At 62.7% G+C, this 57,671-nt stretch carries 46 protein-coding genes and 2 tRNA genes (1 of these 48 running past the window's edge); 29 read left to right on the top strand and 19 right to left on the bottom strand.

All coding sequences use genetic code 11. From position 1 onward, the window contains the following. A partial coding sequence (guaA, locus tag ACK4TE_RS00005) for a glutamine-hydrolyzing GMP synthase (RefSeq protein ID WP_409909403.1) occupies positions 1–1,056 on the top strand: 1,056 nt, incomplete at its 5' end. A 34-nt stretch (positions 1,057–1,090) separates the two neighbouring features. Here the strand turns inward: guaA and ACK4TE_RS00010 are convergent. The 10 genes from ACK4TE_RS00010 to ACK4TE_RS00055 form a co-directional block, all read right to left on the bottom strand. Beyond that, positions 1,091–2,494, bottom strand: a complete 1,404-nt coding sequence (locus ACK4TE_RS00010; RefSeq protein ID WP_409909404.1) for an efflux transporter outer membrane subunit — start codon at positions 2,492–2,494, stop codon at positions 1,091–1,093. Then, positions 2,487–3,716 carry an ABC transporter permease gene (locus ACK4TE_RS00015; protein ID WP_409909405.1) on the bottom strand — a complete coding sequence of 410 codons (1,230 nt, stop codon included), beginning with the start codon at positions 3,714–3,716 and terminating at the stop codon, positions 2,487–2,489. The genes ACK4TE_RS00010 and ACK4TE_RS00015 overlap by 8 nt, the downstream gene beginning before the upstream one ends. Further along, positions 3,713–4,447, bottom strand: a complete 735-nt coding sequence (locus ACK4TE_RS00020; RefSeq protein ID WP_409909406.1) for an ABC transporter ATP-binding protein — start codon at positions 4,445–4,447, stop codon at positions 3,713–3,715. The genes ACK4TE_RS00015 and ACK4TE_RS00020 overlap by 4 nt, the downstream gene beginning before the upstream one ends. Further along, the gene (locus ACK4TE_RS00025; protein WP_409909407.1) at positions 4,434–5,915 is read right to left on the bottom strand and encodes an efflux RND transporter periplasmic adaptor subunit; all 1,482 of its coding nucleotides are present in this window, start codon (positions 5,913–5,915) and stop codon (positions 4,434–4,436) included. The genes ACK4TE_RS00020 and ACK4TE_RS00025 overlap by 14 nt, the downstream gene beginning before the upstream one ends. 418 nt (positions 5,916–6,333) lie before the next feature. Next, a complete protein-coding gene (locus ACK4TE_RS00030; protein ID WP_409909408.1) occupies positions 6,334–7,137 on the bottom strand; it encodes an MBL fold metallo-hydrolase in 804 nt (267 codons plus the stop codon). Then, entirely contained in the window at positions 7,134–7,910 is a 777-nt protein-coding gene (locus ACK4TE_RS00035) for a TatD family hydrolase (protein WP_409909409.1), read from the bottom strand. Before ACK4TE_RS00035 ends, ACK4TE_RS00030 begins: the two co-directional genes overlap by 4 nt. 11 nt (positions 7,911–7,921) lie before the next feature. Beyond that, positions 7,922–8,857: a DNA polymerase III subunit delta' gene (locus ACK4TE_RS00040; protein ID WP_409909410.1), complete on the bottom strand. Its 936-nt coding sequence runs from the start codon at positions 8,855–8,857 to the stop codon at positions 7,922–7,924. Beyond that, positions 8,854–9,510 (bottom strand): dTMP kinase, encoded by a 657-nt coding sequence (tmk, locus tag ACK4TE_RS00045; RefSeq protein WP_409909411.1) that lies wholly within the window; start codon positions 9,508–9,510, stop codon positions 8,854–8,856. Before tmk ends, ACK4TE_RS00040 begins: the two co-directional genes overlap by 4 nt. Next, positions 9,503–10,660, bottom strand: a complete 1,158-nt coding sequence (locus ACK4TE_RS00050) for a D-alanyl-D-alanine carboxypeptidase family protein (protein ID WP_409909412.1) — start codon at positions 10,658–10,660, stop codon at positions 9,503–9,505. The genes tmk and ACK4TE_RS00050 overlap by 8 nt, the downstream gene beginning before the upstream one ends. Positions 10,661–10,777: 117 nt before the next feature. Beyond that, positions 10,778–11,968, bottom strand: a complete 1,191-nt coding sequence (locus tag ACK4TE_RS00055) for an RlpA-like double-psi beta-barrel domain-containing protein (RefSeq protein WP_409909413.1) — start codon at positions 11,966–11,968, stop codon at positions 10,778–10,780. A gap of 221 nt (positions 11,969–12,189) precedes the next feature. On the opposite strand from ACK4TE_RS00055, the gene ACK4TE_RS00060 reads away from it, so the two are divergent. Next, a tRNA-Ser gene (locus ACK4TE_RS00060) sits at positions 12,190–12,279 on the top strand. A 9-nt stretch (positions 12,280–12,288) separates the two neighbouring features. Here ACK4TE_RS00060 and ACK4TE_RS00065 read toward each other — a convergent pair. After that, entirely contained in the window at positions 12,289–12,864 is a 576-nt protein-coding gene (locus ACK4TE_RS00065) for a TMEM165/GDT1 family protein (protein WP_409909414.1), read from the bottom strand. Between the two features lie 463 nt (positions 12,865–13,327). Between ACK4TE_RS00065 and ACK4TE_RS00070 the strand changes: the two genes are divergently transcribed. The 4 genes from ACK4TE_RS00070 to ACK4TE_RS00085 all read left to right on the top strand — a co-directional run bounded on the left by ACK4TE_RS00070 (position 13,328) and on the right by ACK4TE_RS00085 (position 26,252). Then, a complete protein-coding gene (locus tag ACK4TE_RS00070) occupies positions 13,328–14,854 on the top strand; it encodes a PfaD family polyunsaturated fatty acid/polyketide biosynthesis protein (RefSeq protein WP_409909415.1) in 1,527 nt (508 codons plus the stop codon). 3 nt (positions 14,855–14,857) lie between these two features. After that, positions 14,858–18,745 (top strand): beta-ketoacyl synthase N-terminal-like domain-containing protein, encoded by a 3,888-nt coding sequence (locus ACK4TE_RS00075; RefSeq protein WP_409909416.1) that lies wholly within the window; start codon positions 14,858–14,860, stop codon positions 18,743–18,745. A 170-nt stretch (positions 18,746–18,915) separates the two neighbouring features. Then, positions 18,916–20,166: an SDR family NAD(P)-dependent oxidoreductase gene (locus ACK4TE_RS00080; RefSeq protein ID WP_409909417.1), complete on the top strand. Its 1,251-nt coding sequence runs from the start codon at positions 18,916–18,918 to the stop codon at positions 20,164–20,166. Beyond that, the gene (locus tag ACK4TE_RS00085; protein ID WP_409909418.1) at positions 20,163–26,252 is read left to right on the top strand and encodes a beta-ketoacyl synthase N-terminal-like domain-containing protein; all 6,090 of its coding nucleotides are present in this window, start codon (positions 20,163–20,165) and stop codon (positions 26,250–26,252) included. Before ACK4TE_RS00080 ends, ACK4TE_RS00085 begins: the two co-directional genes overlap by 4 nt. 99 nt (positions 26,253–26,351) lie before the next feature. Here the strand turns inward: ACK4TE_RS00085 and ACK4TE_RS00090 are convergent, their stop codons facing one another. Next, positions 26,352–27,017 (bottom strand): 4'-phosphopantetheinyl transferase family protein, encoded by a 666-nt coding sequence (locus ACK4TE_RS00090; RefSeq protein WP_409909419.1) that lies wholly within the window; start codon positions 27,015–27,017, stop codon positions 26,352–26,354. 392 nt (positions 27,018–27,409) lie between these two features. Here ACK4TE_RS00090 and ACK4TE_RS00095 point away from each other — a divergent pair, with 392 nt between their 5' ends. The 3 genes from ACK4TE_RS00095 (at position 27,410) to ACK4TE_RS00105 (ending at position 31,509) form a co-directional block, all read left to right on the top strand. Further along, on the top strand, positions 27,410–28,579 hold the full coding sequence (locus tag ACK4TE_RS00095; protein WP_409909420.1) for an OmpA family protein: 1,170 nt from the start codon (positions 27,410–27,412) through the stop codon (positions 28,577–28,579). A gap of 49 nt (positions 28,580–28,628) precedes the next feature. Next, a complete protein-coding gene (locus ACK4TE_RS00100; protein WP_409909421.1) occupies positions 28,629–30,233 on the top strand; it encodes a hypothetical protein in 1,605 nt (534 codons plus the stop codon). Between the two features lie 76 nt (positions 30,234–30,309). Continuing rightward, positions 30,310–31,509: a CaiB/BaiF CoA transferase family protein gene (locus tag ACK4TE_RS00105; RefSeq protein ID WP_409909422.1), complete on the top strand. Its 1,200-nt coding sequence runs from the start codon at positions 30,310–30,312 to the stop codon at positions 31,507–31,509. A gap of 325 nt (positions 31,510–31,834) precedes the next feature. Here the strand turns inward: ACK4TE_RS00105 and ACK4TE_RS00110 are convergent, their stop codons facing one another. Both ACK4TE_RS00110 and ACK4TE_RS00115 read right to left on the bottom strand, forming a co-directional pair. Next, the gene (locus tag ACK4TE_RS00110; protein WP_409909423.1) at positions 31,835–32,632 is read right to left on the bottom strand and encodes a crotonase/enoyl-CoA hydratase family protein; all 798 of its coding nucleotides are present in this window, start codon (positions 32,630–32,632) and stop codon (positions 31,835–31,837) included. Between the two features lie 73 nt (positions 32,633–32,705). Continuing rightward, positions 32,706–33,509: a TIGR03084 family metal-binding protein gene (locus ACK4TE_RS00115; protein WP_409909424.1), complete on the bottom strand. Its 804-nt coding sequence runs from the start codon at positions 33,507–33,509 to the stop codon at positions 32,706–32,708. A 120-nt stretch (positions 33,510–33,629) separates the two neighbouring features. Between ACK4TE_RS00115 and ACK4TE_RS00120 the strand changes: the two genes are divergently transcribed. Continuing rightward, positions 33,630–34,439 carry an enoyl-CoA hydratase/isomerase family protein gene (locus ACK4TE_RS00120; protein ID WP_409909425.1) on the top strand — a complete coding sequence of 270 codons (810 nt, stop codon included), beginning with the start codon at positions 33,630–33,632 and terminating at the stop codon, positions 34,437–34,439. A 62-nt stretch (positions 34,440–34,501) separates the two neighbouring features. Here ACK4TE_RS00120 and ACK4TE_RS00125 read toward each other — a convergent pair whose 3' ends face one another. Then, positions 34,502–35,122, bottom strand: a complete 621-nt coding sequence (locus tag ACK4TE_RS00125; protein WP_409909426.1) for a CAP domain-containing protein — start codon at positions 35,120–35,122, stop codon at positions 34,502–34,504. A 272-nt stretch (positions 35,123–35,394) separates the two neighbouring features. Between ACK4TE_RS00125 and ACK4TE_RS00130 the strand changes: the two genes are divergently transcribed. The 16 genes from ACK4TE_RS00130 (at position 35,395) to ACK4TE_RS00205 (ending at position 52,084) form a co-directional block, all read left to right on the top strand. Continuing rightward, entirely contained in the window at positions 35,395–36,240 is an 846-nt protein-coding gene (locus ACK4TE_RS00130) for a prolyl hydroxylase family protein (protein ID WP_409909427.1), read from the top strand. 184 nt (positions 36,241–36,424) lie between these two features. Continuing rightward, a complete protein-coding gene (locus ACK4TE_RS00135) occupies positions 36,425–37,996 on the top strand; it encodes a hypothetical protein (protein ID WP_409909428.1) in 1,572 nt (523 codons plus the stop codon). Between the two features lie 78 nt (positions 37,997–38,074). Beyond that, complete coding sequence (locus tag ACK4TE_RS00140; protein WP_409909429.1) at positions 38,075–40,747, top strand: TonB-dependent receptor domain-containing protein; 2,673 nt, start codon at positions 38,075–38,077, stop codon at positions 40,745–40,747. Between the two features lie 150 nt (positions 40,748–40,897). Further along, positions 40,898–41,749, top strand: a complete 852-nt coding sequence (locus ACK4TE_RS00145; RefSeq protein WP_409909430.1) for a type II secretion system protein N — start codon at positions 40,898–40,900, stop codon at positions 41,747–41,749. Further along, complete coding sequence (gspD, locus tag ACK4TE_RS00150) at positions 41,746–43,719, top strand: type II secretion system secretin GspD (protein ID WP_409909431.1); 1,974 nt, start codon at positions 41,746–41,748, stop codon at positions 43,717–43,719. The genes ACK4TE_RS00145 and gspD overlap by 4 nt, the downstream gene beginning before the upstream one ends. Before the next feature lie 5 nt (positions 43,720–43,724). Then, the gene (locus tag ACK4TE_RS00155) at positions 43,725–45,209 is read left to right on the top strand and encodes a GspE/PulE family protein (RefSeq protein WP_409909432.1); all 1,485 of its coding nucleotides are present in this window, start codon (positions 43,725–43,727) and stop codon (positions 45,207–45,209) included. After that, positions 45,196–46,407 carry a type II secretion system inner membrane protein GspF gene (gene gspF, locus ACK4TE_RS00160; RefSeq protein WP_409909433.1) on the top strand — a complete coding sequence of 404 codons (1,212 nt, stop codon included), beginning with the start codon at positions 45,196–45,198 and terminating at the stop codon, positions 46,405–46,407. The genes ACK4TE_RS00155 and gspF overlap by 14 nt, the downstream gene beginning before the upstream one ends. A gap of 11 nt (positions 46,408–46,418) precedes the next feature. Continuing rightward, positions 46,419–46,871, top strand: a complete 453-nt coding sequence (gene gspG / locus ACK4TE_RS00165) for a type II secretion system major pseudopilin GspG (protein ID WP_409909434.1) — start codon at positions 46,419–46,421, stop codon at positions 46,869–46,871. A 6-nt stretch (positions 46,872–46,877) separates the two neighbouring features. Continuing rightward, positions 46,878–47,342 (top strand): prepilin-type N-terminal cleavage/methylation domain-containing protein, encoded by a 465-nt coding sequence (locus ACK4TE_RS00170; RefSeq protein WP_409909435.1) that lies wholly within the window; start codon positions 46,878–46,880, stop codon positions 47,340–47,342. Further along, on the top strand, positions 47,339–47,707 hold the full coding sequence (gene gspI, locus ACK4TE_RS00175; protein WP_409909436.1) for a type II secretion system minor pseudopilin GspI: 369 nt from the start codon (positions 47,339–47,341) through the stop codon (positions 47,705–47,707). Before ACK4TE_RS00170 ends, gspI begins: the two co-directional genes overlap by 4 nt. Then, positions 47,704–48,324, top strand: coding sequence for a type II secretion system minor pseudopilin GspJ (gene gspJ / locus ACK4TE_RS00180; protein WP_409909437.1), 621 nt, complete (start codon positions 47,704–47,706; stop codon positions 48,322–48,324). The genes gspI and gspJ overlap by 4 nt, the downstream gene beginning before the upstream one ends. Continuing rightward, positions 48,321–49,295, top strand: coding sequence for a type II secretion system minor pseudopilin GspK (gene gspK / locus ACK4TE_RS00185; protein ID WP_409909438.1), 975 nt, complete (start codon positions 48,321–48,323; stop codon positions 49,293–49,295). Before gspJ ends, gspK begins: the two co-directional genes overlap by 4 nt. Continuing rightward, positions 49,292–50,395 (top strand): type II secretion system protein GspL, encoded by a 1,104-nt coding sequence (gene gspL, locus ACK4TE_RS00190; protein WP_409909439.1) that lies wholly within the window; start codon positions 49,292–49,294, stop codon positions 50,393–50,395. The genes gspK and gspL overlap by 4 nt, the downstream gene beginning before the upstream one ends. Further along, entirely contained in the window at positions 50,392–50,847 is a 456-nt protein-coding gene (gspM, locus tag ACK4TE_RS00195) for a type II secretion system protein GspM (protein WP_409909440.1), read from the top strand. The genes gspL and gspM overlap by 4 nt, the downstream gene beginning before the upstream one ends. Next, entirely contained in the window at positions 50,844–51,602 is a 759-nt protein-coding gene (gspN, locus tag ACK4TE_RS00200) for a type II secretion system protein N (RefSeq protein WP_409909441.1), read from the top strand. Before gspM ends, gspN begins: the two co-directional genes overlap by 4 nt. Next, entirely contained in the window at positions 51,599–52,084 is a 486-nt protein-coding gene (locus tag ACK4TE_RS00205) for a hypothetical protein (protein WP_409909442.1), read from the top strand. The genes gspN and ACK4TE_RS00205 overlap by 4 nt, the downstream gene beginning before the upstream one ends. Before the next feature lie 4 nt (positions 52,085–52,088). Here the strand turns inward: ACK4TE_RS00205 and ACK4TE_RS00210 are convergent, their stop codons facing one another. Together ACK4TE_RS00210 and ACK4TE_RS00215 are read right to left on the bottom strand one after the other, a co-directional pair. Then, a complete protein-coding gene (locus ACK4TE_RS00210; protein ID WP_409909443.1) occupies positions 52,089–52,439 on the bottom strand; it encodes a helix-turn-helix domain-containing protein in 351 nt (116 codons plus the stop codon). 99 nt (positions 52,440–52,538) lie between these two features. Next, a tRNA-Thr gene (locus tag ACK4TE_RS00215) sits at positions 52,539–52,614 on the bottom strand. Between the two features lie 117 nt (positions 52,615–52,731). Between ACK4TE_RS00215 and ACK4TE_RS00220 the strand changes: the two genes are divergently transcribed. From ACK4TE_RS00220 to ACK4TE_RS00230, 3 genes are all read left to right on the top strand, one after another. After that, on the top strand, positions 52,732–53,913 hold the full coding sequence (locus ACK4TE_RS00220; protein WP_409909444.1) for a DUF418 domain-containing protein: 1,182 nt from the start codon (positions 52,732–52,734) through the stop codon (positions 53,911–53,913). A 68-nt stretch (positions 53,914–53,981) separates the two neighbouring features. Then, positions 53,982–55,721 (top strand): methionine--tRNA ligase, encoded by a 1,740-nt coding sequence (gene metG, locus ACK4TE_RS00225; RefSeq protein WP_409909445.1) that lies wholly within the window; start codon positions 53,982–53,984, stop codon positions 55,719–55,721. Between the two features lie 4 nt (positions 55,722–55,725). Further along, positions 55,726–56,208, top strand: a complete 483-nt coding sequence (locus ACK4TE_RS00230) for a GFA family protein (protein ID WP_409909446.1) — start codon at positions 55,726–55,728, stop codon at positions 56,206–56,208. Between the two features lie 6 nt (positions 56,209–56,214). On the opposite strand, the gene ACK4TE_RS00235 is transcribed toward ACK4TE_RS00230, so the two are convergent. Both ACK4TE_RS00235 and ACK4TE_RS00240 read right to left on the bottom strand, forming a co-directional pair. Next, the gene (locus ACK4TE_RS00235) at positions 56,215–57,222 is read right to left on the bottom strand and encodes an aldo/keto reductase (RefSeq protein ID WP_409909447.1); all 1,008 of its coding nucleotides are present in this window, start codon (positions 57,220–57,222) and stop codon (positions 56,215–56,217) included. A 4-nt stretch (positions 57,223–57,226) separates the two neighbouring features. Further along, positions 57,227–57,671, bottom strand: partial view of an AMP-binding protein gene (locus tag ACK4TE_RS00240; protein WP_409909448.1) — the 3' end only. The gene runs 1,304 nt beyond the window's last position; the window shows 445 of its 1,749 coding nt (coding positions 1,305–1,749); its start codon lies off the right edge, out of view; it ends in the stop codon at positions 57,227–57,229.

Genomic DNA, 57,671 nt, shown 5'->3' on the forward strand with positions numbered 1-57,671 from the left:
TTCTACGGCACGCAGTTCCACCCCGAAGTCGTGCACACGACGCATGGCGCGCGCCTGTTGCGCAACTTCATTCACGGGGTTGCCGGCTTCACCGGTGACTGGACGATGGCGGCCTACAAGGCGGAAGCCATTGCGAAGATCCGCGCGCAGGTCGGCAAGGGCCGCGTGATCTGCGGCCTCTCCGGCGGCGTCGATTCTTCTGTGGCGGCTGTGCTGATCCACGAAGCAATCGGCGACCAGCTGACCTGCGTCTATGTTGACCATGGCCTGATGCGCGCAGGCGAGAGCGAACAGGTCGTCGGCCTGTTCCGGGAGCACTACAACATCCCGCTCGTGCATGTGGATGCGTCCGAGCTGTTCCTCGGCAAACTCGCAGGCGTTTCCGACCCCGAGAAGAAGCGCAAGATCATCGGCGGGCTGTTCATCGATGTGTTCGATGAGGAGGCGAAGAAACTCGGCGGTGCGGACTTCCTAGCGCAGGGTACGCTTTATCCGGACGTGATCGAAAGCGTATCGGTCAGCGGCGGTCCGAGCATGACCATCAAGAGCCACCACAATGTGGGCGGTCTTCCAGCGCGCATGAAAATGAAGCTGGTCGAGCCGCTGCGCGAACTGTTCAAGGACGAGGTGCGCGCATTGGGCCGCGAGCTGGGCTTGCTGGACGCTTTCGTTGGCCGCCATCCGTTCCCTGGGCCTGGCCTTGCCATCCGTATCCCTGGCGAGATCACGCGCGAGAAAGCCGACACACTGCGCAAGGCTGATGCCATCTATATCGACGAGATCAGGAAGGCCGGGCTCTATGACGAGATCTGGCAGGCGTTCAGCGTCCTGCTGCCGGTGAACACCGTCGGCGTGATGGGCGATGTACGCACCTACGAAGCTGTGCTGGCGCTGCGCGCTGTGACGAGCGTCGACGGCATGACCGCTGATTATTATCCCTACGACCACGCCTTCCTCGGCCGCGTTGCGACGCGCATCATCAACGAGGTGAAGGGCGTGAACCGGGTCGTCTACGACATCACATCGAAGCCGCCGGGCACGATCGAGTGGGAGTAAGCAGGGCAGGGGAGCCCCTACCCCGCTTTTCGCGTCACTCTGCGACCGGCGTGCCGCCGAGCGCCATATAGAGCGCAATCCGCGCTTCGATCTGCTGGCGCTCGAGGCTGATCAGGCTGCGGTCTGCACTGAAGCTGCGCTGGCGGAATGTCAGCACGTCCAGCAGATCAATCGCGCCTTCCTTGTACTGCACCTCAGCGAGCCGCAGTGTTTCGCGCGCGGCCTCTGCGCTCGTCTCGATGTACGGCGTACGGGCCTTCAGCGTGTCGATGGCCTGCAGGGATGATTCCACATCGAAGTATGCGTTCAGCACGGTCTGCCCGTAATTCGCAACGGCCTGGCGCTGGCTCGCAGTGGCGGCATCCAGACGCGCCCGGCTGAGACCACCATCGAACAGCGAGGTGGCGAGACGTGCACCGAGCGAGTAAGCCATGTTCGCCGGATCGATGATGTCGCCGATATCCAGCGTACCGCTGTTGAGCCCCGCGCTGAGCGACAAAGATGGCCAGCGGGCCGTTTCGGCAGAGCGTTTCGCGGCAAAGGCGGCGAGTGCGCCATACTCTGATGACAGAACATCCGGGCGCTGCTGAAGCAGGCTCTCGTGTGTGCCGGCATGGAGAACGTCTACATGGTCCGGCAGGTCTGCCGCAATCTCCATACGGCCATCGGGATAGCGGCCGAGCAGCATCTGCAAGGCCATGATCGTTGCCGTTTCATTGGCGCGGGCGACTTCCAGATTGTCGCGTGCGGAGGCGACATCGGATTCCGAGAGCACCAGCTCGCGGCGCGAGGCCGCGCCAAGGTCGTAGCGCGCGCGCACGATGCGCAGCGTCTCTTCCTGCGCGTTCAGCGTGGCTTCTGTGAGCCCTGTGATACGCCGCGCTTCAATCGCGCCTATATAGGACCGCGCTACGCTCGCAGCGAGCGCGTCGCGCGCACTACGGTACACGCTGTGCGCGCTGAGAAGGTCGAACTGAGTAGCCAGCAGGTCTGCTCGGATGTCGCCCCAGAGGTCGGCCTCCCAGCTTGCGGAGAGACCCGCCAAATAGGATTCTGAGAAGCTACCGTCTTCCAGAGGTGCGCCGCCGTTCGCCCCGAAGCTTGCGCCGAGCGAAGGAAGGCGGCTGGCCTGCGCCTGACGCAGGAAAGCCTGCGCGCGGTTCACGCTCTCCGCGCTGGCGCGCAGCGAGGGCGAATTGCGCATCGCCTCTTCGATCAGCGCGTTTAGAGCCGTGTCCGGTATCAGCTCGCTCCAGGCGGACACGACTGCAGCGTCTTCCTTCGGGCCGAACGTCCAGGCTTCGGGCGCGCTGATGCGTGCCGCTTCGGAGGTGATGGCGGGGCGCGCATCGGCGATGACGGATTGTTGCGTCACGCAGGCAGCGGACGATCCGGCGAGCGCGATCAGCGGCAGGGCGCGCAGGAAGTTTCTAGTCATGGCGAAGCGCCTCGATGGGGTTCAGCTGGGCAGCCCTGCGGGCCGGAAAATATCCGAAGAAGATACCGACAAGCACAGAGGCGCCGATGGAGATGGCGGCAATGGGCGGCGAGACACTTACGGGGAACTCTCCGAGTTTTGCGGCAAGTTCTGCGACACCGATGCCGAGCAGTGATCCGATCACGCCGCCGATAAAACAGAGGCCCAGCGACTCAATGAGGAACTGGCCAAGGATGTCCTGCTTTCGCGCGCCAATCGCCATACGCAGACCGATCTCGCGTGTGCGCTCGGTGACCGAAACGAGCATGATGTTCATCACGCCCACACCGCCCACGATGAGAGATACGGCCGCGGTGAACGCCAGGAGGATACTGAAGGTCGCCTGCGTGCTGGAGCGCGCACGGATGAAGTCTGCGATGTTGAAGACACGGAAATTGTCTTCCTGACCGGCGCGCAGCTTGCGCAGGACGCGCATACGCTCTTCCAGCTGCTCCTGCGCGCTTGCCATGTCGTAGCCTGGCACGACGCCGACTTCGATATTCGAGACGTAGTTTGGTGTCGTGGAACTGCCGCCGAGGATGCGATTGCGGGCGGTGCTGAGCGGCACGATGACCGTGTCGTCGCGGTCGCCGCCGAAGTTTGACTGGCCTTTGGATTCCAGCACTCCAACGATGGTGACCGGCACATTGTTGAGGCGGACCTGCTGATTGACCGCGCTAGTACCGGAGAAGAGGTTGTCGGCGATGGTCTTGCCGATGACGGCGAGCGCGGCGCCGGAACTGATCTCCGCTTCGTCCAGCAGCCGGCCCTCGGCGGCGCGTAGGTCCTGCGTGATGAAATGGTCCGCGTTGACACCCTGTATGGACGTTGACCAGTTCTGCTGGCCGGCAACGACGGTGCCCGATCCACCGATGCGTGCGGCGATGGCGACAGCGTAGGGCTCGCTGCGCAGGGCGCGCACTATGTCATCGGTGAAGGGCATGTCGGACGCGGCGCCGCCGGAGCGCCCGCCGCGCTGACTGGAGCCCGGCCGGATGTTGAGATTGTTCGCGCCGAGCGCTGCGATCTGCTGGTCGACCTGGCGCGCTGCGCCTTCACCGATCGCCATCATCGCCATGACAGACGCCACGCCGATCATAATGCCAAGCATCGTCAGGAAGCTGCGCAGAGGGTTGGCGAACAGCGCCTCGATGGCAGACTGGAAGGCGACGCCGGCTTTCATGCGCTGCTCCGTTCGTCGCGCTCGATCTCGCCGTCACGGAAATAGATGCGGCGTGAGGCATAGGCGGCGACGTCTGCTTCGTGAGTGACGAGGATGACGGTAATGCCCTGCGCGCTGAGATCGGTGAGGAGTTGCATGATCTCGGTCGTGGTCTTGCTGTCGAGGGCGCCGGTCGGTTCGTCGGCAAGGACGATGGAAGGTGAGCCGGCGAGCGCTCGGGCGATAGCGACGCGCTGCTGCTGGCCGCCGGAGAGCTGCATTGGGCGGTGATCCATACGGTCGCCGAGGCCGACGAGCTTCAGGCACTCCGCGGCGCGCGCCTCGATATCCGGCACCGGCTGACGCGCGTAGCGCAGCGGGAGTTTGACATTGGTGAGCGCGCTGGCGCGGCTGAGCAGGTTGAACTGCTGGAAGACGAAGCCGATGCTCTCATTGCGCAGGTCGGCCAGCTCGTCGGATTTCATGCCTGCGAGATCGCGGCCCTCGATCAGCAGCGATCCGCTAGTGGGCACGTCGAGCGCGCCGATGAGATTCATCATCGTGGACTTGCCGGAACCCGACGGGCCCATGATCGCCGTCATCTCGCCGCGCCGGAATTCGACCGACACGTTGCGCAGCGCATGCACTTCCTGGCTGCCCATGCGGTAGACCTTGCTGACATTGCAGCAGGCAATCAGCGGCGTGTCGCATCCTGCCGACGCAGCGGCGCTGCGTTCGTCAATTCGAAGCATTGGCGGCCTGCACGCGTGTCACAAACACATCGCCGACTTTAGCCCCACGCACGATCTCGGCATACGCCCCGTCCTGCAGCCCGACGACCAGCTGGCGTTTCTCAAGCTGCCCATCCGGCCGCTGCACATATGCATCCACACGCGTCGTCGCCTGCCTCTGGCTGCTCGCCGCTTTCACCTGTGCGAGTTCTTCAGGCGTCAGGTGTTCACGCAGAACCTTCTCGAATGTGCCTTGCATACGCTGGCGCATGGCGCTGCGATCCATCTGCGCCATGTCGCCCATCGCCTGGCGCGCGGTAGTCATTTCCTTTTCGAGCGCGGCCTGAATCTTGGCCTTGCGGTCTGCAGGAACGCCGATGCTGTCCAGCATTTCGAGGCCGGGGCCGCCGCGGCCGCCTTGCGGGGCGCCGCCCGGGCCGCTCACACCGGGCGTCTCTGGGGCCTCCACAACTGCCGGACCGCTGTTTGTCGGGCGGAAACGCAACGCGGCATCTTCGATGCGCATCACACCTTCGCGCTTGTCAGCCGTAATTTCGACATTAGCCGTCATACCGGGCAGCAGCGTGCCGTTCCGGTTCTCCGCGGCGATGACAACCGTATAGGTCACAACGTTTTGCAGCGTTTCGGCGACGAGGCGAACCTGTTCGACCGTGCCGGTGAAAGTCTGGTCCGGATAGGCGTCAACACGAAACGTGGCTGTATCGCCGGCACCAATGCCGCCGATATCGGCTTCAACCACGGCTGCATCGATGCGGATGTCCTCGAGGTCCTTGGCGATCGTGAACAGCACTGGCGCTGAGAAGCTCGCGGCGACGGTCTGGCCGACATCGACATTGCGCGAGATCACGACGCCCTTGATTGGCGAGCGGATGATCGTTCGCTCAAGATCGACTTCTGCAGAGCGCAGAGATGCCATTCTCTGAGACAGTGATGCATTGGCGCTCTTCAGCTGGGCGCGGCTGACTTCAAGATTGGCGCGGGCAACAGCCAGGGCGCGCTCATTGTCCTCCAGCGTGGACCGGGCGACGGCATCGACCTCGTATAGCGCCTTCTGGCGGGCATAATTCTTCTCGGCTTGCGCGAAGGTCGCTTCTGCGGACGCGATGTTTGCCTGCTGGACCGCCAGCGAAGCGCGCGCACTCTGTACGTCAGCGCTGGCGGATTCGACGCGGGATTCGAAGGTTTGTGGGTCAATGCGGGCGATGACCTGACCGGCTTCGACTTCCGTGTTGAAGTCTGCGAGCAGTTCCGTGATCTGGCCCGAGACCTGCGAGCCGACCTCCACGGTCGTCAGGGCGCGCACGGACCCGGAGGCGGAGACGATCCGGGAGACGTCACCTGTCTGCACCGCTGCTGTGGAAATCTCGAATTTGCCAGTCGCTGCATGTGAACCGCCGCGCAGGAAGACGAACCAGACCAGGATTGCGCCCAATACAGCGCCGGCAGCGTAAATCAGGTTGCGGTTCATGCGGTGTCGCAGGCCTTCTTGGATCTTGCGCGTCAGAGCGGGTGGCTTTGGTGATAAAACGTCTCACGCGAATGTATCCGTCGAAGCCAGCTGCACTTCCTGAAGAAGAAAGCAGGGGCGTCTCAGCGGGGAAGGGGTGGCTAATGATTCCTGAATGGGCATCTGAAGGCTGAGTTCCGGATCGGCTCCAGGCTCAAGGCGCAGCAACGCCAGACGCTGTCTCGACAAAGGCGCACAGAGGATACGGTCGCAACTAAGGCATTGTTTTGACGTGGTATATCTATTGTTCGCATAATCAATATTATGGGAAGTCAGAAATTACCCTAGATTACGCGGACGGGTAGATGACCAGCGCTTGCAGCTACGTGTCAGGCGTCCACTCGACTTTCCGCCCTCACCTGCCGCGCTGATTCGCTCTTCAGATCGAGAAACCAATCTCCATGCCGTCATATGCGGGTTCGACGCCCTCAGGCAATTCCCGCACGAGTGTCCTATAGTCCATGTCGACGTGCAGATTGGTAAGGATTGCCCGGCGCGGTTTGAGTGTCTCGATCCAGGACAGCGTGAGCTCGAGGTGTGCATGCGATGGGTGCGGTGTGTAGCGCAGCGCATCTATGACCAGCGTATCGAGCCCCCTGAGCGCATCGAGACTGCGATCCGGCAGTCCGTTCACGTCATTGCAGTAAGCGATGTCGCCTATGCGAAACCCCATGCAGCGGATACGGCCGTGCTCCATGTCGACCGGGAGGAATTCCACAGGTCCGCCGGCGCCGGTGATCTCGAACCGCTCGAACGGATGAAACGCCGGCTGCGGCGCCAGGATTGGCGGATAGCCGCCTGCTCCATGGAAAATATAATGAAACCGGCTCTCCAGACGCGCCTGAGTCTCCGGATCGAACCAGACCGGGATTTGTGCACGCCGCCGGATCGCGAGCGCACGGACATCGTCGATGCCGTGCGCCTGGTCGGCATGATCATGGGTGTAAACAACCGCGTCGAGATAGGTTACATTTATGGCTAGCAGCTGTTCGCGCAGGTCCGGAGAGGTGTCGATCAGGATGCGCGTGATATCGCCTGCCTCATTCCGGCGCTCCACCAGCGCGCTGCAGCGCAGGCGGCGGTTTTTCGGTTCGGCCGGATCGCAGGCGCCCCAGTCTCCCCCGACGCGGGGCACGCCGCCCGAAGATCCGGTGCCAAGCAGGATCAGCCGCGCATTGGTCATGCTGCACCTGTCTTTGAAAAGAGCGTGATGGCGTTCGCGGTCGTGATCTCCTTTACGCGCTCCGCATCCGTTTCCTTGAGCTGCGCGAGCGCTTCGGCAACGTGCGCCAGATAGGCCGGCTCGTTGCGCCGGCCGCGCACCGGAACGGGCGCGAGATAGGGGCAATCGGTCTCGAGGATCAGCCGGTCAAGCGGTACATCTGCGATAACAGAGCGTACATCCTTCGCGCTCTTGAAGGAGAGAATGCCGGAGACAGAAACATAAGCGCCGAGTTTGAGAGCGCGCTGGCAGAGATCGGCGCCGCCGGTATAGCAGTGCAGAAGCGGTTGGAAGGGGCCGCGCGCGAACTCCTCCTCCAGGATGTCTGCCATCAGGTCGTCTGCTTCGCGAATGTGCAGGATCAACGGCAGGCCGGTTTCCCGCGCGGCGGTGATATGTTCGCGCAGGCTACGCACCTGATCGTCAACCGGGCTGTAGCCGTAATGGAAGTCGAGCCCCGTCTCGCCGATGGCAACCACTTTCGGATGCGCCGCTTCCGCGATCAGGGCTTCGGCCATCAGGCCGGTGAAGTCCTTGGCGTGATGCGGGTGGACGCCGACACTGCACCAGATATCGGGATGCGCCTCGGCAATGGTGCACACGGCGGGAAAATTGTCATAGCGGTCGCAGATGGCAAGGAAGCGCTTCACGCCGGCGGCGCGGGCACGGTCCAGCACCTCTGGAAGGTCATCGGCGAAAGCTTCGCCGTGCAGGTTTACATGCGTATCGAACATCCGCCCGGCCTTTAGACGGCCTGAGCCAGTTCATAAAGGCCCGCCACCAGTTTGGAGGCGACCTGGGCGGTATCCATGTTCAGCCGCTCAGTGTCACCTGCGAGCCGCGCCTGTTTCAGCCAGAGGCGCGCGGCGGCCGGATTGGTTTCGGCGCGTTCGGCGAGCCAGTCGAAGATTTCCGTCTGGAAGGCTTCGAGCGCCGCATCGTCAACCGCAGCTGCGGACAGGGCTGGCAATGCCAGCTTATCGGGAATGTTCGGGAGGGCGCGGAGCAGGCTCCGGGCGGCATCGGAAGCGGCGAGGGCGGTTTGCGTCGACAGGCGCATGCCCCTTCCCGGCCGCCCCTGTGCGAGGCGCGCGGCTGCTGCGGGTGCGCCAGCTGCATCGAGCGCCTTCTGACAATCCTCGTCCGAGAGCGCCGCGAGCCTGAGCACCCTGCACCGCGAGCGGATCGTCGGCAGAATGGGCAGGCGTCCATGATTGATCAGGAACAGGACGCTTTTCGGCGGTGGCTCTTCAAGCGTTTTCAGGAGGGCATTTGCGCCGTTGCGATTGGTCTCGTCGATGGCGTCGATGATGCCGACTCGCCAGCCTCCGAGCGCGGGCTTCTTCGTGAAGAACTGTGTCAGGCTGCGGATCTGGTCGACCGAGATATCCTGCGTAAGCTTGCCCTTGTCGTTCAGCTCACGCTTCACATACTGGGTGTCCGGATGACTGCCCGCGGAGAAGGCGCGCCAGACGGGGTCATCCGCCGTGAAATCCACAGACGCTGAATTTACCCCTCGCCCGCCCAGCAGATAAACCGCGAGCCGGGTTGCCAGCCGGGCCTTGCCGATGCCTTCCGGACCTTCGATCAGCCAGGCGTGATGCAGACGCGCCTGGCCAAACGCCTCAACGAAGCTGCGCTCCGCGTCTGCATGTCCGAACAGCGGCAACGCGGCGCTCATGCGCTCGCCCCGGCGCGCTTCATCAGGGCAGTGATGTGGATCCAGGCAGCATCTGCGACCTCTGCCGGGCTTCGGCTTGCATCGATCAGCTTACAGCGATCCGGTTCTTTGCGCGCGAGATCCGCGAAGGCATGGCGCACGGCTTGGTGGAAGTCCGGCCCGCGCTGCTCAAACACGTCGGGCGCGAGATTGCGCGCGGCGCGGCGTTGAAGCGTGACGCTCACCGGCGCATCGAGGATCAGTGTTAGGTCAGGTCGCGTATTGGCGACGACATGCGTTTCGAAGCGCAGAAGGATGTTTTCGGCGACGGCGCCTGAAACGCCCTGATAGACACGGGTGGAATCCGCAAAGCGGTCGCAGATCACCCATTTGCCCTGCGCCAGCGCCGGGCGGATCAGCCCGTCGAGATGTTCACTTCGTGCTGCGTTCATCAGCAACGCTTCGGCCAGCGGTGAAAACGCCTTGCCGCCTGGCGGTGTCAGGACCAGCGCGCGAATGGCTTCGGCCTTCGCCGTGCCGCCGGGTTCGCGAGTCAAAACGGCGTCGATTCCCTGCTCCGCCAGCCGCTCGCGCAAGGCGGCCTGGAGCGTGGACTTGCCCGTCCCCTCGCCGCCTTCAAGCGTGATGAACCGGCCGCGCGGGCTGTTACTCATCCCCGCCTTTCTTCATGAATGTGCCGATGCCTTCGATGGCCATACCGACAAAGCCGAGCTTCTTGACATCAGCTTCGGCGATAACCGGTGCCGATACAGGCGTCTGCCCCTCCAGCGTGACGACAAACTGGCCGACCACATCACCTTTCTTGACCGGCGCGCGAACGGTCTTGTCGAGCACGAGTTCAGCAGTCGCTTTTGAGAATGCCGCCTTGTGGCCGACAACCTTGATGGGTTCTGCCAGCGAAACAGGAACGGTGCGCTGTTCGCCCAGCCAGACATTCACTTCCGGCAGGTCTACCGTGTCCGGGCCAATGTTCCTCAGGTCGAAGCTCTGGATTGCCACCCGCATCAGGCGCTCGGCTTCCTGAGCGCGCGCTGCCATGGTCGGCAGACCATTGATGACAATCGTGCGGCGCACGCCGTCGCGAACCGCCGATGCGGTCAGTCCGTATCCGGAAGATTCAAGGTGGCCTGTTTTCAGGCCATCTGCACCTGCGACTTCAAGAAGCGGATTGCGGTTCGCCTGCGTGTATTCCCGCCAGGTATAGGACGGCAGCGAGTACCACGGATAATACTGCGGATACTTGTCGATCGTCATCTTCGCGATCTTAGCCAGATCAATAGCCGAGACGACATGTCCCTCGCCCTCAAGCCCTGTCGTGTTGACGAAATTCACCGAGGACAATCCCATTTCATGGGCCATCTGCGTCATGCGTGCAGCAAAGGCCGGCTCGGATCCCGAAATGCCTTCGGCCAGCACGATGCAGGCATCATTGCCGGACATGGTGATTACGCCGTGCAGCAATTCCTCGACCGTCGGCGTATCCTTCGGCTTCAGGCCCATCGTCGAGGTGCCGGACGGAAACCCGCCGCGGCGCCAGGCGTCTTCGCTGACCGTGAACTTGTCCGTCAGGGAGATTTCGCCGCGTTCGATCAGCTCGAACACGACCAGCGCCGTCATCATCTTGGTCATCGATGCTGGTATCATCGGTTCGTCACCGCGTTTCGAATACAGTATCTGGCCCGTGTCATGGTCCATGATCACCGCGTACTGGGCCGGCGTATCGATCAGCTGCGCTGCCGCTGGCATCGCCGCTGCCAGCCCGAGTGCCACACCTGCCGAAATGATCCCGCGCAAGACTTTCACGAATTCCGTCTCCCTGCTTCTACAGCGGCCGCACCACGAAGCGCGGCCCTCTTCCCCGGATATCCGGGAAAAAGGGCCGGTTTGTGGTCAGCGTCAATGGGGTGTCTGCGGGGCATTCTACTCCGCAGACACAACCCGTCCGTTGCCCTTGCCTTCTGCATCGAGGCGGTCACGGAGCTTTTGTGCTGACAAGCGGTCATCGAACGGGCCGACGCGGACTCGGAAATAGTCGGCGCCATTGACGCGGGCCGGCACAATTTCGGCTGGCAGGCTCGCCCGCAGGTCGCGGTAAAGCGCATCGGCATTGCTCATTTCCGAGAAGGACGCGACCTGGACATAGACATTGCCCTTCGCGGCAGATTTCGGGGCAACATCCCAGTCAGAGGGCGGTTCCGGCCAGATCACGTCGGCGCGTTTGACCGGTGCCGGGAAGGGTTTGGTCCCTGCCCCGCCCGCCAGTTCGTCGCCGCCCAGCAGTTCGTCTTCCGGCACATGACTTTTCACAACCGGGGCAACCTTGGCGCTCGCCTGAACAACGACCGGCTTCGGTGCCTGGGATTGGGGTTTCGGCGCCGCAGGCTGAAGCTCCGCCGGCCCCAGATATTCAAACATCAGGCTCGCCTGCTCCGACACGCCAAAGCCGAGGGCTGTTGCCGCGCCGCGCGATACCTGGAAGTCAGCGCCGTCTTCGAACGGCCCGCGGTCATTGACACGCACCACAACCTGACGGCCCGTCGCCGGGTTCGTCACCTTGGCATAGCTTGGCAGCGGCAGGCTGGGATGCGCGGCGGACAACTCTGCCTGGCTGAAAATTTCGCCATTGGCCGTCGGCAGGCCGGCAAACTCGTCGCCGTAAACAATAGCAATACCCGTCTCGGCAAAGTCAGACGCAGTTTTCGGAATCGGTTTCGGCTCCGGTTTGGAGACGATGACGGGCTGCAGCGATACAGCCTCCACCACTGGCTCACGGACTGGCGAACTCAGGCGCGCCGCGGCGGCCTGGGCATCGAACGGCCCTTGCGGCACTTCTGTGGTTGCCGGAGAAAACGGAACGGCGGGCGCCTGCTGGCTCACTTGGACAGGTGCCTGCCCCGGATACCGGAATTCGATCCGCTGTTTCGACTTGTCGACCGGCGCGGTCGGGGTCGAGACCTGGGCCATTGCCGGAGCTGCAGTCGGCGAAGACGTCTTGTAGACGATCTGCACGCCCTGACGCGGGCCGGCGGCGGCAGGCATCGCTACAGCGCCCAGGACGCAAATCGAGGCAGCAAGGGTTAGGGCAAGCTTAGGGGCAAACTTCGACGGCATGGGCCGCAATTCTCCTCATTCTGAGAACCCGGCGCGCCCATGTGCGGGCCTGACCGGTGGCCTTCTGGCCGGTTCAGGAGCGTGTTTACCATGCAGGCGTCGCCACCCGGTCAATCCGAACTGAAAGTCCGGACGGCCTCGTTAAGACGCCATTTACCCTTGAGGCGCCGCGCGTGGGGGCTTGCCTTGCGCATCGCCTTCCCACAAACAGCGCGGGCTGCGGAGGAGTGGCAGAGTGGTTTAATGCGGCGGTCTTGAAAACCGTTGAAGGTTCACGCCTTCCGGGGGTTCGAATCCCTCCTCCTCCGCCAGTTATCTGATCAGACGCCCACCCACCCCGCAGTCTGGGCGAGAAACCATACGCCGATCACCAGAAACAGTCCTGCTGCGATCCAGCGGACGACCTTGAGCGGCACCCGTTTCAGTAACTCGTGACCCAGGAAAACCGCCGGCACGTTCGCCAGCATCATGCCCAGCGTTGTGCCCATCGTGACCATGATGACGTCGTGGAAACGTGCCCCCAATGCCACGGTAGCGAGCTGGGTCTTGTCGCCCATCTCTACAAGGAAAAATGCAATCACAGTTGTCACGAAAGCCCCGAAGCGCGCGTGATTATGTTCCTCATCATCCAGTCTGTCCGGAATGAGCGTCCACGCCGCCATCGCTATGAAGGAAATGGCGATCAGGTAACGGAACCAGTCGCCTTCAAGTATGGACGCGACCTGCGCCCCGACGAGGGCAGCGAGGAAATGATTGGCCAGCGTTGCAACGAGTATCCCCGCGACAATGGCGAGCGGTTTGCCGAACCGCGCCGCAAGCACAATCGCCAGCAGCTGTGTCTTGTCGCCGATTTCAGCGAGCGCGACCACGGCAGTGGACGTAAGAAGGGCATCCATGAAACAAAAACTCCGGGGCCGAGAGGTGTTGGCGATCCAACGGACATCACGCCACCGTCCGACCCGGAACGGCAACACGACGCCATTGGTCTCGTCCAGACGGCCAGGCCGTCCTTCCGTGCCACGGCCTCTCGACCGAATATGTTGACACGAAATCCTGCCCGGACAGGCAGAGGGCTACTCCCCAGATGACATGGCCGTCTTAGCGAGCGCGGCTGCGTGCTGCAAGTTGCCATCTGCCTGACACCTGCGGGCAGGTATGGTGTCCTGAAATTAAGCAACTTTGCGGTGATAACCATGGTATTACCATTTGGGGTTGTTGCCCTCAAACTGTCCGCCTATGGTCGTCTCGGGAATCGGGTATTTTCCTTGAGCCTTTGAGGTTGTCGCTTTTAGATAGGTGCAGCTGACGGGCTTCAGAACGGGGCCGGGCCAGAAGGGCAAGCAACGCGTGCCGGAGAGTTTGAAGCGAGCGGTAGAATCGCCGCGCGAGGTAGTTTGGCTGGCCTTCAGGGCGGGCGAAGCGCCGCGCATTTTGGCTGTCGGCGGAGAGCACCCTGGGGGCGACGGTGTGTTCGCGCTGCCGCCAATTTACCCGGAATGGCTCGGCGACCGCGCCTTCCTGTCGGCGCACGGCGCGCGCTTTCCATATGTTGTCGGCGAGATGGCGCGCGGCATCGCCACTCCGCGAATGGTGATTGAAGCGGTCCGCGCGGAATGCCTCGGCTTCTACGGCAGCGCAGGCTTGCCGCTGGATGAAATCCGCAGAGGCATCGGCGAGATCCGCGCGGCCCTGACACCGGACCAGGTCAGCTGGGGCGCAAACCTCATCCACTCCCCGCAGGAACCAGGACAGGAAGCAGCGGTCGTCGATCTCTTCCTGAAGGAAGGGGTGCGCCGGGTTTCGGCATCCGCCTTCATGCGCCTGACACCCGACGTCGTGCGCTACACGGCGCTCGGGCTTGAGAGGCACGCAGATGGCCGCATCCAGCGCCGCAACCATGTTTTTGCAAAGGTCTCGCGCGCCGAAGTGGCGGAACCCTTCATGTCGCCGCCGCCGGAAAAAATGCTCCGTGAGCTTGTGGCGGCAGGCAGGATTACCGCTGACCAGGCTGACCTTGCTGCGAAGGTTTCCGTTGCCGCGGAGATTACCGCAGAATCCGATTCCGGCGGCCACACCGACAATCGCCCGGCCGCTGTGCTGTACACCTCGCTGAGCGCGGCGCGCACTAGGGCCGCCGCGCGGCACGGACTGAATGAAAACGATATCCGCATTGGTCTGGCAGGAGGCCTGGCCACGCCCGCTTCGGTCGCGGCGGCATTCCAGCTGGGCGCGGCTTATGTGCTTACCGGATCGGTCAATCAGTGTACGGTAGAATCCGGTCTCTCGGAAGCGGGCCGCAAGCTGCTCGCCAAAGCCGGTCCCGCTGATGTCGCGATGGCGCCCGCAGCGGATATGTTCGAACAGGGCGTCGAAGTTCAGGTGCTAAAACGCGGCACCTTGTTCGCCATGCGTGGCAAAAAACTTCATGGCTACTACCGGAGCGGCGCGAGTTACGAGACCTTGTCCGAGAGTGACCGGAAATGGGTTGACGACGTTCTTGGCGAACCGTTCGAGACCGCATGGTCCGCAACCCGTGGTTACATCCAGAAGGTCAACCCTGCCGAAGCTGCACGCGCAGAAACGGATGGCAACAAACGCCTTGCGCTGGTCGCCCGCCGCTATCTCTTTCAGGGCGCACAATGGGCGCGTGAGGGCAATCCGAAGCGCACCGCCGACTACCAGATCTGGTGCGGCCCGGCGATGGGGGCATTCAATGAATGGGTCGCCGGCACGCCGCTTGAGCCGCATGATGCCCGAAAGGTCCGCCAGATCGCCCTCAACCTGCTGGAAGGCGCGGCGCGCTTCTCCCGCGCAGGCCAGCTTCGCGCGTCGGGAATTCCGGTTCCCGCGCAACTTTTTTCCTTTGCCCCGCGTATATTCAGTTAGCAGATGACAGAGCGACGTCCTCCCCGAACCCGACCCGCCGCAGAACCGATCGCCATCGTAGGCATCGGCGCCATTTTCCCCGGCCGGGGAGACACCACCGGCTTCTGGCGGGACATCTTTGAAGGCCGCGACCTTCTAAGCGATGTTCCGTCCACGCACTGGCTGATCGATGACTATTTCGACGCCAATCCGCTGACGCCGGACCGGACCTATGGACGTCGCGGCGGCTTCCTGTCGCCCGTGGCATTCGATCCGCTGGCTTTCGGGATTCCGCCTGCACAACTGCAGTCTACAGACTCCGCGCAGCTGCTCGCGCTGATCGCGGCGAAGATGACACTTGATGATGCGGAGAAGGACAGCGGTGGACGGATCGACCGTTCGCGGACGAGTGTGATCCTCGGCGTTGCATCTGCCACCGAACTCACCGCACACATGGCAGGGCGGCTGCAACGCCCGACCTGGGTGAATGCTCTGCGCCAGTCCGGCCTCGCCGAGCCGGATGTGCAGGCCATCGCCGCCCGCATCGAAAACCACTACGCCGAGTGGAAGGAAAGCACCTTCCCGGGCCTGCTCGGCAATGTCGTTGCCGGCCGTATCGCAAACCGGCTGGACCTCGGCGGCTCGAACTATGTAACGGACGCGGCCTGTGCCTCCAGCCTATCTGCGCTGCAGATCGCCATGCACGAACTGCGTGCCGGCGATTCCGACATGGTGCTGACCGGCGGTGTCGATGCGCTGAACGACATCCTCATGTACATGTGTTTCTCGAAAACACCTGCGCTGTCGCCCACGGGCGATTGCCGGCCGTTCTCGAACGTAGCAGACGGCACGATGCTGGGCGAAGGCATCGGCATGCTGGCCTTGCGGAGGCTGGATGATGCCGAGCGGGATGGAAACCAGATCTATGCAGTAATCCGCGGTATCGGCGGCGGATCAGATGGCAAGGGCACCGCGATCTATACGCCTCTCCCCTCCGGTCAGGCGCGCGCCCTGCGGAGAGCTTACGAACAGGCGGGATATGGTCCAGATACGGTCGATCTTGTCGAGGCTCATGGCACAGGCACGCGTGCAGGCGACAAGGCAGAGCTTGAAGGCCTGCATCTCGTGTTTGGCGAAGTCGCGGGCAGTGATGGCCCCTGGTGCGCGGTCGGCTCGGTCAAATCCCAGATCGGTCACACCAAGGCCGCTGCAGGCGCCGCAAGCCTCTTGAAGGCCGTCGAAGCCCTGCGCCGCAAGGTTTTGCCGCCGACCATCAAGATCGAAGAACCCGCCGAAGTCATCCGCGACAGCAAGTGCTTCTATATCAACACCGAGGCGCGCCCGTGGGTTACACCGGATGGCCGCCCGCGACGCGCCTCTGTCAGCTCTTTCGGGTTCGGCGGATCGAATTTCCATGTCACTCTGGAAGAATATACCGGCAAATCCAGCAGCTGCGCCCCCCGTGTGCATCCCGCAGAACTCTTTCTGTTGACCGGCGATACTGAGGAAGACCTTGCCGTTATTCTGGAACAGCTGGCGACAACTCCGCCCACGGAAGATGCCTTCGCAGCGGAAGCCTCGAACACACACGCTTCCTTTAATTCCAGCAGGGGCACCCGCGCAGCAATAGTTGCCTCGACGCCTGAAGAGCTTGCCTCAAAGGCGCGTAAATTGTGTGATGTGCTGCGTGCAGGATCGCTCGGCAAGGCGCCGCTGCCTCAGGGCGTGACGGCGACCGTCGGACAATCAAACCCTGGAAAGGTTGCGTTTCTTTTCTCGGGTCAGGGCAGCCAGTATCCGGGTATGGGTTCGGACCTCGCGATGGCGTTCCCCGCCGCACGTGACATCTGGGACCGCGCCGCAAGCCACCCCGTCACCGGCGCGCTCAAGCTGCATCGCCTCGCCTTCCCGCCATCGGCCTTCGATCAGGTGGAGTTCGGCAATCAGCAACAGCGCCTCACCGAGATGCAGCATGCACAGCCCGCCATTGCTGCGGTGTCTCTGGCACACCTCGTCCTGCTCGGAAAACTCGGTATCGAAGCGGACATGGCCGGCGGCCACAGCTTCGGCGAAATCATGGCGCTGCACCTCGGCGGCGCGTTTGATGCCGAGACAGCGCTGGAGATTGCCGCAGCCCGTGGACGCGAAATGGCCCTTGCCGCGCGAACAACCGAAGGCGCCATGCTGGCCGTGCAATGCCCGGCGGAGCGTATTGCGCCGCTTGTGCGCGAAATCGGCGGCGGACTTGTTCTCGCCAATGACAATGGCCCCAGCCAGGTCGTCCTCTCCGGCCCATCGATTGTCATTCAGCAGGCGGAGCAAAGCATAACGGCTGAAGGCATCAAGGCCCGGCGCCTGCCGGTTGCCACAGCCTTCCATTCGGCAATCGTCCAGCCTGCTGTTGAGCCCTTCAGATCGACGCTCGAAGGCCTGCGACTGAAAAAGCCGCGCTTGCCCGTTTACGCCAACGCGTCTGCAGAGCCCTACAAGGCAAAGGCAGCAGACCTTCCGGCGGCAATCTCCTCGCAGCTTGCCTCGCCCGTCCTCTTCCGGCAGCAGATCGAAGCCATGTACGCTGCCGGCGCTCGCACGTTCATCGAGGTTGGCCCCGGCAACGTTGTAGCCGGCCTTGTGAACGATACGCTCGGCGACCGCGCGTACACGGCGCTGTCGCTCGACAACAAGCGCACCAATGGTGTTGCCCAGTTCCTTTCCGTCGTTGGCGCGCTGAGTGTGGCGGGCTTTGATCTTGATCTTGCCGCGCTTTACGCAGACGCACCGCCACCCGCGCCCAAACCCGCGCCGTCGAAGCATGCCGTCATGCTGACCGGCGCAAACCATGACCGCCCCTACCCGCCAAAGAACGGCGCTGCCGGCCGTGCGCCGCCCAATGCCGCCGCCACCCCGAAACCCGCCCCTCCTTCCCCTCCGTCTCAGAAAACCGAGCCTCCCATGTCCGATCCGCAAGACCGCCGCCCCTCCGCCACTGCCACTACGTCCGTACCGGCACCCGTAGAACTCACGGCGCCGGTGGAGCGTATCTGGAGCGAAGTTTCAGGACGCCACCAGGATTATCTGAATGCGATGGCAGACGCGCACCGCGCCTATCTCAACACAGCTGCTGTTCTGCTGGGTCAGACAGGCGCGATCCCCGCCGTGGCGGCGCCCACGCAAATGCTGCCCGGCCCCACACCTGCCCCGCAATCTGCCGCCCCGTACCCGGCGCCCAAGGCAAATGGCTCGAACGGCACCCACACTTTCACCCCGCCTCCCGCAGCGCCGGCCCCTGCACCTACCAAACCGGCGACTGCCCGCCCTGCGCCTCAGGCTGCACCCGTCGCAAAGCCCGCGGCAGCCGCTGCGCCTGCAATCGATGCCGCCGAGATCGTGCGATCCATCGTGTCAGAGAAGACCGGATATCCGCCGGACATGCTCGATGCGGAAATGGATCTTGAAGGCGAACTGGGTGTCGACTCTATCAAGCAGGTGGAAATCCTCTCCTCGCTGCGGGATCGCCTGCCCCACCTTCCCGAGATCGAGCCAGAACGCCTGGTCGAGCTCCGCACAATTGCGGCCATCGCGGCAATGATCAATGCCGCGTCACCGGGCATAGCCCAGGCTCCGGCAGCACCGGCCCCTGTTCCGGCCCCTGCACCCGTTGCAAATGGCGCGGCAAACGGGTCTGCCGTTTCCGCTGATGTCATCCGTGCCCTGATTGCCGACAAGACCGGCTACCCGACCGACATGCTCGAAGATGACATGGACCTTGAAGGCGAACTCGGCGTCGACTCGATCAAGCAGGTCGAAATCCTCTCAGCGCTGCGCGACCAGTATCCGTCCTTGCCGGAGGTTGATCCCGAGCATCTGGCCGAACTACGCACGATCCGGAAAATCGCCGATTTTTTTGCCTGAGGGATTGTGGGGAGGACCGGGCCTCCCGCTTTCCCGACCTGCCCTCGTCTGAAGCCGCGCCCTATCGCTGTGAGGTGCGGCCAGTCTCCTATGTCCACGCCGCTCATGGCTCAGTTGCCGGACTCCCCCGAGGAGCGCGCATTGCGCTGATCGGGGGCGCTAATACCGATGTGCAGGCCCTTTCCGCCGCGCTGACTACGGAAGGATATGATGTATTTGCCTCCAACGTGCCGGTAGACGCCGTTCTGATCCTCAGCGCTCTGATGAATGATGACGCAGTGTCGCGCCATTGGAATACGCTTGAAGCGGCACGCACTGCGAAAGCCACCGCCCGCCGCATCATTACCCTGCAGAGCGCGCACATACCTTCCGGCCTTGATGGTCTAAGCCGCACGCTGCGCAAGGAATGGCCGCAGACCGAAGTGTTCAGCTGGACGCTCCCTGAAGACAGGATGCAATGGACTGATCTTGTCCTACATGCGCTGCGGTCAGGTTATGGCGACGGCCTGCTCACGGTCGAAGGACAGCTTCTGGTTCCGGTCACCAGGGATCTCGTTACGCCCTCCGCGCCCCCCGCGCGCCAACCGGGCGTCTGGCTGGTAACGGGCGGCGCACGCGGTGTCACAGCGGCGTGTGCGGTATCACTGGCCGCGGCGGCCGGTGGCACCATCCTGCTCGCAGGACGTACCGCAGAAACACCGTGGCTGGACGATTTGCCCGAGACACGAGACCTCAAGACACTTCGCGGGCTTCTCGCCGCGCGCCCGCGTGAACCGGGCACGCGCCTCTCCCCGGCAGACATAGACCGCCATGCCCGCGCCCTGCTCGCTGGCGCCGAAATTCGCGACACACTCGCCGCGATCCGGGATACAGGTGCGCAAGCGGAATACCTGGTCATGGATGCCGGCGACGCTGCCTCGGTGGAGCCTTGCATAACGAGGGCGCAGGCGCGGCACGGACAAATTACCGGTCTCGTACACGGCGCCGGCGTTCTGGCCGACCGCTACGCGGACGAGAAAACCGAGGCTGAAGTCCGTCATGTGTTTGCGCCGAAAGTTGCGGGTCTCGAGAACCTTCTTCGCCACTTGGATAGCGCCCAGCTTTCACACGTTGCCCTTTTCTCATCTGCTGCGGCTTTCTTCGGCAATCGCGGCCAGTCGGATTACGCGATGGCGAATGCCCTGCTGACAAATGCGGCCCACCAGATAGCGGCGCGTGCAACCGGTATTCGCATCAAGGTCTTCCATTGGGGTCCGTGGGCGGGCGGCATGGTGGACACGTCCCTTGCCTCGCATTTCGAAGCGCAGGGCATCCCCTTAATACCTGTGGAAGAAGGCGCGCGGATATTCGCAACCGAGCTTCTCGCGGGAGATCCGGACCAAATTGAGCTTGTTGTCGGCGAAGCGTGGGCCGCGTCATGACACAGTTCGAACCCATCGCCATCATCTCGGAAGCCTGCATCCTGCCAGGCGCCAACTCTCCAGCGGAGCTGTGGTCCGTTGTCCGTGATAAACGTATTGTCATCTGCGAAGTGACCGGCGACGAACTTGGGCTCGGCTCAGCCGGTCTGCAGGGCCGCCGCTTCGTCTCGGGCCGTGTTAGCGCGCCGCCGGAAGATCATGAGGGGCTCACCCGGCTCGGAAACGTTCTGGCGGCATCGCTCGATCCCGTTCATCGCTGGCCGCTTCAGGCCGCCTGGCACGCCTGGAGCGCCGCGAAGGGAACGTCGAAGATCCCGAAATCCCGCCGCGCTGTCGTGCTGGCAAACCTCTGCTATCCCAGCCGGTCGAAGACGGAGTATGCCGAAGAGATCTGGCGATATGGCCGGACAGATCGTCCGCTCACGGATACACTAAATTCAGGCCTGCCGGCCCGGCTGATCGCACAGATGATTGGCGCCGAAGGACCGGCGCTTGCGCTGGATGCGGCCTGTGCATCTTCGCTCTATGCCCTTGAAATCGCCTGCCGCAAACTCGCTGCCCGGCAGGTCGATATCGCTCTCGTCGCGGGAGTGAATGCGGCAGACAATCTGATCCTGCATATCGGCTTCGATGCGCTGAAGGCCTTGTCGCCGACGGGACGTTCACGCCCCTTTGTTCAGGGTGCAGATGGACTTGTTCCTTCGGAAGGGGCAGCGGCGGTCGTGCTCAAGCGGCTGGCGGATGTCGGGCCAGCAGACAAAGTGCGCGGCATCATACGGGGCATCGGGCTCTCGAATGATGGCAGGCGCAAAGGGTTCCTCGCGCCGGATTCGGAGGGCCAGACCGAGGCCATTCGGCGCGCCTACGAGATGGGCGGCATCGCTCCGGAAAGCATCGGTTATCTCGAATGCCACGCCACCGGAACACCGGTTGGGGATGCAGTCGAGATCGCCTCCGCGGCAGCGGTCTTCGGTAGCTCCAACGCCTTGCCGATTGGCTCTCTCAAAGCCAATACCGGCCATCTCATTACCGTTGCGGGCCTCGCGAGCCTGCTTAAGCTTACCTCTGCCCTTCAACACGAAACCCTTCCGCCGACCCCGCTGGAAGGCGCTCATATTAGGTCGCTGGGCGAGACGAACTTCAAGGTCATTCAGGCGTCCGCTGCATGGTCACGTCGTGAAGACCAGCCGCGCAGGGCTGCGATCAGCAATTTCGGGTTTGGCGGCAACAATTCGCATCTCGTACTGGAAGCCCACGAGCCCGTCCGCGGGTACGTCAACGGCCACGACAAGATAGCTGCGCCGCCCCCGGACGAGATTGTCATTGTCGGCGCCGGACTTCTGGCCGGAAAGGATCGCGGCGAACGCAGCATCCTCCGCCGTCTGATGAATACACCGCTCGCAGCGCCTTCGAAGGCAGACACGGTCGGCGCCGATCCCATCCGCGCCCGCGTGCCACCTGCAGACCTCTTGCGCGCCGAGGCCCAACAACTCGCAACCCTGGATGTGGCCCAGCAGGCGCTAGAGGGCGTATCCCGTCCCGCGCAGGACCGCTGCGGCGTATTCGCCGGCGTTCGCTGCGCCGACGAGTCTTCACGCTGGCCCATCCGCGAGCGTGAGCGCGCCCGGCTGATTGCGGAGGGTAAGGAAGCACCCTATGCGGTGCTGGACCAGATCGCGCCGCCGCTGATCGCGGCAGACGTCCTTGGCGCCATGGCGAATGTGGTTGCGAACCGCATCACGTCGAGCGAGGATTTCCGTGGCCGGGGCTACGCGGTTGCCGCTGAAGATGCATCCGGTCTTGCCGCGCTGGATATCGCTGCTGACGCGCTGAGAGCGCATAGCCTCGATCTGGCCGTCGTCACGGCCGCCGATTATTTCGGCAGCGCGGCAACCCTCTCGTCTGGAGACCGCGCCGCCGCGATCGTCCTCAAACGCCGCAGCGACGCAGATGCCAAGGGAGACACAATTCTAGGCACGCTCGACAGCGTTTCATGGTCGGCCCGAACACCCTCGCTGATCACGAAACTGACAGAGAATGCCTATGGCTCGGCAGGCGCCGCGGCCGCCCTGTTCGATCTGGCTTCAGCCGTCTGCCTCGCGCGCCGCTCGCTTAGGGCGGAGGCGGAGGGCGCCATTCTTCAGCTTGCCCCCCAGACAGACTCCATTGCCGTCAGCGCTGGTGGCAATGAAACAGCGCAGGCCATCTCCGCAAGCGTCACGCCCGCGCCGCCAGCACCAACGCCGGACCTGCTGCGCGATACGCCAATCCTTTTCTTTGCCGCCGCCGCTTCCCGCACGGCCCTTGCCGCGCGCCTCGACAAGCGCAAGCCGGGCGGCACAGGCCGCTGCCGCGTTGCCATACTCGCTCGCGACGCTGCTGCGCTTGAGTCCAAATGCACGCAGGCTGCAGACCAGCTTCGTCAGAAACAGGCTCCGACAGGCGCATCGCTGTGGTACGGTGAAGGAGCGCCAGAAGGCGAACTCGCCTTCGCCTTCACCGGCTCGGCGGCGTCGTATCCCCGAATGGGGCGCGGCCTGCTCATGGCTTTTCCGGAAGTCGCGCAAGCACTCTCCGGCATTCCACGCGCTCAGGCGATGACGCCGCTGCTGGCCAAGGCCGCCCTATCCGAATTCGAACAACTTTGTGCAGTCTCACTCGTCACACAGGCCCACGCGATCCTGATGCGCGATATTCTGGAACTGACCCCCGACGCCGCCATCGGCCTGTCGCTCGGCGAAAGCAACGCGCTGTTCGCTTTCGGTTTCTGGAAGGATATGGGCGGACTGCTCGACGATATCGAATCCGCCGCCATGTATGAGCGCCACCTTGGCGGCGCCTTCGAAACTGCCAAGGATGCGTGGGGACCGAACGTGCCCACCGACTGGACAAACTGGCGCGTCCGCGCGCCCATTGCCCGAGTGCGCGGGGAAGTCGCCCGCGCTGAGAATGTCGAGATCACGATCATCTACACGGATGACGACTGCATGATCGGCGGGCCCGCCGAAGCCTGCCGTAGCGTTTGCCAGCGTCTCGGCAATGGCGCAGGTACCTTGATGCACCAGCACTTGATCGTTCACGCCGAAGCGATGAAACCTTTCGCGGAGAAATGGCGCGAGCTTCACACGCGCCCAGTCTCACGCGTTCCGGGCATTCGTCTGTACGCGAACGCTGTCAACGCCGCCTACACGCCGACCAAAGCCCGTGTTGCAGACATGCTCACGCGCCAGGCAGTGGCCACGGTCGACTTCCCCGCAACGGTACGCCAGGCTTGGGAGGACGGTGTGCGCACCTTCGTCGAACTCGGCCCCCGCGATACCCTGACCCAGAGCATCAGCCAGGGTCTCGCGGGTAAACCCCACACAGCCCTGGCGACCGACCGTGTGGAAACATCCGAACTCTCGCAGATTGCTGAACTCACGGCGCGTCTCTTCGCGCTGGGTTATCCTGTGCGGATCGAGCGCATTACGGCGCGCCTCGATGAGGTCCGGTCCCATCCATGGCAGGCGCCGCCGCCCCACCGTATCAGCCGCCCGGCCCATCTCCCCGCGCCCATCCTCCCGGTACGGACGAAACAAGCCTCTGGCCTGCCCAAGGCGCCGCATCTGCCACCTGCTGTCTGCGAACCCGTCACCACGGAAGCGCCGCCCACGTCGCCTCAGCCCTTCCCGCATCCGCCGGGCAACACAAAGGCGCGTACCGCACCAAAGCCTGCTGCCGTTCTCTCCGGCGTCACTCCGCTGAAACCATTCCCGCCGATGGGTACCTCATGGAGCCGTGCGCAAGTCGAGGCCTCCGCACGGGGGCAGATGTCTGCCTTCTTCGGCAATGCGTTCGCCGATCAGGATCAGTACGCCCGAAACGTCCGCCTGCCTGCGCCGCCGCTGCTGCTCGTAGACCGGATCACCGGCATTGAGGCTGAGCCTGTTGTTGAGGGCGCTGGCCGTATCTGGACGGAAACCGATCTGAAGGCGGATGATTGGTTCATGCAATCCGGCCGCATCCGGCCGGGCCCGCTGATCGAGTGCGGCCAGGCTGATCTTACGCTCATCGGCTGGATGGGCGCAGACCTGAAGAACAAGGGCGAGCGGGTGTATCGCCTGTTAGGGTGCGAGATCACCTTCCACGAAGGCGGCCTGCCAGCGGCTGGCGACACGCTGCGTTTCCAGATCGAGATCACCCAGCACGCCACCTTTGCCGGCGTGCGCATGTTCTTCTTCCAGTATGACTGCACCGCCGCAGGCCGGCCGGCATTCTCTGTCCGGCAGGGTCAGGCAGGTTTCTTCACTGATGAAGAACTCGCCAATGGCAAGGGCGTCGCCTGGGACGCGGCCACCTCTCCTCCCCCAACGCTTGATGTCTCGCCCATCGACACGTCCCGTGCGAGCCGGAAGCTGGTATTTTCCGTCACCGATGTTGCCGCTTTCCGGCGCGGCGATGCCTTCGCGTGCTTTGGCGCCGGCTTCGAACTGTGCGCGGCGCAGACTTTCCCGGCACACCTACCCGGCGACAAGCTTGCATTCTTCGATAGTGTAGACGCTTTCGATCCTTCCGGCGGACCCTGGAAACGCGGCTATCTGCGCGCCCGTGCCCGCGTGCCGAAAGACGCGTGGTTCTATGAGGGCCACTTCCACAATGACCCCTGCATGCCGGGAACGCTGATGGCGGAAGCCGCTGTCCAGGCGCTCGAATTCTACGCAGCCGCCCTCGGCATGACGCAGGAACGCGATGGCTATGTCTTCGAGCCGGTCCCCGGCGAAACCGCGAAATTCATCTGCCGTGGCCAGGTCATCCCGGATACGGATCATGACGTGACCTATGAAGTGTTCATCGATGAAATCATCGATGGCGAAACGCCCCGGATTTTTGGCGCCCTGCTCGCCCGCTCCGATGGGCGCAAGGTGTTCTACTGCCCCCGCTTCGGCATCCAGCTACGCCGGAAGTGGGCTGAGCCGCGCGTATCCCCCTCACCGCTGCGGATTGGCCCACAGGGTGAAAGCTATGGCGATCAGGATGCCTTGCTGGAATGCGCCAACGGTGCTCCGTCGCGGGCCTTCGGCGCGATGTATTCACGCTTTGACAGCGCAGGCCGCGTCCCGCGCCTGCCGCAACCGCCGTATCACGTCATGTCGCGCGTCACGGACGTCTCAACCCGCCCGGGCACGCAACAGGCCGGCGCCCGTATCCGCGCTGAATACGACATACCGCCGGATGCCTGGTATTTTGCTGACAACCGCTCCGGCGCCATGCCCTTTGCCGTGCTCAACGAAATTGTGCTCCAGCCCTGCGGCTGGCTCGCCAGCCATTGCGGCTTCGCGCTCGAAGGCGGCGACCGGTTCCGCAATCTCGAAGGCGATGGCCGTATCCTGCGCTCTGTAATGCCCGATGATGGCACGATCATCGTCGACACGACCCTTTCGAGCTTCTCCAAAGTCGGCCCGATGACAATCGTTGCCTTTGAAGTTGCCGGAAGGCTCGCAACCGGTGAGCCGGTCATGGAGCTTACGACCCGCTTCGGCTTCTTCCCTGCCGCAGCCCTTGTCCGGCAAGCGGGCCTCGCCGCAACGCCGGACGACAAGGCCTGGCTCGCACTCCCGCCCGCGCCCGGGGACCTGACACCTGCCGATCCCCGCCTCGCTTCCGGCCAACTCAGAATGCTCGACCGCGTGGACTACTTCGACCCAACCGGCGGCCCTGCAGGACTCGGCCTCATCCGCGGCCGTCAGGCCGTTGATCCGCATGCGTGGTATTTCAAGGCACACTTCTTTAACGATCCGGTGCAGCCCGGCTCACTCGGGCTGGATGCGCTTGAGCAACTGCTGATGCGTGCCGTCATTCTGAAAGCCGGCCCCGCAGCGCTTCAGGGCGCAGTCGCCGAAACACCGGCCAATGGCGAGCGGGTGAAATGGTCATATCGTGGTCAGGTCACGCCGGAGAAGAAGGAAGTCACAACTGTTCTGGAGCTTCTGAGCCTCGACCGGAAAGAAAATCGCCTCATTGCAACGGCGCGCGGCTCACTCTGGTGCGACGGCCTGCGAATCTATGAGGCCAATCCGATATCGCTGGCCTTTCGCTTCCTGTCCTAGAGCAAATTCCGTTCAAGTGGACACCGGTTGGGCGCAAGAATTTGCGACAAAGCAAAAAACTAGAGCAAGCGATCTGATTCCATCAGATCGCACCTTGCTCTAGACACATTTGCGTGCCAGCGAGAGCGCGAATTGGCCATGTTGCACCGCCCAGACATCGAACGTGCTGCTGAATGCCTCAACCTGCGCGCGCGCCGCGCCGCCATAGATCGACTGCGGTACACGCACATGTTTCGGACCGGCGCGAAATCCCTCGCCTGTCGCCTTGAGGATTGCTTCCTTGACCGTCCACATCCGGAAGAAATTCTGCTCTGACTTCTCGGCGGAGAGTGACGCGGCAAACATCTCCCGCTCCTCATCGCCGCAGATCATACCCAGTATGGCGCGCCAGTTTATCTCGCGCACATTTTCGACATCCACGCCGATCCTCATCCCGGCGCGGTCGAGTGCGACGATTGTCCAGTTTTCCTTGTTCGAGATAGAGATTGAATAGCCTTTCGGCCTCAGCAGCAGCGGCGCGCCATCCACATCGGCGCTCAGCTCAATCAGCGCCGGATCATACTGGGCGAGTGCTCCGAACAATTCCCGCCGTAATGCCAGCGAGCCTGCAAGGTCTGACTGCCGCCGGGGATCTTTCAGGCGTGCGAGCCGGTTTTCTTCATCGGGCGTCAATTGCTGGCGGATGTCTCCGCCCCTCCAGGATGAGAGGGCGCAGCCCGGCGCATCGGCAAAGCCGGCATCACGGAAAGGATCAGTCCATTTCATCACACGCCTGTTATGGGCCGGCTGCACGCCGGAAAAAAGGGCGTACTCTTTCGGGTACGTCCCTCAAGGCAAGTTCTTCTGAGCGAACCTGACCATGATTATTCGCGCCACACGCGAGTATAGTTGGCTTCGACTTGAGCGTCTTGCCGGTGAATGCTGACCTTTCCGGTTCCCACCGGGGTCATGAGGCATGTGTTTTTCCTCCGGATTCCGGCCCGTTCCGGTCACACGCGTCTCAAAATTGCTCCCTCACACGCTGCGTTCTGCACCACCATTCACCTCGCTGGGGCGAAGTATTGCCGCTCCTGTTCTATTATGGCTTTACTTGGCCGGGGTCCGGGGCGCCCCCATCCTGCCGTTGCATTGGCGCCTCGCCTCCGAAGGGACCACGCATGAACCTAGAACCGCCCCTGTCGCATGTCGCGGTCACGAAGACCGTGCGGCGATTCCGTGCGACACGCGGGGATGGTCTGAGCTTCATTCCGTTTGGCCTTCTGCCGCTGACAGGGCTGGCGCTGCTCCTTCTCATCAGCTGGCTCAGTATTGCTCCAGGCAGCGTTGAACGCGTTGCCTTGCGCACGGCTGAGCAGGTCGTCCGCGAAGCTGGTGCAGACTGGGCTAGGGTCAGCGCGTCTGGCCAGTGGATTACCCTCTCCGGTAATCCGCCCACCCCAGAAGCTGGCCAGCGCCTCGTGAACTCTATCCGTCAGGCAAAGGCACCCACCTGGCTTGGTGCTGCGCGCCCGGTCACGCGTGTGAGTGCAAATTTCGGCACCGGCGGTTCCGGCACGGCGCTTTCCTCCGCGACATCGCCAACCGCCTTCAACACGCCTGAATTCCTCTACCGTCTCTCTGGCACAACGATGACGCTCGACGGCCGCATGCCGGACATTGCCACGCGCGACGCGGTCATCGACGCGGCCAATGAAAACCGCCCCGCACATATCGAGGAAGTGATCAGCAATCTCGAAACGCTCGGGACATCGCCGCCGCAAGGTTTCCCGGATACGGCATTGCGCGGCGTCAGCACGCTGAAACTTTGCACGTCCGGCACGGCCAGCTTTACCGGCCTGACATTTGCCTTGCGATGCGAGGCGCCGGAGAGCGATGTCGACGCCCTTCAGCGCGCCGCGAATGCGCCGCTTGCCTATGGCTCGGTAGGTGAAGTCGATATCCTCGCCACGGAGATCGCGGATTCCTGCCAGGAAGAACTCGCCCGCCTGCTTGATGCTGCGCATATCGAATTTGAAACCGGCAGCGACCGCATTGCCCGCTCGAAAGCAGCGCTGCTGGACCTGACTGCGCGCGCCGCCACGGATTGCCCCGGCCGGCTCCGCATTGAAGGCCACACCGATGATACTGGCAGCGCTGCCATCAATGATGCGCTCAGCCAGCGCCGCGCTGAAGCCGTGCGGGCAGCGCTTATCCAGCGCGGAGTCTCGCCTTCTCGTCTCAACGCCGTCGGCTTCGGCGCAAATCGCCCTGTCGGCGATAATGCGACCGAAGAAGGCCGCGCACTGAACCGCCGTATCGAAATCTATATCGAAAGGCCGGGCGAATGACCGCCGTGCGTCTTGTCACCCCTCTTTTCCGTTGCTCCGGAGACTGACCATGTGGTTCCTCCTACTGAAGATGTTCTTTCTCTTGGCTCTGGCCGCCCTCATGGGCGCGGCGCTGGCCTGGTGGTGGATGCGGCGGCGCTTCGTGGATGTCACGACGGCGCATGAAGAACTGACGCAACAGGTCGACACCTTCCTTGCGAACGGAAAGGCGCTGACGCGCGATGAAGTCGTCTCGGCCCTGAATTTCTCGCTGGCAAACTACCGCCCGCCCCAACCCGACCTGCAACCCATACAGCAAAGGCTCTCAAGCCTTGAATACGCGCTCGCCGCGCCGGACCGTGAAGTGCAGGCGATCGGCGAACGCCTCGGCGGGCTTGAGCAATCCGTTTCAGCTCTCTCGGCGGCGCTCGCATCCATGCGCAATGTCCATCTCGAAGCCATTGACCAGCATCTGCGAGGTGTCTCTGCCCGTATCGACAATCTGCGCATGCCGGATATCGACAGCGTCCACACCCGCATTGCCTCGCTCGCCTCGCATATCACCGAGTCGCAGCCGAACCTTGAGCCGCACCTCGTACGGATTGAGCGCCTGATCTCAGAGATCAGCCTGCCGGTAACCGATCTCGGCCCCGTTCACAGCGGTCTCGCGGCGCTGCAGGTCGCCGTCGAGAATCTCGAACTGCCGGACCTCAGTCTCTCACCGCTCGAAGCTCAGCTGCTGGCCTTGCAGGAGAAGATCGACGACCTGACCCTCTCTGCCCAGGCGCGCGAGGAAACCTTCACCATGGTAGCGCAGAACTCCGCCGCGCTTGAACAGGCGGTGCGGAACATCCGCATTCCGGAACCCGATCTCGAACCTATCGCCGAGCGGCTTTCGCTGCTGGAACACCGCCTTTCTTCGGGCCCGTCTGCAGAAGTTCTCGTTGGTACACTTGCGGGTATCGAAAGCGACCTCGATGTGCTCTCCCGTAAGGGCATCGATCTCGAGCCCGTATACTCGCAGCTCGCGGCCATTGATGCCTCGCTTTCATCGATCCGCACCGAAGTTCGCAGCCAAGGCCGGATGGAGTCCCTGGAGCGCCGCCTTTCGGCGTTGCAGGAGTCGATCCTCAATCTTCCGCAGCCGGACTATACGCGGATTGATCTCGCACTCCGCTCCATCGAGTCCACCTTTGACCTTGGCGCCCTGGAAGACCGCCTTACCGCCATCGAATATGGCCTCTCTGCGGTTCATCACTCGCTGCGTACCCGGCCCGATCTGGAAACGCGCCACCGTGCCGAAGCCACTTCATTTGCCGAGACACGCGCGCCGGTCCGCCCCAACCCTCCCGAGCCCCGTTCGGCCCGCAGGACCGAAGCGATCCAGTCGGCGCGCCGTGAGGGCGATGAAGCCAACCTCCTGACCCATGCCGCCTTTGGCCGGGGCGATGACCTCGAGGAGATCGTCGGTGTCGGGCCGATGCTGGCGGAGCTGCTGCACGATGTCGGCGTCTTCTACTTCTGGCAGGTCGCTGAGTGGACCAAGGAAGACATTGCCTATGTCGATGCCAAGCTGAACCACTTCAAAGGGCGCATCGAACGTGACAACTGGGTCGGCCAAGCCCGCGAACTGGCGGCCTTGCCGACATCTGCAAAACGCCCCGGCGAAAGCTGAGGCTGCCGCCGCGTAAGACTTGGCAAGTCCTCCCCCACGGGCCAAACCCGTGAAAGGATATCGGGAGGACCTGCACATGCTCGAAGGCATTAAAGTCGTCGAATACGCAACCTATATGGCGGCTCCCGGTGCTGGCTGCATCCTGCGGGACTGGGGTGCGGACGTCACCAAGATCGAGCCGCCCGGCGGCGATCCGATCCGCCTGTTCTTCCGCACCATCGGCACGGACATTCAGGACAATCCGGTTTTCGATTTCGACAATCGCGGCAAGAAATCCGTTGTCATCGATACCAGCAAACCCGAAGGCCAGGCGCTGATCCGCGAGATGGTGAAAGATGCCGATGTGTTTCTCACCAATGTGCGCCCCGGCGGCTTGACGCGGTCGGGGCTTGATCATGACTCGCTGAAGGCGCTCAATCCGAAGCTCGTCTATTGCTCGCTTACCGGCTATGGCCTTGAAGGTCCGGATGCAGATCGTCCCGGCTTTGATATAGCGAGCTTCTGGAGCCGCACTGGGGTTGCAAACCTCACCATTCCGAAGGGCGGAGAGCCATTTCCGCTGCGCACGGCCTTTGGGGATCACACCACCTCCATCGCTGCTGCGGCAGGTATCTGCGCGGCTCTTGTGGAGGCGCAGCGCACCGGTAAGGGCCGGCTCGTCGAGGCGTCGCTATTTCGCACGGGGCTATATACGATGGGCTCCGATCTCGCCATTCAGTTGTTCTTCGGCAGAGTCGCCTCGACCAAGGGACGCGGCGAGCAGAATGTGCCGATTTCCAACTTCTTCCAGTCTCAGGATGGGAAGTGGTTCTGCATTGTCGCCCGTCAGGGTGAGACCGACTGGGCACCGCTATGCCGGGTGATCAACCGGCCGGAACTCGCCGCAGACCCGCGCTTCAACAATGCAAAGGGGCGCCGGGCCAATTCGGCAGAGGTGGTGGATATTCTCGATGCCGGGTTCGGGGATTATCCGATGGATGACCTTGCAAAACGCCTCGACGCGGAATCCATCGCCTGGGCGCCGGTGCAGACGCTGGCGGATGTCGCGAAGGATCCGCAGGCTTTCGCGGCAGGCGCCATCGTGCAGACGCCGAGCGCCAAGGGCGATGGCTCAACCTATGCCTCGCCGGCCTCGCCCGTGCGGTTTCCCGGCGCGGATGATGGCCCGAAAGGGCCCTCGCCGGCTGCGGGCCAGCACACGAAGGATGTGCTTGCAGCCATGGGGCGCAGTGCCGAGGAAATCAACGCGCTCTACAAGGCCGGTATCGTCGCCTGATGTTGCATAAATCCGGCCTTGTCCACGGGGGTTCACCTGCGGCAGCCGCTAATCCTGAGATCCAATCCTGAGGGGTCAGCAGCGGGTGTAGTCTCACCCCTGACGCCCGGCTGCCTGCAAAGGAGGTAGCTTACCGGAGCACCGGGCGGGTCCGGCAGGCCGCTAGGCTTGCTTGCAAAGCGGATGGGCCGGGCTCCAGTCGACGGGGGCCAGACTACCCTTCCAACCACACTTCATCCCCGCACTGGGCCCGTAACCCATCCGCAGGACCGAAATGCCAGCAAATCCGGAAGGGCCGCGCCCTGTCCGGCTTTCGCCATGCGCGCTACTTGCCCTTGAACTGAGGCGCGCGCTTCTCGAGGATGGCGTTGACCCCTTCGATATGGTCCTCGGTCTCATGCATCAGCGCCTGCGCTGCCGCCGACATTTCCATGATCGTGTCGTAGGACGAGGTCGTGCCGTGCCGCATCAGCGTCTTGGCGAGGCGCAGCGCCTGAGGCGGTTGCTGCGCAATCTTGTTAGCAAGCGCCATCGCCTCGCCCATCAGCTTGTCCGCCGGCACGACACTGCTGACGAGGCCCCATTCGGCGGCGGTCTTCGCGTCGATGACGTCGCCGGTAAAGAGCAGCTCTGCCGCCCGCGAAGCGCCGATGAGGCGCGGCAGCAGCCAGGCGCCGCCATCACCCGGAATAAGTCCGAGCTTCAGGAAGGTAACGCCCATCTTCGCCGTCTCCGACGCGATACGGATGTCCGCCATGCAAGCGACATCGCAGCCGAGCCCGATGGCCGGGCCATTGATCGCCGAGATCAGCGGCACTTCGAGATTGTAGATCGACTTCACGATGATGTGGATATTGCGGCGATAGCCTTCCCGGATGTTTGCCGGGCTGCCACCGAATGCACCCGCCTTCTCCTTCATCGCCTTCACGTCACCGCCTGCGGAAAAGGCGCGGCCTGCACCTGTCAGGATAGCTACGCGGATCTCCGGATCAGCCGCGACCTGCGCACACACAGCGGCAACGGCCGGGCCATCACCCTCCTGCCCCAGCGCGTTCATCATCTCCGGACGGTTCAGCGTCAGAAGGGCAATCGGGCCCTTTTTTTCGTAGAGCAGAATGGACATGAGCGCGCCTCCGGGCAGTTGTAATGTTTCTGGCTTGTCTCGTAGCGCAGCCCTGCCGCTTGTCCAGCACCTGTCAGGCGGCCGTGACCTTACGTGTATAGCGCGTGCCCGGCGCCGGCGGCGGGCTTGGCGGGCCGGCGAAGCATTGCGCCTTCCTCATCCAGTCGGCGGCGACATCGCCCGTCAGCTTCAGCGACGTGTCGGCAATGTTCCGCGTCTGCGTCACTACCTGGCAGAACTCTTCAGCAAGTCCTTCTATGCGCGAGGTGGTGCTGGGCTCGCCATGCGTCCAGATCGCACCGGAGGGCGCCTTCAGCACAAGATGCGGCATCGGCCCCGGCGGCTCGCACTTCCGCGTGGCGTAGGTCCAGCCATAGGTGTTGACGCCGAGCATAACGATATTGCTGATCCGGTCCTCATTCTGGCGCACGACGCCGGCATGATCATAGATTTCCTGCCCGTGCGCCCAGGTCTCCATCAGCCGCGCGGTAATCGAGGATCGCGCGCTCATGTCCGGCCCGGCCCATTTGAGGCGTGCCTTGGGATCTGCTTCGGCGAACATGTCCGCCGTCCATTCGAACCAGGAAACGTACTCCGTCAGCAATGCACCCTCGGACATGTGGCTGAGCAGCGAGTTTTCATAGGCCCGCATCCAGCCGCCGGAAGCCTTCATTTCCTGCAAATGCCAGAGCAGCTTGTCGGGGTCCGTCAGCTGGTAATAGGCCATGCAGTTCCAGAAATGCAGGTGCTGCAGGACGTCTACGAAGGTCCAGCCCTTGAACTGGGTGGGTTCCCGAAATGCTGAATAAGGCTGCTCATAGAGAAGGCGTGTCAGCGCGCGGCTTTCCTGGCGGAAATCTTCTGCCTGCCCGATCATGCACCGCCTCCCAAAACGGCACCTTGGGTAGAGGTGGGACGGTGCGCAACCCTTCTCCCAGCGGCAGGGATGGCAAGGCTCGCTTCTCCCCGGCACACTTGACCTAAAGGGAGGACTGACATGACAGACGAAACCCGGCTGAAGATTGAAACACGCGGCGCGGTGGAGTGGGTGACCCTTAACCGGCCGGAAGCGCTGAACGCGCTGAGCCCTGCCCTGATCGAGGACCTGCGGGATTATTTCCTCGGGCTGGCAGAGCGAAAGGAAATCCGCATCGTCGTGCTGCGCGGCGCCGGGCGCGCCTTCTGCGCGGGGCTGGACCTCAAGAACGAGGCGCGCGCTAATGACACGGCCGCCAGCGGCCCGGTGCAACGCGGACTCGGCACGCAGCGGCGGATTGCGGAGATCGTAATGGCGATGCGGCGCTGCCCGCAGCCGATCATCTCCCTGATCCAAGGTCCCGCTTGCGGCGGCGGGTTTTCGCTCGCGCTCGCTTCTGACATCCGGATTGCGGGTGAGAGCGCGCGGATGAACTGCGCCTATATCCGCATCGGCCTCGGCGGCTGCGATATCGGCTCGTCCTACTTCTTGCCGCGTCTCGTCGGCGCGTCCGTGGCGGCGGAGCTGATCCTGACGGGCAAGTTCATCAATGCTGAGCGCGCAATGCGCCTCGGCCTTGTCGCGCAGGTCGTGCCGGACGATCAGCTGGAAGCAGCGGCGCAGGAAGATATCAACCTTATGCTGACGACTTCGCCGCTTGGCCTGCGCCTTTCGAAGGAAGCGCTGAACATGAACCTCGATGCCGGCAGTATAGAAGCGGCTATAGCCCTCGAAGATCGCAACCAGATCCTCTGTGCACAGACGAATGACTTCAGGGAAGGCCTGTCGTCCTTCCTTGAGCGCCGAGCGCCGCAATGGAAGGATGCCTGAAACAGCAAAGGGCCGGCGCGGGGAACGCCGGCCCTCGCTGGGACTCCGGGTTGAGCCGGGCGTCAGTCTACCTGCACATAGGGGCCGCGCAGGGAGTAGATGTCGGTGCCTACGGCAACGTCGACATTGAGATAGCCCTCAAGCGGCTTGCCGCTGGACGACTGAAGGCGCTTGCCGCCGCCGCGGGCGACAACGTCACCGTTTGCAGACATCAGCGACCAACCGACCGGAACCATGGCGCTATTGGCAAGGGACGGCTGAAGCGTGGTCGATCCGGCAAGTTTCAAAGGGAGAGGTTGGCTCAGCGCGCCGTCGATGCGGGCGAAAAGCTGCACGACGTAGAGGCGTCCGCCGGACTCATAGGTGCCCATGCCGGCATGCGTGAACCCGCGCGACAGGTTTTCGGCATTGCCGGGATCGGACAGGAGCGCGGCGTGGATTTGTGCCGGCGTTGCGCCGGCCGGCAGGACCGCGATGTTGCTGGCGAAGGAGCCAATCAGGGACTGGCGCTCTGCAAGCCGCACCTGATCCAGCAACGGTACACCCGCCGTGTCGGCGTAACCGATATACCCCTTCTCCGCCATGTCACGCGCGTGGGCGGCGGCGACACCGGCGAGGCCGAGATGCGTGTCGAGCGGCGCAAGCGCGAGGTTCTGGCGCGTGGCGTTCACTTCGTCAAGCAAGGAAGTGTCAAGCGAAGGCGCTATGATTGATGTTGCAGTCTGCGCAGCAGGCTGATCGAGTGCGACGACTGGACCCGCAACAGCCAGGGCCAGAAGTGACAGGGTTATGGAAGTACGGTGTAACATAACTGTCACAGTCTGCTCATGACGGTTATGTGTCAAGTGTGTACATAATTCCGTATAAAGAATGTATCTTTCCGCAACTTACGGAAGCCTGTCACAGCTGCGTCACGTCTCCGTCGTAAGACCCTGCCCGGTCAGGAGAAACGCGGATGAGCCCGGTTACAGAAGAAGATCTCGTAACCTACACCTGGGTCCGGCTACGCGCGGGCGTCGAGCCGCATGAGGTGCGCCGGCAATTGCGACTCAAGGGTCTGAGCGAACCGCGCATAGAGGAACTGATGGAGGACGCGTTCGAAGGCCGCCGGCCGGTCGGCGACGCGGATCACCTCGCGATTTCGCAAACCGCGATCACGAGGCGGGCCTTGCATCTTCCGGATTTGCAGAAGGTGCCGACGACAAAGGCGCAGGTTTATGTCTGGCGGAATTTCCTGGTGCCGGAAGTGTGCGATGCGGTGGTCGCGCTGATCGACCAGCGGCTGCGCGAGTCAACAACGGCGGATGCCTTCGCCGACCCGAAGATCCGCACCTCACGAACCTCCGATCTCGGCCAGCTGGGTCATGACCTGATCATGCAGCTGGATGAGCTGATGGCGGAAGCCGTCGGCATTCACTGGTCCTATTCCGACATCACTCAGGGCCAGCGCTATGATGTCGATCAGGAATACAAGGCCCATTACGATTACTTCCCCCCGGGCACGCATGAGTACAACGTTTTCTGCCAGTTCCTCGGGCAGCGCACCTGGACGTTCATGATCTACCTGAATGATGTCGAGGAAGGTGGCGGCACCCGGTTCCGGCGGCTCGAGAAGACGATCATGCCCGAAAAGGGCAAGGCGGTGATCTGGAACAATCTCAATCCCGATGGCAGCGTTAATCCGTACACGATCCATCACGGCATGAAGGTCCGCAAGGGATCGAAATACGTCATCACCAAATGGTTCCGCGAGCGCGGCTGGGGACCGATGTTTCCCGCCGAATACTACACGAATCTGTAATTGTTGCGGCAGGGCAACAAATTCCGGCGAAGTCTCTTTGTCATCCAACCGTCATCTAAACTTCCAGCAACTGTTGCAAACGCTTCTTAAGGGTCTGCCTCGCGGGTAGGCGGGTGTCATCGTCTAGAGAGCGCGGCGGAATACTCCGCCTGTGCACCCGCACGGGATCACGACGGAGACTTCCATGCAGAAATTCACCCCTTTCCGCTCGGCGCTGCTTGGTTGCGCCGCCGTAGCGATCCTTGGCGCCTGCAGCGGCGCTGACGGCGTAGCTTCGCCGGGCGTTGGCGCTTTCGTGCCGGCACCTTCCACGCCGGCCCCGCCGACAAGCCCTGGTCCGACGCCGCCGACCACCCCTCCGGGCACGCCGGCAGCGGACTGCCCGGCCGGCTTCGCGAACGTCGGCATCGTTGCCAGCAAGCGCATCTGCCAGCTGCCCTCGCTGATCACCGGAAACCTTGTCATCGCCGAACGCGCCGGCACAGTTTACTCCGTCAGTGGCCAGACCCGCGTCGGTACAGATGCCGGCCCGAGCGCTGCTTCGCCGCTTCCCGGCAGCCAGACAGGCATCCTCACGATCGAGCCCGGTGTCACGATCTTCGGCAACTCCGGTTCTGACTATCTCCTCGTCAACCGCGGCTCGCAGATCTTCGCAGAAGGCACTGCGACCAACCCGATCATCCTGACCAGCCGTCAGAGTGTCGAAGGTACGACCGGTCCAAACTCCATCGGACAGTGGGGCGGTCTGATCATCCTCGGCCGGGCACCTTCCAGCGATGGTTGCCCGGGCGGCGTCACCCCGCCGAGCGCTTCGTGCGAAGCCCAGGTGGAAGGCGGCAACCAGTTCTACGGCGGCACGCTCGCCGGCGACAACAGCGGTCGCGTTCGCTACCTGCGCGTCATGCACTCGGGCTTTGAAATTGCGCCTGGAAACGAGCTCAACGGCATAACCCTGGCTGGCGTCGGCAACGGCACCGTGGTCGAGTATGTCCAGGTTCACAACAGCTCGGATGACGGCATCGAAATCTTCGGTGGCACGGTCAACCTCCGCTACATCGTCCTTACAGGTAATGACGATGACGGGTTCGACACGGATTCGGGCTGGAGCGGCGCTGCCCAGTTCGGCATTGCCTACCAGCGTACCGGTGGCGGCGACTTCGGCTTCGAGACCAGCTCGCGCGGCGCATCCTCGGCTTCGTACCACACCCGCCCGACCTACGCGAACTGGACAATCGTTCAGCGCTCGGAGAGCAACGCGGCACAGCAGCGACGTGCGGGCATCATCCACAACTCTGGTCACATTGGCCGGACGTTCAACTCCGTAATCACGGCTCAGAACGGCGTTGCCTGCCTTACGCTGGCAGACGCGCAGACCCTCTCCAACTCGAATGGTCTTGGCTCAACCGGCCCGGCATTCAACTCGGTGTTCTTCTCCTGCGGCGCCTCGCCCTTCCAGGCGAGCGGCACGGTGACGGCCGCCCAAATCGAAGCGCTGGTCGATGCCGGGGCGAACAACGTCAAGAATGGAACCTCGACGCTGATCAACGGCTTCATCAACGGTGCAAACGAGAACGCTGTCACGCCGACCGCGTATCCGGCTGGCCTGAACACCAACTATAACGGCGTGCCTGTCAACTCGATCGAAGCGACTACGTCGTTCCTTGAAACGAGACCGTACATCGGTGCCGTCCAGAACGCATCCGACACCTGGTACGCCGGCTGGAGCTGCGGCCTGCCCACACAGCCTGGCTGCTAACAGTGACGATGCACGACCGGAGGCCCTGACTGGGCCTCCGGTTTTGCTCCTTTTGCCTTCCATCAGGATCTGACTCTCATGCCCTTAAAATCGCTGTCTCTCCGCGCCCTGCTGATCGCCTCGACGACAGTTCTCGCGCCATCGTTCGCGCAAGCGCAAACCGAAGCAGAGCCCCAAAGCGGAGCTGAAGCTGAAAGCGCCGCGGAATCCGATCTGAAACTCAGGGAAGTGGTCGTCCTTGGCCGCTACATTCCGGAAGTGCTTCGCAGCACCTCGGAAGTGGCTGCCTTCCTGGCCCCTGAAGACCTTGCCCGTCAGGGTGATTCTGATGCTGCCGCCGCCCTTGCGCGCGTGACAGGCATCAACATCGCGGAAGGCAAGTTTGTATATGTGCGCGGCCTAGGTGAGCGGTATTCATCGGCCCGCCTCAATGGCTCGCCGCTGCCCAGCCCCGAGCCGCTGCAACGCGTTGTGCCGCTCGATCTGTTCCCCACAAAGATCCTTGAAAACATCCTGGTGCAGAAGACCTACTCGGTTGAGTACCCGGGCGAATTCGGCGGCGGCATCGTCGACCTGCGCACCCTGAATGTTCCGGAAGAAAACTTCCTCGAGATCAGCGTCAGCGGCAGCTACAATACCGAGACAACGGCCCAGTCGGGCCTGACACACTATGGCTCGGAAACTGATCCGCTCGGTTTCGACAACGGCACCCGCAAGCTGCCTGCCCCTGTCCGCCGCGCCATGGCGCAGGGCAGCCGGATCTCGGACGTGAACTATCCGGCCGATATCCAGCACATCGGCCAGTCGTTCACGAATGCCGAACTCCGCCTTCTGCAGAACAATGACAGCATCCCGACAAACGGAAGCTACAGCATTTCCGGAGGCCGCTCGTTTGATATCGGCGGCGCTGAACTCGGTATCATTGGCGTGCTTGGCTACAGCAACGAGTGGCGCACGAAGAACGGCATCCAGAATACCGCTCAGATTTCAGAGCAAAACCTGATCGAGTTCTCGGCCCATGATTATGTCCAGACCGACAACAATATCGGTCTTGATGGTCTTTTCGGAATGGGTCTCGACCTTGGTGACGACAAGATCAACTGGACCAATCTCTACATCCGCAAGGTCACAAAGCAGACCAGCTCGCAGGAAGGCTTCGACGGCGCACAGGCCGACCTGTTCAGAACCGACCGGACGGCCTGGTATGAGCGCGAACTGTACAGCACGCAGGTGAACGGACGCCATTTCCGTGGCCCGTGGACTTTTGACTGGCGCACCGCGCTTTCCCAGACACGCCGCGATGCGCCCTACGAATCTGCAACCCGTTTCGGGTTCAGCCCGCTTGCCAACCGGTATATCTACGGCGGCGGCAACAACGACAACCGGATGACGTTCAGCTATCTCGACGACAAGGTCGTCAGCGGCGCCTTCGATGTCGAGTATGTTCAGCCACTGTCGAGCGCCCGCGACATCACCTACTCTGCAGGTATCGAAGGCTACGAGAACACTCGGAAATCCCAGTCGCGTGCATTCAGCTACTTCTTCAATGCCAGCGATGATTCAGCTGCAGACTTCCTGTTCCTGCAGCAGCGTCCGGATTTCCTGTTCGCGAACTTCAACATCAATCCGGATCGGTTCGTCCTCCGCGAAGTCACCGCGGGCGATGGCGGCGCGGCCTATGATGCTGATCTCAATGTCTTTGGTGCTTATGCCAAGGTCGATGCAGAAATCATTCCGCTCGTGCGCGCGGCGGTTGGCCTGAGATATGAAGATGCCAGCCAGAACGTCACGATTGTTGACCTGATTGCTAACGAACCTCTCGCGCCGGACATCCAGCGGTCTTACGACAAGGAAGAGAGCTATGTGCTGCCCGCCGGCACGGTGACGTGGAACTTTGCCGAAGACCAGCAGCTGCGCCTCGGCGCCTCGCAGAGCATCGGCCGTCCGCAGTTCCGCGAACTTGCGCCGCAACAATACTATGATCCGGACAGCGACCGGACGTTCATCGGCAACCCCTACCTCGTGGACACAGAATTCCTGAACCTCGATGCCCGCTACGAGTATTACTTCGACCGTGGCCAGACGTTCAGCTTCGGTGTGTTCTTCAAGGAACTCGACAAGCCGGTCGAGTCGGTCGTTGTCGAAACGAACCTGACGGAACAGCAGACCTACATCAACGCCCCGAAGGCGACGCTCATGGGCTTCGAGGTCGAGTTCAAGAAGGTCTATGACAGCCCGTTCGACACTCCGTTCCTGGCATCGAAGGAATTCCTCGTCCAGGCAAATTACACCAACACGTCCTCGGAACTCAAAGTAGATCCGAACGACAAGGTGTTCCCGCTTCAGGGCAGAGGCCAGGAGCGCGATGCGACCGACTTCTTCCAGGACGGCGAGCAGCTGACGGGTGTTTCGGAGCATATCGCCAACGTCCAGCTCGGATGGAAAGACGAGGCCGCAAAGTCTCAGGCAACACTGCTGGCGACCTATGCAAGCGAACGCGTGACGGCGCGCGGGCCGAGCCAGCAGCCTGACCTGATCCAGGAGCCGGGCGTCATTCTCGACTTCGTGTACAAGAAGGGTTTCGGGATTGGCGGGCGTGACTTCAACTTTGATTTCAAAGTGAACAACATCCTCGGCGAGCAGTTCTACGAGTACCAGCAAGGCACTTCAGACACCCTGCGCGGCCTGGTTATCCGCAACCAGTACGACCTTGGCACTACCATCTCGCTGGGGCTGTCGGCAGAATTCTGATCTCGCCGGTAACCGCAGTGTTTTGATCATCAGCGGAGACCGTTGCAGAAGTGCAGCGGTCTCCTTTTTTCGGTAACTTAATCATCACTTCGTCGCGGAACTGTCGCACAAGTATGATTAGCGTGCAGGGTCAGATCGAAGGGGTCTCGGATGGCAGCGCTTTTCAGAATGGAAAGAGGCTTCACCTCTGCAAAAGTGGAACAGGCCGGGCGGATCGCGCTCGAATCGATCCTTACGGTGACTGTGGGCGTGCTGATCGGGCGGCTTGCCTGGGTGGTGCTTGCCCCCGCTGAAGCTGCCCCGGCGCAGGGCCCGCTCGCCGTCGCCAGCGAGAACACCCAACACGGAGCAGAAGCCGGCGAGATCCTTATGCGGATCAATCCGTTCGGCACGGATGTCCCTGCGACTGCAGGATTTGCCTCCGTGTCCGGCGAAACAACACTCGACCTGCGCCTGTCCGGCGTACGCGCCGTGAATGGCAACGCCGCGGCCAGCAGCGCCGTGATCACCTATCCTGACGGCGTCCAGAAGCGGCTGGTTCCGGGAGACGAAGTGCTGCCTGGCATCCTGCTCGTGAATGTCTCGCCCGACGGCGTGCATCTGAGCCGCGACGGCATCCTTGAAACGCTGAGCCTCAAGACCTCTCCCCGCCTGCTTTTCTCGCCCTTGGAACAGGCGCCCCCTGCCCCCGTCCTGCAACTGGCGAGCGGTGCGGAAATCACGCCGGCAGCCGTCGTGGCGGACACAATCCTGACGCCGGAATTCCGTTCTGGCCAGGTTGCCGGTTACCGGATGGCGCCGCGCGGCCATGGCGCATTTGAAGCGGCAGGCCTTGAAGCCGGCGATCTGATCCTGCGCATCAACGGCGATGCGATTGAAGGCTTGCGGCCGGAACAGATCAGCCAGTCTGTTGCGCGCGGTCCTGATGTTTCCCTGGATGTGGTGCGGCAAGGAGCCATCGTCCGTCTCAGAGTCGCCCCAAGCACCAATCGCACCCAATGAAAAAGCACATTCTGATTGCTGCTGCGGCGGCGCTGTCCGCGTCGCAGCTTGCCACGGCGCAAGCGCCCGCACCATCTGGGGACAGGCATGTCCTGAAACTCGACGATGTCGAACTCAACACGCTGATTGCGGATGTGTCGACCATCACAGGCTACACGTTCATCGTGCATCCGGATGCCCGCAAGGCGCGCGTGTCAGTTGTCTCGCAGACGCCTATGAGTTCATCGGAACTGTTCCAGGTATTCCTGACGACGCTTCGTATTCAGGGCTTTGCGGCTATTCCTGCTGGGCGGGATACCTATCGCATCGTGCCTGAAGCCATTGCATCGACGGAAGCCCCAATTTCCGGGCAGGGCGCGAATGCCTTCGTGACCGAGATCATCAAGCTCGACTTCGTCAATGCGATGGATGTCGCGCAGCAGATCAAGCCCCTGCTGAACAGCCAGGGACAAGTCGCTGCCAACACCAATACCAACACGCTCATCATCGCGGACTATACGTCGAACGTTCAGCGCGTGCGTCGGATGGTGGAGGCCATGGACCGCGATCCATCGGTGACGGAGACGGTGGCGCTTCGCAATGTGCCGGCCGCGGAGATGGAAGCGGTGCTCAACCGCCTGCAAGGCGATGTCCCCAATTCGGGCGGCGGGCAATCCAGCATGTCGCAGCGCTTTGTTGCTGTCGCTTCGCAAACAAGCAATGCGGTGCTGCTGCGAGGCAACGCGTCGTCTGTTGCCCGCGCTAAACAGGTGGCCCAGGAACTCGATGCGACCGAGCCTCAGCGAGACAATGTGCGCGTCATTCCGCTGAACTATGCGGATGCTTCAGAGATCGTGCCGATCCTGGAACGTGTCAGCCAGAGCGTTGGCGGTGCCCGCACGGGCGGCGAGTCCGGACTGCCGGTGCAGACCATCGCGCACCATCCCGCGACCAACGCGCTGATCCTCAGCGGCACGCCGGAAACGCTTGTCGCGATGGAGAAAGTGATCACGGCGCTGGATGTGCGCCGGCCGCAGGTGATGGTGGAAGCGATCATCGTGGAAATGTCGGATGACACCGCCAAGGAGCTTGGGCTGCAATTCCTCCTGTCGGGAACGGGCCGCAGCGATGTTCCGTTCGCCTCGACAAACTTCTCGCGCTCAGCACCGAACCTGCTGGCCCTTACAGGCGCTCTGCTTACAGATGGTTTTACGGATCTTTCAAAGGCCAATCCTTTCCGAGATGCTGCCATCAGCTCACTGACCGGATCCAGCGGACTGACGCTCGGCTTTGGCGGGCAATCCGGTGACAGCCTTTTCGGGGTGATCCTTAATGCGGTCGAGAACGATACCAACTCCCGCATCCTGTCGACCCCGTTCGGGATGACGTTGAACAATGCGACGTCGGCCCTGATCGTTGGCCAGGAAATTCCCGTCACGACCGGGCAGGTTCTGGGCGATGCCAACTCTAACCCGTTCCGCACGGTTGAACGCGAAGATGTCGGCGTGCAGCTGGAAGTGACGCCGCGGATTGGCGAGAACAACACGGTCCGCCTGGATATCCGGCAGGAAGTCTCCAGCGTGTTCGGCAGCATCGGTACGGTGACGCCCGACCTCATCCTCGACAAGCGCGCCATCACGGCAAGCGTCCTCGCGGATGATGGCGAGATCATCGTACTCGGGGGACTGATCGAGCAGACGGACACGATCCGGCAGTCGAAAGTCCCGCTGCTGGGCGATATTCCCGGGGCCGGCCGTCTGTTCCGGTCCGATGGCAAAGCGTCTACCCGGACGAACCTGATGGTGTTCATTCGCCCGACCATCGTGCGCAGCAAGGAAGATGCACGCAAGGCGACGGAGCAGAAATACCTTTACGTCCGTGGTCAGGAACTGATGCGCGGCATCGGACCAGAAAACTCTATGGACCGGTTTGTTTCAGAAGTGCTCGGCGGCGCAGGACCGATGGGGCCGGCTGCCGATTCTGCGAGGTAAAGCCCATGCGCCCGCAGCTGCTCTACAGCTACGCCCGAGACAAAGGCTTTGCTGTGATGCCGGGCCGCCAGCAGCTGACTGTCGCTGTCCGTGAGGGCGCTGATCCGATGTGTCTGGTGGAAGTGCGCCGGGTGGTCGGGCGGTCTTTCCGGCTGGAAGTGCACTCCCCGACCGAGTTTGAAAAGCTGCTGTCCGAGAGTTTTGGCAGCGGCCTGCTCGACGGCTCGGCCGCAGCGGCGGCGGAGAAGCAGGAGAATCTGGAAAGCCTGTTTGATGGTATACCGCAGACGGAAGACCTGTTGGCCGGAGACGGCGATGCCCCGATCGTCCGCCTGATCAATGGCCTGATCCAGGATGCCGTGAAACGGCGGGCATCGGACATTCACATCGATCCGTTCGAGGAGAAACTGTCGATCCGTTACCGGATTGACGGCGAGCTGCAGGAAGTGCTGGTGGCCTCGCGCCGCATCGCTCCGCCGCTTGTCTCGCGCATCAAGGTGATGAGCCGGCTCGACATCGCCGAAAAGCGCATGCCGCAGGATGGCCGGGTGTCCCTGTCGATTGGCGGAAGGGCGCTGGACGTCAGGGTGGCAACGCTGCCAACACGGTATGGCGAGCGCGTGGCACTGCGTATCCTCGATACGCGGCAGGCGCTGGTCGGGCTCGACAGTCTTGGCATGGACGACAGCACGCTGGCGCGGTTCCGGTCAGTTCTGGCGGAGCCGAACGGCGTGATCCTCGTGACCGGACCGACCGGCTCCGGCAAGACGACGACGCTCTATTCCGCGCTCTCCCTGCTGAACACCGGCCGCGTCAACATCATGACCTTGGAAGATCCGGTCGAGTACGGCCTCGACGGCATCAGCCAGACACCGATGGACCACAAGGTAGGGCTCACTTTCGCAGCGACGCTGCGTTCCATTCTCCGCAACGACCCGAACATCGTGATGGTCGGCGAAATCCGGGATGCGGAAACCGCGGAAGTGGCGCTCGAGTTTGCGCTGACGGGCCGCCTGGCGCTGTCGACCATCCATACAAATAGTTCAGCAGGCGCGATTACGCGGCTTCGGGACATGGGGATCGAGAGTTTCCTGCTCGCCTCCACGCTTCGGGCGGTGCTGGCACAACGCCTTGTGCGCCGCCTCTGCCCGCAGTGCAAGATACCGTATGAGCCGGACGTCGCGCTGAAGCAAAAACTCGGACTGGCACCGGACGTCAGTGGACGGATGTTCCGCGCTGCCGGCTGTGATGCCTGTAGCCGCACAGGGTATTCCGGGCGTCTGGGCGTCTATGAGCTTCTGCTGGTCGATGGGGAAATCAAACGCCTGATCCACGAGCAGGCCAGTGAGGAAAGTATAGAGCGCGCGGCGTTCCGGTCTGCAGATATGCTGTTTTCAAATGGCATGCGGCATGTCCTCTCCGGTGAGACAAGCGCTGAGGAACTGATGCACGTCTGCCGCCGGGAGGCCTGGACTAATGGCAGCGTATGAGTACCGTGCCCTGACGGCAGACGGCCGGCGGACGAGCGGCGTGATCTCGGCTGACAGCCCCCGTGCCGCACGCCAGGAACTGCGCGCACGGCAACTGACGCCGGTGGATGTCTCGGAAGCATCGGACAGAAAACAAGGCCCCAGCCGCAGCGCCGGGCGCATGTCCCACAAGCAGCGCACGCTGTTCACACGGCAGCTCGCTGTGCTGCTGCAATCGGGCATGACCGTGGAGCAGGCGCTTGCGGCGGCGGCGTCTGACAGTTCGCTTCCGCGCGTCAGGTCGACGGTCATGGGTGTGCGCCAGATGGTGATGGAGGGCGCAACGCTGGCCGATGCGTTGAAATCGGCGCCCGCCGCTTTCCCGCCGCTCTATCGCTCGGTTGTGGCGGCCGGCGAGTCTGCAGGCAAACTGCCCGGCGTCTTGGAGCAGTTGTCTGCGAGCCTCGAGCGCACCTACAAGATGACATCGACCGCACAAGCGGCGCTGGTCTATCCTGCCGTGCTCGGCCTTATGGCGCTGGCGATGGTCAGTGCCCTGATGGTGTTTGTGGTGCCCAAGCTGGTCGAGCAGTTTGCGATGCTGGGCACAAGCGAACTGCCGGCTCTCACCGAATTTGTCATAGGCACATCTACCTTCCTCAGGGACTGGGGCCTGGCGCTGATCCTTGCCATCGCGCTGACTGTGTTCCTGTTTGCGCGGGCGCTGAAGTCGCCCGCATTCAAGCGGCGCTGGGATGGCTTTGTCCTGAAGCTTCCGCTGATCGGCCCATTGCTTCGCACGCTGTCTGCCTCCCGGTTCGCGCGGGTGCATGCAACCCTCGCCGGCTCCGGCGCGACCGTGCTTGAGGCGCTGTCGGCGGCAGGCGGAGCGATGAGCAATCTCATATTCCGCGATGCCGCCATGTCGATCCGCGCCGCCGTGCAGGAAGGCGGCACGCTGTCCGCAGCCATGAAGGCGACCGGTGTGTTTCCCCCAATGATGACGCACATGGTGCAGAGCGGCGAAGTGGCCCGCAATGTTCCGGACATGATGAACCGCGCCGCAGAGTTTCTGGAGAGCGAGTTCGAGGCGACGACGCGTACGGCGCTCAGCCTGCTTGAGCCTGCGATCATCATTCTTCTCGGCGGCATTGTCGGAACAATAGTCCTTTCGATCATGCTGCCCATCATGCAGCTAAACACACTTGCCCTTGGATGAAGGACAGACAGATGCAACACTCATACAGCCCGAAGCACAGACGCCAGAAGCAAGCAGGATTCTCGCTGATCGAACTCATGGTCGTCGTCTTCATCATGGGACTGCTGGCGACGCTGATCATCGTAAATGTGGCGCCTGTGGGAGATCGTTCCCGCGTGTCCAAGGCGCGCGCCGATATCGCTAGCCTTGAGAGCGCTCTGGAGCAGTACAGCCTCGACCTCTACACCTATCCGACCGCAGCGCAGGGTCTGGAGGCGCTCTCGGTGGCACCGGCCGGTGTTGACCTGTCGCTTTACCGGCAGGGCGGATACATTCGCCGTGTTCAGCTCGACCCGTGGGGTAATCCGTACCAGTACCAGATTCCGGGGACGCGTTCTGGCGGGCGGTATGACCTCTTCTCATTCGGCGCGGACGGAATACCGGGCGGCGAAGGTCCGGATGCGGACATAGGTAACTGGGACTGATCCTGGATGCTGCGCGCCGCCTCCACCTTGAGGAAAGTACCCCAGCCGCATGCCGGCGAGCGGGGGCTTTCGCTTGTGGAAGTGATGGTGACGCTGGCCATAACGGCCCTTGCCGCCTCCCTGATCGTGGAGACGGCACGTCCGGTCGACAACCTGAAGAGCGAGCATGACCGTCTTGCTCAGGTGATTGAGCGGCTGGACCTGCGGGCGAGGGTTTCCGGAGAGCCTACAGGCATCATGATCGAGACGACGGGCTACGCCCCCGCGACCTGGAAGGGCGGTCAATGGCAGATATCCGTGCGCGAGCAACGCACTTTGCCAGAGCGTTATAGGCTCAGGGTCAGCCCGGCATCCGGCGATGGTCCTCAGATCGTGTTTGATCCTCTGATGCCTGCACCAATGCCTGAAATTTTCCTCAGCGACGGCTCACGTCAGATGCGCCTCGCCTATTCGCGGCCGGTGCAGCCATGACCTCCCCGGGCTTTTCCCTTCTCGAGACGATGGTGGCGTTGGCGGTGTTCTCGCTGGCTGCGGTCGGGCTCCTGTCCCTAAACACGCAATCGGCCCGGATCAGCACCGAACTCGAAACGCGGCAACTGGCTCAGATTGTTGCCGCCAATATTGCTACAGACGCGGTGACGGGCAAGCTCAGGGGCACAAGCCCGACCCTTAGGGGAGAGCAGACCCAGCTGCGCAGGACGTTCACCTGGACGCGCACCGTCGAGGCAGCACCGGGAGACAATCTCTACAGCATACGGATCGATGTCACCGAAGCCGGAAGCCCGGCAGTCCTCGCCCGCCTTTCCCTGCTCGCCAACGATATGACTGTGCCATGAGCCAGTACAGGCACTTTTCCCAAAGCGGCGTGACGCTGATCGAGACGCTTGTCGCCTTGTTCGTGATTGCGATCATGGCGACGGCGGGTGCGATCATGACCAGCCAGGCCGTCCGCGGCGCGCGCGTGGTCGAGGCGAAAGGCGGAAAGTCGACCAGCCTTTCCATTGCGGCCGGAATGATCCGGGACGATCTTGGCGCCATCGTCCTTCGCCCGTCTCAGGATGAGGTCCGGCTGGAGCCCCCTACCCTGTTTGAAGGTTATGCTCCGCGGCATGATGGGCGCGTGATGGCCTTTGTCCGTAATGGCTGGGCAAACACGTCAGGCGAGGCGCGCGGTAACCTGCAACGCGTGGAGTATCGCTATGCTCGCGGCGCTCTCGTGCGAGATAGCTGGTCCACACCTGATCCGGTGCAGGGAAGCCCCGCTTCGGAAACAGTCGTGCTTGCCGGGGTGTCGGGTCTCTCCGTGCGCTACGCACGCGGAGATCGCTGGCTCACCGAGTGGGTAAGCCTGGCCGGCGGCAATGTGCCGATCCCGCAGAAGGCGGAGCTCACTTTCCGGTTTGCGCCTGAAGAAGAACTGAAGCTGCTGGTTCTCGTGGGGGATGGCAGATGATCCCTCAGAGGAAGGATGCCGGGGCGGCACTTTTGTCGATCCTGTTGATCGTTGCGACCCTCTCTGCCGCGGCGCTGATTGGGACTGAGGCCATCGCGCGCCAGACCGAGCTGCACCGGCTGGCGGCGCGCAAGGCGACGGCAGTCTGGTCTGCGCGATCTGCAGAAGCGCTGGCCTTGTCGAGCGCTGTCAAGTTGCGGGACGTAAGCCGGTTACCGGCTGACGGAAGCGGCGAGGCGCGGCAGGCCGATCTGGCACTTCCTGTCGATGGCGGCACCGTCACGCTGACGCTGCGGGAAATGCCGGCCTGCCTCAACCTGAATGCGCTCGGAAACCCGGACCCTATTGCGCAGCAACGCTCCGCAGACGGACTACGCGTGCTGCTTGAGGATATCGGCGTTCCGGCGACGGATGCCCTTAGGGCGGTTGCGGTGCTCGGGGATTGGATCGACGCGGATCATGTGCCCCGGCCTTATGGGGCGGAGGATGCCGCTTACCAGTCGCTTTCCAACCCGCTGCGCCCCGCCAACCAGCGGCTCTACAGCCTTGATGAGCTGGCATTCCTTCCAGAGTTTACACCCGACCTTCGGCTGGCCATGAAGCCCTTTGTCTGCGCCCTGCCGCACGACGATCCTGCACCAATTAACATGAACGCGCTGACACCGCTCTCGGCGCGAGTCCTGAGAGCCGCGGCGGCGGGTACAATATCGGAAACAGAAGCGCGCCGGATAGTCGAGTTGCGCCCGCAGGCAGGCTGGCGCGATGTCCAGGATTTTCGGGAAACCTTGTCGCGCCGGCCGCAAGCCGAAGCGGCGCTGGCAGGTGTTCCGCTCACGACACAAGGTGAGTTTTTTATAGGAGCCGGAGCCGTCACACTGGACACCGCCAGTTGGAATTTCCGTTTCCACATGCGAGCGGGAAACACTGGAGAGCCGGCAATCGTGTGGCGGGAATTCGGAGGCGCAGGATGAGCGCGGATGTGTTTGTGGAGCTTGCCGCGGACGATTCCGGCGATGCCCGGATTGGCCGTATGCGGAAGGGTGTCCTCGAGGAGATACCCGTGCATGCGTTTCACGCCTCCCCTGGCATGAAGGCGGTCGCCTTTGCGCCAGCACTGCTTATGAACCGGCTCCGGATACCGGTTCCGGCACGATCTGAAACGGAAGCACACAGGTCTGCGCTGTACACGATCGAGGATGACCTCGCCCAACCGATCGAAGAGATCACGCTTGTGCTTGGACCCCGGCAGGCGGGAACGAGTGACAGAGACGCTTTTGTGGTGGACACCGCGCTGCTGCAAAGCTGGCGTGCGCGGCTGGAACAGATCGGGCTTGGTCAGGCCGTGATTGTTGCCGAAAGCAGCCTGCGCTCGCGCACCCCAGCCGTTTGGGATTTCGGCGACCGTGTGCTGCTCACCCGCCTTGAAGACAGCTTTGTTGCCGACAAGCAACTCGGAGACGACACAGTCAGGGGTTTCATCGCAGCATCGGGATTTTCGGACGCGCCTGTGCGCAAGGCCGGATCGCTTGCAACATTAGCGGAGCTGCATCTCGAGTCGCCCGGCGTGGAAATCAGCAGCGGAAAATCGGCGCAGATGAAAGGCCTTCGCGCCTGGCAGACGACAGCTGCGCTTGCCATGGCAGGACTGCTTATCTGGACCATCACGCTGTATCTGGACACGCGCGCGCAGGAGTCGGCCGCGCAACGCGCAGACCAGACCGCGCGCCAGATGTTCCGGACACAGTTTGCCGGCGTGCCTGAGCCAGCGGACGTCCACGCCGAAGTCCGGCGCATCATGCAAGACTCCGCGCCCGGATCAGCCGCAGACTTCCAGCCGATGGCCTCTGCCCTGTTCAAGGCCATTTCCGGCAGCGACACCATTCAGCTGTCCCGCCTCTCCTATGCAGCGGCGGAGCAATCCCTGCAGGCGGAGCTGCGATTTGCGAATACAGCCGACGAGGCCGCGTTCCGCTCGCGCCTCGTGCCTGCAGGCCTGCAGGTCGAGTCCGCTGAAGTGACTGACCTGCCGGGCGACGTGCAGGGCCGGTTTGTTCTGCGGAGCGTGCCATGAGAGCGGCCTGGGAACGCCTTCAGCCGCGCGAAAAGCTGCTTCTGACGGCGGCAGGTGTCGCGCTGGCCGCGGCGCTGATTGTGCAGGCCGGCTTCATTCCCCTGATAGAGGCGGACGAGACGGCAAAAGCGAAACGCGCCGTGGCAGAAGGAACGATCGCACGCCTGCGGCGTCTTCAGGCCGCGGGCGTGGCATCGGTTCCGCAATCCGGCTCCGTCGGCGACCCCGCAGTCTTCGCTGCAGACCTGGGGCTGGCCCTGTTAGGAACAACCGTCACGCCGCAAGGGAGCCTGCAGTTTCGGTTTGACGGGGCAGAGCCGGGTGTTGTCTTCTTGTGGATGGACCGGATCAAGGCCGGCACCGACCTTCGGCTCGTCTCCGTAGAGATGGTGTCCGCAGGCAATGGCCGGGTCAGTGTCACGGCCGAGTATGCAGGAGACCGCCAGCCATGATCCGCCTGTTGCTTCTGCCGCTCCTGGCGCTTGGCATCGCCATTGGCGTGCTTGTCTTTGCGCCCTTGTCGACGGTTCTGGATATCTCGGGCCTGCGTCGCAGTGGCCTCGACTGGACGTCCGCAAGCGGCACTGTGTTTGACGGACGCCTCGAAGGCATTGCCGTGAATGGCACGCAGTATGGCGACGCGTCAGCGCGGCTACTGCCCGAAAACCTTCTCACCGGTGCCATGAAATTTGCCGTCGACTGGACTGGACCGAGCGGCCGGGGGACGGGTCAGATGACGTTTCAATCCCCAAAGAATATCGGCCTGTACGACTATGATCTGGACCTCGACCTGATGGAGATCGAGCACGCCGCAAAGTGGATCCAGCAATCGGGTGGGCGTATCACGATGCAGGGTGAGACGATCCGCTTCAAGGATGGCGTCTGCCATACTGCCAGCGGCACGGCCCGCAGCGATGTGCTGGAACGTAACCGCGCGATCCTTGGCGATGGCTGGAGCGAGATGCAGGGCGAATTGCGGTGTGAGGACGGCGACCTTGTGATCCCGCTGGAATCGGCGAATGCCACCGGCACAAAATTCGGGGCGTTCCTGCGCCTAAGACCAGGGGTGCCGGGCCGGTTTGAAGCGCGGGTTTCCGGCCTGGTGACACGCGAGCTTGACTATGTCCTGCCGATGGCTGGCTTCCGGCGCGAAGGCAAGGAGTATATCTATTCCTATTCTGCGGCGGCAGGGAGAAACCCGATATGATCCGTATCCTGACGTCCTCTCTGGCCATGGGTGCGCTGGCGGCCTGTAGCAGCACGCCCGCCGCCGCAACAGCAAAAGCGATTGCCGCGACGGAGGCCGCTGCCAGTGCGCCTGCAGAAGGCCTGCCGCCCCAGCGGCTTGCGCCCGGGGAATGCGGCTTGTTCCTCTGGGGCATGGCCGCGCCGCGCAAGTTTGTGTTCTTTGCCAAGGCCACTTCTGGCAATGCGCTGGTCCTGATGAACGAGTCCCCCACATCCCTGTCTATGGCGGCGGCGGGCGGCGATGTGTTCGGCCAGTTTCTCACCGAAATGGAATATGCCGGCACGGAGCCCGCCCGGCGCGTGAAGATTTCGGTGAAGCCCGGCGAAGTGCTCGAGGGTGGACAGCGCGTCGAGAGCGGCACGATCCTGTTCATTGGCGCCGATGGCTGGGAGACCGTGCTGCCGGTCACCGGCGTGCGCGCCTGCATGCCCGGTGGCTGACCGCCTATTTCAGCAACAGATCGACCGGCACTTCGAGGGCGTCAGCCAGGCGTTTCGCTGTTTTCAGGCCGTAGGACATGCCGCGCTCGATGGCCGAGATATGGTTCGGACGAATGCCGCTGAGTTCGCCCAGCTCGCGCTGCGTCATCAAGCGGAACTGGCGCACCGCGCGCACCGCGCTTTCGCCTTCGCCGATACGCTTGAGAAGCGGCGAAGGCAGGGCCGCAAACGAGCCGCTGCCGGGCGCGCGGCGGCCCGCCGTCAGGCCTTCGATCTGGCTCTCCAGACTTGCGACCTTTTTTTCGAGGTCGATCAGCCTGATCTCCAGAGAATAAACAAGTTTCGGATCGCTCATCGCCCAAGCCCCATCGATGCGGCTCCAGCAATAAGGGCGTTCTGAAACGGTTCCGTGTCGGGGAAATCACATTTTTATGTCGCTCCTCTGGAGAGACAGTGGTGCCGGCAACAGGACTCGAACCCGTGACCCCCTGATTACAAATCAGATGCTCTACCAGCTGAGCTATGCCGGCACGGGCCTCGCGTTACCGGAAACGGCCGGAACGCGCAAGCAGAACGGGCTGCAAGGCCTCTGCCTTGCCATCCCCTCCCCCCGCAGGCACAACAGGTGGCGGTTTCGGGAGGCTGCCATGACGACAGTACCAGAGACAGCCGGGCGGGCGCTGATGCCGGATCTGGTGCGGGCTTTTGCCCTTTTCGGCATCGCGATCGTCAATGTCACCGCCTTCTCCCAGCCTATCGCGGTAGGCTTCTATGGCGAGGCGCTGGCGAGCCCGGCAGACCAGGCCGCGTATTTCGGCATGACCAGCCTGTTCCTGATGAAGTCCTATCCCCTGTTCTCGATGATGTTCGGGGCGGGGCTTGCCTACCAGCTTTCCGCCGCAGCGCGGTCCGGAAAGGCGTTTGCCCCGCGCTACTTCCGCCGGATGGCCGCGCTGGTTGTGCTCGGCGCGCTGCATTTCGTTTTCTTCTGGATCGGCGACATCCTGATGGTCTACGGCCTGCTCGGATGCTTCCTGTTCCTGATGCGGGATGTTTCCGCAAAAGTTCTGGTGCGAGTGGGGATTGCGCTGATAGCGCTCAACACGCTTCTGCTGCTCTCACTGGGCGCCATGATGTGGGCGCTGGAATCGCTCTCGCCCGAAGCGATGGCGGATCTGGGCTATGATGCCATGAATGAAGCGTCCCTTCGGGCATTTGGCGAAGGCAGCTTCGGCGACGCCGCTGCCTACCGGCTCGGCCTGCTCGGTCTCATGGTGCCCAGCCTGATTTTCCAGCAAGGCCTCTCCGTTTTCGGGTTCTTCTGCTTTGGCCTCGCCGCGCTGAAAACCGGCGTCATTGACAATCCCGAGTCGCGGTTCTGGCGCCTGTCGCGGCGTGTCCTTCTCCCTGTCGGAGTTGCGGGCAGCCTGGCGGGAGGCTGGATGCTGCTGCAGGCGCATTCCGCCGTGGACAGCACGTTCCTTCTGGGCTCGGCGATCACACTTGGGTTTTCGGCGTTTTCGGCGCTGGGCTATGCCGGTCTGATCGCGGCCATATCGACGGGTGAACCCGGGCCGATCCGCCGGTTCCTTGCTCGGGCAGGTTCCGCCTCTATGACCGCCTATCTCCTGCAATCGGTCGCCTTTTCCCTGATCTTCACAGCCTACGGCCTCGGCCAGTTCGGCAGGCTCGGCGCGGCCGAGGCCATAGGCCTTGCCGCGCTGGTGGCGCTGGCGTCCTTGGTGTTTACAGGGCTCTGGCGCAGCTTCGCGAAACGCGGGCCGATGGAAGTGCTGCTCCGCCGGGTCACCTATTGGGGCCGCGCCTAGAGCTTTCCTTTACCGACAGGGGCGTTAAAAGGCCGGGTTTACTGTTCACCCCCCGCAAAGGCGCATAAATGACCAAGCCCCGGCGCATCCTCGTCACATCCGCCCTGCCGTACATAAACGGCGTCAAGCATCTCGGCAACCTCGCCGGTTCGATGCTTCCGGCAGACGTGTATTCGCGGGTGATGCGCCTGCTCGGCCATGACGTGACTTATATCTGCGCGACCGACGAGCATGGCACCCCGGCGGAGCTGGCCGCGCAGGCAGCCGGCCAGACGGTACAGCAATATTGCGACGAGCAATATGAAATCCAGCGCAAGGCCGGCGAGGGCTTCAACCTGTCCTATGACTGGTTCGGGCGCACGTCCCGGCCCGCCAATCACGCACTGACCCAGCACTTCGCCCAGCAGCTGGAACGGCATGGCCTGATCGAAGTGCGTACTTCCAAACAGGTCTACGCTGTCGATGATGGCCGCTTCCTGCCGGACCGCTATGTCGAAGGTATCTGCCCCCATTGCGGCTATGAAAAGGCACGCGGCGACCAGTGCGACAGCTGCGGACGCCTGCTCGATCCGGTTGACCTGATTGATCCGTACTCGGCCGTTAGCGGTAGCCGTAATATCGAAGTGAGGGATACGGATCATCTTTACCTGCTCCAGACCGGCATGCAGGACCGCATCCGCGCGTGGGTCAATGAAAAGGGCAAGAACTGGCCGCAACTCGCTGTCTCGATTGCCAACAAATGGCTGGATGAAGGCCTGATTGCCCGCTCCATTACGCGCGACCTCAGCTGGGGCGTGAAGGTAACGGATGCGGACGGCAATCCGCGCCCAGGCTTCGAGAAGAAAGTGTTCTACGTCTGGTTCGATGCGCCGATCGGCTACATCTCCGCCACGCAGGAATGGGCCGAGGCGAACGGCAAGGACTGGGAAACGCTCTGGAAAACCGACAAGGGCGCAGACGAGACTGAATATGTCCAGTTCATGGGCAAGGATAACGTCGCCTTCCATACGGTTAGCTTCCCGGTCACCTTGCTGGGCTGCGGCGAACCGTGGAAGACGGTCGACAAGCTGAAGGCCTTCAACTGGGTCACCTGGTATGGCGGAAAGTTCTCCACCAGCCAGAAGCGCGGTGTGTTCATGGACCAGGCGCTCGACCTTCTGCCTGCGGACTATTGGCGCTGGTATCTCATCTCGAACGCGCCGGAAGGCTCGGACGCAGCCTTCACATGGGAAAGCTTCCAGGCGGCGGTCAACTCCGATCTTGCCAACGTGCTCGGCAATTTCGTCAACCGGATCACCAAATACTGCGCCTCGAAATTCGATGGCAAGGTCCCGGAGACAGGCACCCCCGGCGAGGCCGAAGCCTGGATGGCGAACGAACTGGCTGAGCGCCTGCCGCGCCTTGTCGAGTTCTACGAAGCGATGGAATTCCGAAAGGCCGCCGCCGAGACGCGCGCGCTCTGGGCCGCTGGAAACGAGTACCTCACCAAGGCGGAGCCCTGGGTGAAGTACAAGTCGGATGTGGACGGCGCCGCTGTCGGCGTGCGTGCAGGCATCAACCTTGCCGCCGTGTTCGGCATCATCGCCCAGCCAATCATTCCGGATGCCGCAAAGAAGATCCTGGATGCGCTCGGCATACCGGAAGCCAATCGCAAGTTCCCGGGTGGCTCGAAAGCGGAAGACTTTGCCGAGTTGCTTGATGCCATCCCGCGCGGGCATGCCATCACGCCGCCAGATGTCCTGTTCCAGAAGATCGAGGAAGCGCAGGTTGCTGAATGGACGGCGCGCTTTGGCGGAGGAAAGGACTAGGCGGATGGCGCGTGTTCGGAGTGGCGGTTGCCAGTGCGGACGTATCCGTTTCCGGGCGTCGAGCCTCAGAGACAATCCGCATGTCTGCCATTGCCGCATGTGCCAGAAGGCAACCGGCAATTTCTTCGCTGCGCTGGTCGGCGTTCCGCACACGGACTTCCAATGGACACGCGGCGCGCCTGCGGAGTTCCAAAGCTCAGAAAAAGTCCGGCGCGGTTTCTGCCGAGATTGCGGCACGCCGCTCTATTACCGGCACGAAGAAAGCCAGCACATTGCGATGAGCATTGGCGCATTCGACGATCCTGCCTCCATTCCGCTGAACTACCAGCTCGGGATGGAGGGCCGCCTGCCCCAGCTGGATCAGCTGCCGGGCCTCGCGCATTTCGGCTCCACCGAACAGGCGATGCCGGAAGAAGCAGAGCTAATCCGCACAAGCAACAATCAGCACCCGGATCATGATACGGATGACTGGACCCCGAAAACCTGACCTGCCTCAGCGCTCGAAGTCATACATCTCCGTCGTCACGGTCGCCTGCCCGGCGGTACTGTAACGCGGACCTTTCGCGCGCTCCGGCGCAAAGTGTGCATCAAGCCTTGCGACCTGTGCCGGCGCCAGTTTCACACTTGCCGCAGCATGATTGTCCTCAAGATGCGCGCGCTTCGTCGTGCCGGGAATCGGGATGACGTGCTGCCCTTTCGCCAGCGTCCAGGCGAGCGCCAGCTGCGCGACTGTGCACCCGGCCTCTCCCGCGATGGCACGCGCTTCGTCCAGCAAGGCAAGGTTTGCTGGATAATGCTCCGGCAGGAAGCGCGGGAAGGCACTGAGACGCATATCGCTCTGATGAAATGTAGCCGGATCGGCCGGAGGATCGGCGAGAAAGCCGCGCCCGACCGGTGAGAAGGCCACAAGCACCGTCCCAAGCTCCCTGCAAGCCTCCAACACAGCAATCTCAGGATTGCGTACCCAGAGCGAGTATTCAGACTGTAGCGCCGCCACCGGATGCACGCTGTGCGCGCGGCGGAGCTGCTCCTCACCCATCTCGGAAAGGCCTATGAACCGGATCTTCCCTTCCCGAACAAGTTCAGACAACGCGCCTGCCGAGTCCTCCACCGGCACATTCGGGTCCGGCCTGTGCAGGTAGTAGAGATCGATCATATCCGTACGCAGACGTTTCAGGCTGGCCTCACACGCGGCCTTGATGGCTTCTGGGCGGCCATCGATCACGCGCTTGCCATCCCGGAAATCGAGAACGCACTTGCTGGCGAGGAAGAATTCCTTGCGGCGTCCCCTGAGGGCCTCACCGATCAGCTCTTCGCTCCGACCCGCTCCATAAATGGTGGCCGTGTCGAGGAAATCGCATCCGATGTCGAGCGCGTGCGACAGCAAGTTCTTCGCATCACTCTCATCAATCGGCGGGCCATAGGCATGCGTGATGTTCATGCAGCCGAGGCCGATGGGGTGAACGTCTCGGTCGCCGATGCGTCGCTTCTGGCTAGTCATCCGGTCAGGCCCGCGGCGTGAAGCGCTGACGCAGGTCCGCCTTCAGGATCTTGCCATTGGCATTGCGCGGCAGCGGATCGTCCTGAAACTGGATTTCCACGGGCACCTTGAAGGGCGCCAGCTGGTTCGCGACATGCGCGCGCAGCTCTGCCTCGGACGCTTCCTTGCCGGGCTTCAGCTGCACCACCGCGCCAACTTCCTCGCCGAGCACCTTGTGCGGAATGCCGACCACTGCAGCGTCCATCACAGCGGGATGGTCATAAAGCGCACTCTCGACTTCGATACAGTACACATTCTCGCCGCCGCGGATCAGCATGTCCTTGGCGCGGTCGACCAGGAACAGGAAGCCTTCCTCATCGATGCGCGCGAGGTCGCCCGTGACGACCCAGCCATTGCGGAAGGTTTCGGCCGTGGCGTCCGGGCGGTTCCAGTAGAGGCGGCAGTTCGCA

It is taken from the genome of Hyphomonas sp. (assembly GCF_046313975.1).
Taxonomy (GTDB): Bacteria; Pseudomonadota; Alphaproteobacteria; order Caulobacterales; family Hyphomonadaceae; genus Hyphomonas.

What these genes read in the sequence shown, in the direction of transcription:
- ACK4TE_RS00010 (WP_409909404.1), bottom strand. Translation starts at nt 2,494, where the DNA reads ATGACTAGAAACTTCCTGCGCGCCCTGCCGCTGATCGCGCTCGCCGGA.
- ACK4TE_RS00015 (WP_409909405.1), bottom strand. Translation starts at nt 3,716, where the DNA reads ATGAAAGCCGGCGTCGCCTTCCAGTCTGCCATCGAGGCGCTGTTCGCC.
- ACK4TE_RS00020 (WP_409909406.1), bottom strand. Translation starts at nt 4,447, where the DNA reads ATGCTTCGAATTGACGAACGCAGCGCCGCTGCGTCGGCAGGATGCGAC.
- ACK4TE_RS00025 (WP_409909407.1), bottom strand. Translation starts at nt 5,915, where the DNA reads ATGAACCGCAACCTGATTTACGCTGCCGGCGCTGTATTGGGCGCAATC.
- ACK4TE_RS00030 (WP_409909408.1), bottom strand. Translation starts at nt 7,137, where the DNA reads ATGACCAATGCGCGGCTGATCCTGCTTGGCACCGGATCTTCGGGCGGC.
- ACK4TE_RS00035 (WP_409909409.1), bottom strand. Translation starts at nt 7,910, where the DNA reads ATGTTCGATACGCATGTAAACCTGCACGGCGAAGCTTTCGCCGATGAC.
- ACK4TE_RS00040 (WP_409909410.1), bottom strand. Translation starts at nt 8,857, where the DNA reads ATGAGCGCCGCGTTGCCGCTGTTCGGACATGCAGACGCGGAGCGCAGC.
- tmk (WP_409909411.1), bottom strand. Translation starts at nt 9,510, where the DNA reads ATGAGTAACAGCCCGCGCGGCCGGTTCATCACGCTTGAAGGCGGCGAG.
- ACK4TE_RS00055 (WP_409909413.1), bottom strand. Translation starts at nt 11,968, where the DNA reads ATGCCGTCGAAGTTTGCCCCTAAGCTTGCCCTAACCCTTGCTGCCTCG.
- ACK4TE_RS00065 (WP_409909414.1), bottom strand. Translation starts at nt 12,864, where the DNA reads ATGGATGCCCTTCTTACGTCCACTGCCGTGGTCGCGCTCGCTGAAATC.
- ACK4TE_RS00075 (WP_409909416.1), top strand. Translation starts at nt 14,858, where the DNA reads ATGACAGAGCGACGTCCTCCCCGAACCCGACCCGCCGCAGAACCGATC.
- ACK4TE_RS00085 (WP_409909418.1), top strand. Translation starts at nt 20,163, where the DNA reads ATGACACAGTTCGAACCCATCGCCATCATCTCGGAAGCCTGCATCCTG.
- ACK4TE_RS00090 (WP_409909419.1), bottom strand. Translation starts at nt 27,017, where the DNA reads ATGAAATGGACTGATCCTTTCCGTGATGCCGGCTTTGCCGATGCGCCG.
- ACK4TE_RS00095 (WP_409909420.1), top strand. Translation starts at nt 27,410, where the DNA reads ATGAACCTAGAACCGCCCCTGTCGCATGTCGCGGTCACGAAGACCGTG.
- ACK4TE_RS00100 (WP_409909421.1), top strand. Translation starts at nt 28,629, where the DNA reads ATGTGGTTCCTCCTACTGAAGATGTTCTTTCTCTTGGCTCTGGCCGCC.
- ACK4TE_RS00105 (WP_409909422.1), top strand. Translation starts at nt 30,310, where the DNA reads ATGCTCGAAGGCATTAAAGTCGTCGAATACGCAACCTATATGGCGGCT.
- ACK4TE_RS00110 (WP_409909423.1), bottom strand. Translation starts at nt 32,632, where the DNA reads ATGTCCATTCTGCTCTACGAAAAAAAGGGCCCGATTGCCCTTCTGACG.
- ACK4TE_RS00115 (WP_409909424.1), bottom strand. Translation starts at nt 33,509, where the DNA reads ATGATCGGGCAGGCAGAAGATTTCCGCCAGGAAAGCCGCGCGCTGACA.
- ACK4TE_RS00120 (WP_409909425.1), top strand. Translation starts at nt 33,630, where the DNA reads ATGACAGACGAAACCCGGCTGAAGATTGAAACACGCGGCGCGGTGGAG.
- ACK4TE_RS00130 (WP_409909427.1), top strand. Translation starts at nt 35,395, where the DNA reads ATGAGCCCGGTTACAGAAGAAGATCTCGTAACCTACACCTGGGTCCGG.
- ACK4TE_RS00135 (WP_409909428.1), top strand. Translation starts at nt 36,425, where the DNA reads ATGCAGAAATTCACCCCTTTCCGCTCGGCGCTGCTTGGTTGCGCCGCC.
- ACK4TE_RS00140 (WP_409909429.1), top strand. Translation starts at nt 38,075, where the DNA reads ATGCCCTTAAAATCGCTGTCTCTCCGCGCCCTGCTGATCGCCTCGACG.
- ACK4TE_RS00145 (WP_409909430.1), top strand. Translation starts at nt 40,898, where the DNA reads ATGGCAGCGCTTTTCAGAATGGAAAGAGGCTTCACCTCTGCAAAAGTG.
- gspD (WP_409909431.1), top strand. Translation starts at nt 41,746, where the DNA reads ATGAAAAAGCACATTCTGATTGCTGCTGCGGCGGCGCTGTCCGCGTCG.
- ACK4TE_RS00155 (WP_409909432.1), top strand. Translation starts at nt 43,725, where the DNA reads ATGCGCCCGCAGCTGCTCTACAGCTACGCCCGAGACAAAGGCTTTGCT.
- gspF (WP_409909433.1), top strand. Translation starts at nt 45,196, where the DNA reads ATGGCAGCGTATGAGTACCGTGCCCTGACGGCAGACGGCCGGCGGACG.
- gspG (WP_409909434.1), top strand. Translation starts at nt 46,419, where the DNA reads ATGCAACACTCATACAGCCCGAAGCACAGACGCCAGAAGCAAGCAGGA.
- ACK4TE_RS00170 (WP_409909435.1), top strand. Translation starts at nt 46,878, where the DNA reads ATGCTGCGCGCCGCCTCCACCTTGAGGAAAGTACCCCAGCCGCATGCC.
- gspI (WP_409909436.1), top strand. Translation starts at nt 47,339, where the DNA reads ATGACCTCCCCGGGCTTTTCCCTTCTCGAGACGATGGTGGCGTTGGCG.
- gspJ (WP_409909437.1), top strand. Translation starts at nt 47,704, where the DNA reads ATGAGCCAGTACAGGCACTTTTCCCAAAGCGGCGTGACGCTGATCGAG.
- gspK (WP_409909438.1), top strand. Translation starts at nt 48,321, where the DNA reads ATGATCCCTCAGAGGAAGGATGCCGGGGCGGCACTTTTGTCGATCCTG.
- gspL (WP_409909439.1), top strand. Translation starts at nt 49,292, where the DNA reads ATGAGCGCGGATGTGTTTGTGGAGCTTGCCGCGGACGATTCCGGCGAT.
- gspM (WP_409909440.1), top strand. Translation starts at nt 50,392, where the DNA reads ATGAGAGCGGCCTGGGAACGCCTTCAGCCGCGCGAAAAGCTGCTTCTG.
- gspN (WP_409909441.1), top strand. Translation starts at nt 50,844, where the DNA reads ATGATCCGCCTGTTGCTTCTGCCGCTCCTGGCGCTTGGCATCGCCATT.
- ACK4TE_RS00205 (WP_409909442.1), top strand. Translation starts at nt 51,599, where the DNA reads ATGATCCGTATCCTGACGTCCTCTCTGGCCATGGGTGCGCTGGCGGCC.
- ACK4TE_RS00210 (WP_409909443.1), bottom strand. Translation starts at nt 52,439, where the DNA reads ATGAGCGATCCGAAACTTGTTTATTCTCTGGAGATCAGGCTGATCGAC.
- ACK4TE_RS00220 (WP_409909444.1), top strand. Translation starts at nt 52,732, where the DNA reads ATGACGACAGTACCAGAGACAGCCGGGCGGGCGCTGATGCCGGATCTG.
- metG (WP_409909445.1), top strand. Translation starts at nt 53,982, where the DNA reads ATGACCAAGCCCCGGCGCATCCTCGTCACATCCGCCCTGCCGTACATA.
- ACK4TE_RS00230 (WP_409909446.1), top strand. Translation starts at nt 55,726, where the DNA reads ATGGCGCGTGTTCGGAGTGGCGGTTGCCAGTGCGGACGTATCCGTTTC.
- ACK4TE_RS00235 (WP_409909447.1), bottom strand. Translation starts at nt 57,222, where the DNA reads ATGACTAGCCAGAAGCGACGCATCGGCGACCGAGACGTTCACCCCATC.